The following is a 57671-nucleotide window of genomic DNA, read 5'->3' as shown; positions in this document are numbered from 1 at the left end:
TGTCTTTCATTCGTTCCAAGCTCGTTTTGCTCTTGGCTGAAAGAACAAGCAGCTCAGCAGAACGAGGCATTTGCTGACGATCTCTTTGTGGTGCTTCTTCTAAGATGACATGTGCATTCGTTCCACCCATTCCAAATGAGCTCACCCCCGCCCGCCGCAAATGGGAAGCTGGCTGCTTCCAGTCGGTCAGCTCAGTGTTTACAAAGAAAGGACTGTGCTCAAATGCAATGTTTTCATTGGCTTTTTTGAAGTGAAGACTAGGTACAAATGTGTGATGCTGAAGCGAAAGCACAGCTTTGATCAAGCCAGCTGCTCCTGCCGCTGCATCTAAATGTCCAATATTTGTTTTCACAGACCCAATGCGGCAAAATTGTTTTTTCTCTGTGTCGAAAGCCTTTGTGAGCGCCTCTATTTCAATCGGATCACCAAGTGATGTGCCAGTTCCATGTGTTTCCACATATTCAATCGTATCTGGTGAAACATCTGCTTGATGCAGGGCATCCTGAATGACACGTGTCTGTCCTTCGACGCTCGGAGCATTGAAACCAACCTTTTGATCACCATCATTGTTGATGGCAGAGCCCTTAATAACCGCATAAATATGGTCACCATCTTCTATGGCTTCACTAAGTGCTTTTAAAGCAACAAGACCAACACCATCTCCGCCAACAGTTCCATCTGCTTGATCATCAAAGGCGCGGCAGTGGCCATCGCTTGATTTCACCATATTCTGCTGATAAACGTAGCCTGATTTCACTGGGTGCAGGATCGACACACCTCCCGCAAGAGCTACATCTGAATCACCATTTGCAATGGATTGACAGGCCAAATGCAAGGCGACCAAGGAAGTTGAACAAGCGGTTTGCAGCGTAAGCGCCGGTCCTTTCAAATTCAATTTATGGGCAATTCTTGTACTTACGGTATACGTATCATTGAGTGAACCCACTTCAAACAGCTCTGACATGCTGCTATCAAGGGAAGCGGCAAAACGCTGAATCCATTGGAAGTTCGAAGTGGACCCAGTAAACAACCCGACCTTCCCCGTATAATCTTCTTGTACATACCCCGCATCTTCCAGCGCCTTATAGGCGTATTCATGCAGGAGACGTATTTGAGGATCCATCATTTCTGCCTGACCTGGCGAATAGCCGAAGAAGGATGCATCAAATAAATCAGGTCCATCAATGACACCCTTTGCCCTCACATAATCGGATCGCTCGAAGGTTTGGCGGTCAATACCAGCTTCAAGCAGTTCTTCATCGGAAAAGAAGGAAATTGATTCTTCTCCATTCTTCAAATTTCGCCAAAATGCCTCAACATTTTTCGCACCTGGGAATTTACCAGCCATTCCAATAATGGCAATCGGCTCATTGGCTTTTCTTATCTTTTGTTTTACAGGCTGCGTGTCTGCCGCTGTCTGCTCTGAATCGCCGCTTAAATATGCGGCAAGCTCTCTAATCGTTGGGCGGCGGAACATTTCGACCATTGGAATGCTTTGATTCAATTGCTTAGCGAGCTGTTGATTGACGTGGATCAAATTGAGTGAATGCCCGCCAATGTCAAAGAATTTGTCATGAACACTTACCTCATCTAAGCCGAGGACCTTTTTCCAAATGTCTTGAATGACTTTCTCCGTATCAGAAAGATAGTCAGAGCCCGCCTGTTTTTTCGTTTGCTGCGCCTGTTTTAAAGCAGGTAAAGCTCGTTTATCTAGTTTGCCATTGGCAGTCAGCGGCATATCGTCTAATTGAACAAAGTGAGTTGGGATCATATAATCCGGCAGTTGATCAGCCAACGCTTGTTTTATTGCCGCTTGATCAAGTATGGCTGTCGTGACAACATATGCGGCCAAACATGGTGTACCAGAAACATCTGGCTTTACAACAACAGCTGCTGCTTTTATTCCTGGCTGTTCATTCAACCAAAATTCAATCTCACCAGTTTCAATCCGGTAGCCTCTCAGCTTCACTTGATCATCATTTCGACCTAAAAATTGAATGAGCCCATTAGGGAGAATGCGCGCTGCATCACCTGTTTTATAAATTTTTTCTCCTGGCTGGAAAGGGTGATCGACAAATCTTTCTTCGGTTAGTTCTGGGCGATTCAAATAGCCTTTTGCGACACCTTTTCCGCCAATATATAATTCACCGACGGCTCCTTCCGGCATGAGATTCATATGTCTGTCAAACAGAAGAATATCTGTATGCTGTGCTGGCTTTCCAATCGGTACATACACGTCTTGATCAATGTCCTGGTCATATCGATGAATCATGCAGCCAACGACCGTTTCAGTTGGTCCATATTCATTCACAATTTCAACTGGCTGCGGAAAGGACTGCTGAATGGATTTCGCTAAAGATGTTTCCAGCTGCTCTCCGCCTAAAATGAAACATTTCATTTGGCTGTCTGGGAAAGACAAATGCTTAATAAACTGTAAATGAGATGGTGTCAGTTTCATCACATGTACACGGTTGTCGTTTATGATGTCTTCGACAAGTAGCTGCCGGTTTTCATGGTGATAAATCATGATGGTATTTCCTGAAATGAGCGGCGTGAAAATAGAAGTAACCGTCAAGTCAAAGGACAGTGAAGTATACAAAGCAAAATGCCTTGTTTCTCCTCGAACATATACTTGCTTCGCCCAATCAATATAGTTGGCTAAGCCAAGATGATGAATGAGTACTCCTTTTGGTCTTCCGGTCGTTCCTGATGTATAAATGCAGTAGGCTGTTTGGTCTGAGGTGATGGCTTCTGCCAAGTTGTCTGATGGTCCGGTGTATAGATCCGGCTGCGTGATATCAATTTTTTCTCCATGATAGGCATAGGTGAGCCCTTTCATTGGATGAGTTAAGAGCCATTCTACTCCGCTGTCTTCTAATAGATATTCTATTCGTTCCTGCGGATATTCAGGATCAATCGGCACGTAAGCACCGCCAGCTTTTAAGATCGATAAGCATGCTATCACCATTTCAATGGAATGCTCTGCTAAAATGCCGACACGCTGCTCCTGTTTGACTCCTTTGTTTTGTAAATAATGTGCGAGCTGGTTCACTCTCTTATTGAGTTGTTCATATGTAACCGTCGTATCGCCAAACTCAACTGCGACTGCCGCTGGCGTTCGCTCCACTTGTGCTTCAAATAGGTCGATCACCGTTGGCTCATGGCTAGGTGTTGCTCCGCCGTATTGCTGAAAGACCGCTAACTGCTTTTCTTTCTCTTCTTCTGATAGCAGCTGTAGTTGAGCAGCAGATTTGTGCGGATGTGCACAGGCATCAGACAGGAGATGAAGAAAATGCTGACACCACTTTTCGATTTGCTCAGCTGAAAAGCTGACAGGGTTATATACCAATGAAAAGTGCAGCTGATCATCAAACGCCTGAACACTAAGCGTGAGATCGAATTCTGTCTGCTCAGTCATCTCAAATCCACGAATACGAATTGGCTGATCGTTTTTCGTGAGCATTTGATCTAGTGGATAGTTTTCAATGACGACGATTGAATCGAATAATGATTGCTCTGCAGTCATTCCTGCATATTTTTTTAAGTCAGATAGTGGGGTATGTTCATATTCATTTCTTACAGCGATCTCACGGCTCACCTCCTGCATCTGTTCAAGAATTGGCCGCTCCTGTTCGAATGAGACTCGCAGCGGTAAAGTGTTAATGAACAGCCCAGTCATCTTTTCAATATGAGGGACATCCGCATTTCTCCCTGATACTGTTGTCCCAAAGACAATATCATCTTGGTTCGCATACTTAGATAGTAAAACTCCCCACAGCGTATACATCACAGATGCCAGCGTCACGTCATATTGATTTGTGAATTTGCTCAAGCTCTCCGCAATGGAAGTATCCACTTGATGTTCATATTGATGAAACACTTCTGAAGGTTCATATGCGCCGCTTGACTTCGGAAGCAGTTCTGCATAACTCCATCCGTTGAAAACATTTTTCCAATAGGCGGCTTGTGCTTCTGTCTGTTGAAGGTTTTTCTGCTGCCATTTGACAAAGGATTGGTAGGACGGTCTTTGTTCCAGAAGAGGTTTGTCCCCATTCGATAAGCGCTCATATGCACTCATCCAATCGCTTAATACAATCCCAAGGCTCCATCCGTCCAATAAAATGTGATGGAAGCTAATGAGAACCCAGCTGACTTCATCATTCACTTCACATAACGTCAGGCGGAATGGGACTTCCTGCAGATCAAAGCGTTCTTCTCGGTTCTGTGCCGTCACCTCTTCTTTCAGCACATGAAGAGGCTCCTTCGCTTGCGTGAAATCACGATATCGAATGTCTGGCTGATGCTCCTTCAGCACAATTTGCACTGGTTTTGCTAGTTCCTGCCATCTGAACAATGTTCTAAGCATTTCATGCTGTTTGGTGACATTCGTCCATGATTGTTCAAAAATGTCTCGATCTATTGGTCCGTCTATTTCGATCAGCAGTTGTTCAAAATAAGCTGTTCCGTTCGGTTCCATTAAATGATGAAACAGCAGTCCTTCTTGGATCGTAGTGACACCTAACATATTTTCAATGTTCTGTTTATCCAGCTTCTGCGGCTGTAAAGCCATGGGATCATCTCCTTTCTCTCTAAGAATGTTTCACAAAATAATGGCGTAAACCATAGTTAGCAATAACCTGCTGCTGAATTTGCGAAGTTCCTTCAATAATTTCAAGCACCTTTGCTTCACGATATAGTCTTGAAGCTGAGTTTTCCCGGCTAAATCCACTTCCGCCATGAATTTGGACATTTGTATTTGTAATGTCAACGGCAATTTTAGAGGTGAAATATTTTGCGATGGATGTTTCAGTGATCGCATCAGGATGATTCGCTTCTCTCATTTCCCCAGCCTTTAGGCATAAGGCTCTCGCTGCATGGAGCTGGGTCACCGCATCTCCGATCATGCCTTTGATCATTTGATGCTTGTACAATTTTTCATTAAACTGTGTTCTTTTACGCGAATACGTGACAAGAGAATCAACGGCTTCTTGTGCGATGGCAAGCCCTGCCCAAGCGACACTGTATCTTCCATGGTCTAATGCGAGTGACACCACATGGTTAAATCCGCCTCCAACTGGTCCTAAGACACAGTCTTCATGAACCTGAACATGATCGAGGGTGATTTCCGCTAAATATGACGCTCGGTTGGCCATCATTCCTGTAATCCTCTCAATCTCTACACCCGGCTGATTTCGATCGACAAGGAATGCCGTGACTTGTTCACCGTCTCTTGCAATCACAATAAAGAAATCGGCAATCGCTCCAAAGGAAATCCACTTTTTCTTCCCATTTAATACATAGGATTGCCCTTCCTTTTGATAGCTTGTTTCAACATGATTGGCATCTGAACCAATATTCGGCTCTGACAAAGCAAAGGCTCCGATTTTTTCTCCCTTGGCTAATTCAACGAGCCAGCCTTGTTTTTGGTCTTCTGTTCCATAACGAAGAATGGCTTCTCCTACAAGTGAATTCACTGTCAATAATGTGCGTACATTACAGCAAGCTTTTCCCACTTGTTCCGTGAACTGTCCATATGCGATTGGATCAAGCCCTAGCCCTTGATAGGAAGATGGGATACCTGCTGCCAAGTAGCCTCTTTTTGCCATATCTCGAATCAGTGACTCTGGCAAATGTTCCGTCTCATCGAATTCATTGGCAAACGGACGGATATGTTCATCGCAATACTGGCGAATTTCTTCAACGGCATTGATCGTTTGTTCAGCTGTTTTCATGAAGAGCCGCCCCCTGTTGTTTTCTCTCAATTAAGGCGACAATGCGATTGACCGTACTAAAATGAGCAATGTCGAGGTCTTCGTTATCTAATTGGAATTGAAAGTCTTGCTCGATATAGTTCACTAGTTTCATCGCAAATAGAGAATTCACAAAGCCTTGTTCAAAAATATGATCATCATTTCCAAGTTCAATTTCCTCATCAAATACCACTAGGTTTTGCTCGATATAGGCTCTTACTTGTTCGTGTAGGTTCATGATTTAATCTCCTCGCTTTTCGCTTTTTTATTGTTTGGCTGGGTCTTTCTGATTTAATTCAATATTGACATCTACGTATTCTGGGAAAGGCTGAATCATGCTTAAATCATTTTCAAACAAGATATAGCCGTCCTCCCCTTTCTCAATCTCTTTGAAATTCGCAAACTTATATGTGATGTACATCATGCGGTTTCGGTCGGTTTGTTTAAAGTCAGCGACAAGCCGCTTTCCTCGCTTTTTCGCTTCTTGCAAAATCGTTGTGAGTAAGATGGTCCCAACACCACGAGACATGACGCGGCAAGACATAAGCAGCAGTTTGACATGCCATGTGTCACCTGTTTCTTCTATTAATGAGAGTCCAATTTTTCCATAGGAACCGAATTTATCTTCAAGTTCACAGACAAGCAGGAAGTGAGAATCTGATTGACGGAAGAAATCAAGCTCTTCATAATCGTAGGTTTTCCCGCTCGCATTTAATTGATTGGTACGGACAGTCAATTCTTCAGCGCGCTGGAGGTCTTGTTCTCCTGCTTCTGATATCACGAATTTCATATGTAAAGACGCCAAGAATTTCTCAGGCGGCCCTTCATATTTCTCTTCTTCCTGCTGCCTTTTGTCCGCTTCTAAGTACATTCTTCTGCGTCGTCTAGCATCTTCTGTGATAAAGACTGGACGCAGCCGATCATCAGTGAGTAATGACAGATAATCCACTGCATCCCAGCACGTAATCTCTGGATGAACAGCCTTCACTTCTTCTCGTTCAAATGGCTGATCATCAATAAAGAGAATGGTATCTTTATGAATATTTAGGCGCTCGCTGATTCTCTCTAATGAACTAGATTTGGCATTCCAATGAATCTCTGGATAGAGAAAGAAATGTTCGATTCCGAAGGCAGAAAGCTTTTCCTTCACGGCTGCTTCATCGTTCCGGCTTGCTATAGAAAGAAGGATGCCGCGCTCATCTAACTCTGTTAGTACTTCCTTCATCGATGGTTTTAACTTCACTTCATCTGACTCAAGTAAAATTCCATCCCATAATGTATGATCTAAATCCCAGACAACACACTTAATTTGCTTAGCCATTGGTTATTCTCCTCTCACATGTCATATTGGAAAAAGCCCTTGCCTGATTTTTTGCCGTACTCGCCTGCATCAACCATTTTGACAAGCAGAGGACATGGACGGAACTTCGGATCTTTGTAGCTCTCGTATAAAACAAGCAATGAATTCAAAATCGTATCAAGCCCAATTAAGTCTCCTGTCGCAAGTGGTCCCATTTTATGACCGAAACCTCCGCGGAAAATTTTATCGACATCCGCTGGCGTAGCGACTTGATCTTGCACCGCCCAAATCGCTTCGTTGATTGTCAGCATCAGCACACGATTGGAAACAAATCCCGGAAAATCATGCACCACAACTGGTGTTTTATCAAACGATTTCAAGAAATCTTTTGCCGTTTCCACTGTGTCATCAGAAGTTGCTTTACCTCTAATGACTTCAACTAACGCTTTAAGAGGAACAGGGTTCATAAAGTGCGCCCCAATGACATTCTCAGGGTGATGCATAAGGGAACCTACCTTTGTGATGGAGATACAGCTTGTGTTTACAAAATAGATGGTTTCTTTCGCACAAATATCTCGTAGCTCTTCATAAATAGGTTTTTTAATCTCCCAATCTTCCGTCACATTTTCAATGACGATATGCGCGTCATGTAGTCCTTCAAGTGAAGTTGACAGCTGGATTTGAGACAATACATCTTCTAAAGACAATGAGATTTTCTTCTTTCTCACAAATTGAACCAATTGATAGGTCTTCTTAATTTTTTCCAGCGCTTCGTTTAACTTTTCTTCTGTGACATCAACTAATGTGACTTGATAGCCATTTGCTGAAAGGTCTAATGCCATATCAGCCCCCATGACACCTGCTCCAATCACGCCTACGTGCTTCGTGTTCATTTCTCCAACACTCCAATTCGCTTTAAAATGACATTGATTTTTTCAACGACTTCATTTGTGAATGAATGAATAAAAAAGTGATCTCCATCGAATTCGAAAAACGCACAATCTTCACTTGTATATTGATCCCAATCGTCTAAATCAAACAGCACAGAAGGCAAATCACGTGTACCATAAAAAATAGAAATTGGACAAGCAGCTGGAACGACTTCATCACATAAATAGGTCTCCAAAAGCTGAAAGTCTGCTCTTAAAATCGGCAGAAAGAAATCAAGCACTGCATGGTTATCAGCAAGTTCCTCAGGAACGCCTCCCATCGCAATGATCGCTTCTTTTAATTTGGAATCTGACAGCTGATGATAGACTTTCTTTTCTGGAATATGTGGCGGGAAGCGCCCAGAATAAAAGACATGAACAGGCTCTCTGTTTAACCTTGTTTTCATTCTTTTTTGTAATTCATATGCAAGGACGGCTCCCATACTATGACCGAAAATGGCATAGGGCTCTCCTTCTTTTAAGGAGGAGGACGCCTGTACATAAAGATCATCTGCGACCTGCTGTAAATCGGTTAGTACAGGCTCTGTCATTCTTGTCCCGTGCCCAGGGAGTTCAAGGGCATGAATTTCTATCGACCGGTCTATATAAGATTTCCACGTACTGAATACGGTACTGGCTCCACCTGCATACGGTAAGCAAAATAACTTCACGACACGCCACACTCCCTTTTGCATTTGATTGCCAACGCTTCCAGCCAGTGTTTTTCATCCTGGATGATCTGTTCTAAAGAAGCTTTGATATTGGCTTGGTACCTACTAGACATCTCACCTGAAAAAAGGAGTTTTGCTGCCTGATGCCTTGCTTTCTCCCATTCTGCTAAAATACGTTCCATCCATCCCACCAGCTCAGGTAGATCGCCTTTGATGAGATTCAGCCGATACAGCTCTACTTTCTTCGTATTGATGATCTGATTGAACGACGCCACGAGCTTCTCGATATCATCCCATTGCGGAAGCTGCTCATAAAATGTTTCAAGAGCTGCGATTCCTTTTTCTATTACGTCTATCTGACCATGCATATTTCTCAGGAAATAAGTCGTTTTTTGATCAAATAACTCAGTCGAGAGCTTGTCCGGATCAAAGTAGAAGGCCGCATAGGAATGAAATTGATCATTCGGCTGAAAATGATCATGAAAGGTGTCATACCCTTTCTGTACATCTTTAAATGACAGCACTTGATGCTCATAAGACAAATTATCTAAATGCCGATTCTCTAATACGTGAAAGATTTGCTGATTTTCATCGAATCCCGTAATTAAAATGGAATGACGGCTATGGGTTGTCAAATACTCTTTTCTACCTCGCTGAACGTAAGGGTCTACCCATACAATTACCGGGCGGTCACACGTCACATCTTGCTTGACCTTTTCAATGAGGTTGGGACAATACGTCATTTTTTCTACTTGAATGCCTTGTAAATTCATAATCTTTTCTGGATCGTGTGCCGACATCCAGTCAATCTGCAACAAGCCGTGCTCTGTAAGCCCGTAGGCAAATTGATCATTTAATAAGTATGGAGAAACTTCTTGATCATGCAGCTTCACAATTGGAAAAAAGCAATTGAAAAAACAGCTGCGATAAAACAAATCATTATAAGGATGAATGCCCGAAATCTGTTTGACGGTCATCTTTTTTTCCTCTCTTTCCAGCAGGAGATGTCACCATAAATCCTTTGATGAAACCAATCGTACAAAACCAAATGAAAAACAAATAATAAGAAATCGCTAATTCAATGAGAGAGGAAGGTCCCCATACAAAAGTCATTTTCCAAGGCAGCCCATTAAAGGCTAGCTGCGCAACAATGATTGGCAGGATCAATATCCCAATTAGCAGTAGCACCCAGCCGCTACTTTTCAGCCAGACGCGAAGTGACATGTCCCTGCGAACGAAAGCGCCGTTTCTTACACGCTTTTTCCACTTGATAAAACGAACGATAGACACTATTTGCAGCAAAATAAAAAGACATGTGGCACCAAGACTCAACTGATCAATGAGCTGAAAAGGGTCCATTGATGACTCTACTTCCTCATTTGTACCCGTGATCGTTTTGGCAATAAGACGTGCTGTTTGCTCTGTGTAGCTGCTATTCATATTTGCTAACACTCCGATCGCAACCTCTTCTTTTGGCTGGATCAGAAAAAATGATGAATAGTTAGGGTTAGAGCCCGCATGAAAAAGCGAGTCTACCTGCTCATGTGCCTTTTCTATATACCAGCCGGCATTGTAATAGACATGCTTCCCTTCTTCTGGGACATTCACAGTTAAGTGATCAGGATTTTTTACAAAGCGAGACCAAGTTGAATCGGTCAATTGATATTGCAGCCAAGTCCCCACATCCTGACTATTCATCACAATATAGCCTGCCGGAGTGTTGCCTCGATATTCTGGTGCTTTATAAGCATGCGGAGCAAGGAATTGCAATTTAAACCCTTCTGAGACAGCGCCGGATTTCATCCGTTTTAGCCCAGCCTCCGTTTGGTCAAGATGATGCCTTTTAAACAGTCCTTTCATATAAGCCTCATACGATGTTCCTGTTACATTTTCAATGATGAGACCAAGAACATCATAGTTGATGGTCGCATATTCAAAGGAACTGCCTGGCTTACGATTAAGCTCGATTGATTTCAGCTGATCTACTGTTTTTTTCAACGCATCCTTTGTAGTATCTGGCTGGATAAGCGCAATGGATTGAAAGGGAATGCCGCTTGTGTGATGCATTAATTGCTCCACCGTTAAACGCTGAGGCTTTCCATTGTATGTTGGAAAAAAACCTGGAATATAGCTGCTCACCGGATCTTTTAAATGAAGTTTCCCTTGCTTCTCTAACTCCACAATCGCAAGAGCGGTAAACGCCTTTGATGTAGATCCAATTTCAAAGAAAGTGCTGGCTGTCACTTGCTTCTTTTTCTTTCGATCCGCATAACCAAAGCCTTTTTGGTACACCACTTCGTCCTTTTTCACAACCACAACGGACATGCCTGGAATGCGTCCAAGCTCCATCTGTTCCTCTATCACTTGATCAACGGCTTTAGATGAAATCACTGCTTTTGCATGTGTCCCCCCGGCAAAGCTGCTTATCCATAAGACCGCTAATAAAAATGAAATGTAGATAACATGCTGATTTTTCCTCATGTAAATAATGAATCCATTTCTTCAAGAGACATATCCACTGTTTCAAAATCAGACGGTGTAAATTCGATTCCTTCTTTCTCTAAGCAATGCTGTACAAGATGCTCAATTTGCTGCTCTACCGCTTGCAATAGCTGCATCATGTCTGTTTCACACAGCTGTTTATCGCTGAAAGAAAGATGAAAAATCAGCTGACCGCCCTTGATGGTAGCGACCATATCGATGACGGTTGTTAATGGATTATCCAATGACGAATCCATCCCCGATGTAAAGTAAGACATCTTATAATCAGATGATTGTTTCAGCACTTGATCAATTTCACCTAGATAGTTAAAGCGTAATTGCGGCGCTGAATGAGGAGGAAGCTGCTTATTGATGAGTGACAACAGCCCATAGTCTGCACCTTTATTTGGCACTTCACGTATCGTTTCTTTGACAGTTCGTATGTGATCCGAGAGAGATTCAGACACCTGAACATTCACAGGATACATGGTGGTGAACCAGCCAAACGTTCTAGATACATCAATCTCATCCTCTACTGCATCCCTGCCATGACCTTCTAATTCCAAAGAAATCCGCTCTTGATTCGTTTGCTGATAACAGGCTTGCGTCAAGGCTGAAATTAACAGTTCATGCGGCTGCGTTTGATACGCTTGATTCGCTTGATTGAGCAATTGATTCGTGAGTTCCACTGATAATGCGGTGGTTAATTTGATTTCGTCTTTGACATATCCTTCATTTGAGGAAACTGGATACAGAGGCTGTATATTTTGCACCGCTTTTTGCCAATAGCTGACCGACTCTTTTACACCCTCTGATACTGCATACTGATTCACCCGCTCGGCAAATGTTTGATAGGAATGGGTTTTAGACGGAAGTACTTCTGCTGTAACCTTCTCTGCATGCAATAATTGAATCAAGTCTTCCACAAGAATTTGCCAAGACATACCATCAGCTAATAGATGATGGGCGGCAAAGATGAGATGTGATTGAGAATCAGTTTGACAAAGCGCAGCCTGAATCAATGGTCCTTGATAAAGATGAGTCCTTTGCTTGATCTGATATCCTACTTCTTGTAACGCTTCTTCCACATTCTCTTCTGACAATGCCGTGAAATCGTGTATCATCAGCGGAAAATCTTGAATGTCTTCATCATAATAGAGTGTGTTTGTTGCCTCATGTACTTTTAACCTTAGTCCATCGTGGTGAATGACGAGCTCTTTGAGAACATCCTGCACGATGGCTTCATCCATCTTTTTCTTTGAATGAACAATGATGGATTGATGCCAGAAATGTTCATCTTTTAACCGCTGGGACCAGAACCATTCGATAATTGGAATCGATTTCACATCACCCACAGCTTGCTCTTGTGAGATATGTATGACAGGTTCCTGCTGAACGACTTGTGCCATTTCTCTAAAAATGGGATAAGTAAAAAGATCCTTGGTTTTTAAATAGAGTCCTTTGTCTTTTAACTTCGCAATAAATTGAATCGCCTTAATGGAATCTCCGCCAAGCTGATAAAAATGATCAGCCGGTTCGATTGTTTCATGCCCTAAGATGCCTTTTGCTGTATCTACGATGATCTCTTCAATGTCCGCTGTTTCCTTGGACCACTCAACAGCTGTTTCTTGAGACAGCAATGGATCAGGCAGTGCCGTCCGATTGATTTTTCCGTTTTGAGTGAGCGGGAGCTCGTCTAGTACAACAAAATAGGCAGGTACCATGTAAGCTGGAAGCTGATCTGATAATTTCTTTCTAAGTAAAAAGGACGTCATCTGTTTTTCTTTCAATTCAATATAGGCAGCCAGCTGTTTTTCTCCAGATTCATCGGTTAGATCAATAACCGCTGCTTTATCAACTTCTTCAAGTGCCATCAGTGCAAGTTCAATTTCACCGAGCTCAATCCGGTAGCCTCGCAGCTTGATTTGATGATCAATTCTGCCAATGTAATCAATCTTTCCATCATTTGCTCGTTTGGCAATATCACCTGTTCGATACATGCGGCGACCATTTACAAATGGATTGGGCAGAAAGCGTGATTCCTGCAAATCAGGTCTTTGCCAATACCCTCTGCCAACACCTGCACCTGAAATATAGATTTCTCCTACTGTCCCAGACAGCACGGCTTGCTGATGCTCATCTAAAAGGTAAATCTCTGTATTTGGCATTGGCACACCAATTGACACAGATGCCCCTTCATCATCTTGATGGAATTGATGAATCATACAGCCAACGGTTGCTTCAGTTGGTCCATATTCATTAAAGATAGATATCCTTCCATCACTTGCCTCTGTGATTCTTTTGGCCAAAGCGGTCGATAATTGTTCTCCGCCCACAATCATCCGTTTCACAACTGATTGAGAAAGTGCAGCATCTGTTAGCAGTGCCATATGAGCTGGTGTCAGCTTGATGACTTTCGCTTTTTGATCAAACAAAATATGTTCTAATAAAAAGCCTGGCTGATCCTCTTGACGATAGATCATCACGGTACTGCCAATGACCAATGGCGTATAAATGGATGTCACGGTTAAATCAAACGCAATGGATGAATACAAGGCAAAATGATCATCTGATGAATCAGTATAGTGTGTTTTGGCAGACATGATATAGTTCACTAAGCTTCGGTGCTCAATCATGACTCCCTTTGGCTGTCCTGTAGAGCCAGACGTATAAATCATATATGCGACATCTTCAGCATCTCCAATGAATGGATGTACCGCATTATACTGAGCGAACTGATCCCACACGTTGTAGATATTGTACGTATCGCCATTAAAATGGTATGCAGATGCGTCATCTGTGAAAAACAGCTTTGCCTGGCTGTCATCCAAAATAAACTGAATACGTTCCTCTGGATACTCAGGATCAATCGGCACATATGCGCCTCCAGCCTTTAAAATCCCCAGCAGCAGCACAATAAGTTCTGGTGAATGATTCATACATACGGCAACAAAGTCATGTCTTTGTAAGCCATGTGTTTGTAGAAAATGCGCCATTTGATTGGTTTTTCTCTCAAGTTCACCGTATGTCATGCTATGAGATCCGTCCTGAAGTGCAATTCGATCAGGAGAAGACGTTGACATGTCTGTGATCAATTCATGGATTTTTTGTTTCTGTGGAAACAGCATGCCTGTGTCGTTCCAGTGATATAGCTGTCGATGTGTCTCGACTTCTGTCATGAGAAGTACGTCTTTTAACAGCTGCTTTGGCTGAGCGAGTATCGTTTCGACAAAGAGAAGCATTCTTTCGTGTAGAAAGTCGATATCTTCATTGCTGTAATCTGAGATCTTGTAATCATATTGAAGCTCGATTTGCCCTTTTTCATCCCATTCTTTCACAGCAACTTGTAAGCCATATGGCTGGAAGCCATTGTAAAGCTCTATGTATTCAACCTTGTATCCTTCCATCTCCTGCACCATATTTGTGCTGTAGGAGTTGATATAGATTTGAAAAAGCTGATCATACCCTGCTTTTGCAAGCTCTAAATCTTTGACAAGTGCATCATAGGGATAACGCTGATGCAGGAAGTAAGCCTTATAGCTTTTTTGAACGTCTGTTAAGCTTTCTAACAAAGAGAGATGAGGATCGATCTTCATTCGATATGGCATTGTACTTACGGTCATACCGGACGTGGCTTTTTCCTTTTGTCCGGAACGATTGAGAACTGGCGTCCCAATAATAAAATCTTTTTGATGGTATCTTTTATGCAAGTAGACGAAGAGTCCTAAAGTAAATAAAGAGTTGATTGAACAATGATGGACATCTATAAATTCATAGATTCGTTCTGAGAGTTGTCGATCAAGATAATGGCTTTGCCGATGGCCTTTGATTTGGTCAGTTCCCTGTACCAAATAACTATCAGACACATCAGATAATGCTTCTTTCCAAAATTGCTGATCTTTTTTAAATCTTGGGGAGTTCATATATTTTGATTCTTTATCAATAAATACAGAGTGATTGTCTGCTTCTTGTTCGATAGAGGAGCTGTGGGTAAGAGCAGTGTAAAGCTGGCTAATTTTATCGATGATTACTTTCATCGACCATCCATCTGCTACTGTATGATGGCATTTGATGAAATAACCGGATTGTTGTTCACTGATTTTTAGTACCGCAAATTCGGCGAGAGAGGTTTCTGTTAATTGAAATGGTGTTTTGAAGGCTTTTTCGGCCCATTCTAGCATGTCTTCATGTGTGGAAAACTCATAGGTAGGAATAGGGCTATCGGCGTTTGGATCAACGTATTGAAGCGTTTCACCATCTTTCTCTACTAGCTTGAGACGAAGAGATTCTGTCATCATGATACAAGATGCAATGGCCTGCTTCAGTTTATCGAGCTGCAATGGCCCATTGACGAAAATGATACCGCCAATATGATTGATCGGTGTTCCTGGATAAAATGTTTCCATGTTCATCACGCGCCGCTGCGGATGTGTTAATGGCCAATATACTAAACTATTAGTCAATTACGCCACCTCTACTTTTCATATAGTTAACATTTCTACCAACATATTAAATCACATAATGGTATTTTTGTAAATAATTGAGATAAAATGTCTAAATTTGTTCATTTTTTAATCTAGACGCTAGGAAAGCCGACACAGTAAACAGGGCAACGTTTATAAAAAAGACGACTCTTGCCCCAAAGAGATCGGTCATGGTGCTCATAACGAGGATGGACATTCCGTATATAAAAGTTGATAGTGTATGTTGAGCTGATAGTATTTTGGGCAATTCAATTTCACTCAGTGTATCTTGTACATAGGTTCGAATGGAAATACTGCGAAGCTGAAAGGCTGGTCCTAATAAAAAGACAAACAACAAACTCATCCATGCAGAATGATTCAATCCTAAGCAAAGGGTTAGCACAGCTACGATCACCGAACTGTAAAAAATGTGATCAAACAAACGCTGTTCCACATGCTTTGCGAACCGCAACACAAGCAGGCCGCCTAGAATGGTTCCGCCAAAATAGCTTGCGTTAATAAAGCCCCACCATGTTTCAGGCTGATGTAAAACTTCTGTGACATACACAAGGATAATGGCACCAGTCCAAATACTTCTACCGCTCATGGATAGCATTTCTAAAATCGTTAATGTTCGAATAGTTGGTTTTTCATACATGAGCTTCCACCCTGAAAAGACCCTTGTAGCAAATGATTCAGACTGTTGCTCTTGTTTAGCTGCAGCCCCAGTATCAATGATAAAGAGCATAGATATGAGTGACAAACTGTATAAAACAAGTGTCGTCAATAGGAGAAACTGTGGTCCAAGAATGCCAATAAACAGCCCTCCTAAAAGCCAGCCTAGTAAAAGGACCATTTGATCAGAAGTTAAGATATAGCTATTTGCTTTTAGTAAAAAGTTCTTTTCTACTAGACGTGGGATCATCGAATTTCGAACTGGAATGGTTCCTCCATCTATCAAAGAAAGGAAAAATACAATGATAAAAAAGAGAGGAATAGTAAAAGTTGATAGTTGTAGAATATAAATGAAAATTAAGCAACCGAAGAAAGCAATTTGACACATTTGTAAATAGATAATGAGTCTTTTTAGCTTAAATTGATACATAAAGAAAGGAATGAGTACCGCTCCAAGTGCTTGTCCAACAAACTGTGAGACAGCCACCATTGAAGCAATCAGTGTAGAATTTGTTAATTGATATGTCAGGATGGTCAATACGAGGACATATAGCGAATCCCCAAAATTAGCTAGGGATTGTCCCCCTAATAAAAAGTAAAATGATTTATTTTTCATAGTGATCTCCATTTTCTCTTCATTATCACCCATAATAATACATTATTTTCTACACTTCTACTTTTTATAACAATATTTTCATAATTTGATACATTATGACTAATTTAAAAAACCGCCAAAAGGCGGTTTTTATTTAGTCATATATATGGACGGTTGGTTCTTTGTCTTCAGCATTTTTCGTGATCAAGGCTTCTTGTTGATCTGAAGATGTGATGTTAATTTCGATATTCGTACTCTTATAGTAATCCATGACTTCACCTGTTAAATATTGCGTGAAGGCTACGACTTCCGTTTTTCCGTAGAACTGCATTGGAATTTCGACTTTCATTTTTTGCAGGTTGCCGTCTTTGTAAAACCCTTTTCCTACGACACCAGTATAATTCGGGAAGTAGTCTTCGACTTTTGTTTTGAAGCGGTCAAATCGCTCGGAATCATCTTTGTAGTTGCCTTTCGCATTATCTGAAGGGAAGAAGACATTCTCCTCTTTGATCGTATCCCAATTGCCGATATCAGCTGAGCCCGCTTTCACATCCGTTTTGGCGATAAAGTTTCCTGGAACGATAGATGATTTTGGTGCTTGCTTATAAAGGGCAATCATGACAGGCACTTTTTGCAGCCCATCCATTTGACGAATTCGTTTGATCACTTGTTCAGCAATTTTTTCGCCTTCTGCCAAAAGTTTCTTTGAATTTTTCGAAGAATCGATCGTCACTTCTTGCTGCGGGTCACCGATATTTTCACGGTAATAATAAACAGAGTTCAGCGCAAGTCCAATGACAACTCCGCCAAGCTGTAAGCTGTTTTTATCTTTTCGAATTAAGTAATTATGCTCTAGCATCGAAGCTAAGTAAATTGGACTACTTTCATTTTTAGACTTTGTTGAACCTGAGTTCGGAAGAGCAGGGTTTAAGCCTAGATTCTTAAAGTCTTTATCTTCTTTTTCTGCCTTTTTCAGATCACTGCCTGTTTTTTTGCGCGCCAGCCAGCCAAGAACGGTGTCCTCATCAAAATGCTGTCCTTCTTGGAAAAGGTAGTCGTTTGTATTAAATGACTCTGTTGCAAGGCGCATGAGTCCTGTTTCAAATTCATCGATATCCAAGCGTGTGTTGAGACGCTCTGCTGTTAATCCTCTCGCAGCCCCTTGTTTAAACGGCAGCACCATTTTGTAATAGGAGTCAGAGATATTGTACATCGGGATGATGGCTGTTTCCTTCGTTTCATCCGTTTTTTGTGTGACCTCTTCCTCTTCCTTTCCCCCAAAAGGTGCACACGCTGACAATATCAGTGTGAGCATTGTCAGCAGCAATAACAACTTTTTCAATAGAAAACACTCCTCTTATTTCTTTAGCTCCTCGAGCATTTTAGCTTCGTCCCAAATTTCTATATTGAGTTCTTCTGCCTTTGTCAGCTTACTTCCCGCTGCTTCTCCGGCTATGACTAAATCTGTTTTCTTACTCACACTACCTGCCAGTTTACCGCCTAGTGCTTCGATCGCTGCTTTTGCATCGTTTCGAGCCATTTCTTCTAATTTCCCTGTCAGCACAATGGTTTTGCCTGCAAAATAGGAATCACTTTCTTCAACCTTCACCGGTTTTGGTCCTGTGTAGGTCATATTAACCCCAAGCTCTTTTAGTTCATTTAGCAGATTGAGTATTTCTTCTTTCTCAAAGTATGTGACGACAGCATCAGCCATTTTTTCACCGATTTCATCGACTTCGAGTAATTGTTCTTTCGTCGCTTGCTTTAATTGATCGATATCACCGAAATGCATCGCCAAGGTCTTCGCCGCTTTAGAGCCAATAAATCGTATACCGAGTCCAAATAGTAAACGCTCTAGAGAGTTTTCTTTCGATTGCTCAATCGAACGCAGTAAATTGTCGACAGATTTTTCGCCCATTCGCTCAAGCTGAATGAGCTCTTCTTTCGTTAATCGGTAAAGATCAGACACACGAGAGACAAGCTGTTCTTGGAAAAGCTGTGTAATGACCCGCTCGCCAAGCCCATCAATGTTCATTGCATTGCGGGAAACAAAGTGAATGAGTCCCTCACGTATTTGGGCAGGGCATTCTGGATTGATGCAACGCAAAGCCACTTCGCCTTCAATTCTCACCAGCTCACTATGACACTCTGGGCATTCAGTCGGCATGTGAAACGGCTTTTCTTCTCCTGTACGCTGATCGATCAGTACACCTGCGACTTCCGGAATAATATCGCCCGCTTTTTTCACAATCACTTGATCAAAAAGGCGAATATCCTTTTCTTTGATCAAATCTTCATTATGAAGGGAAGCTCGCTGCACTGTCGTTCCTGCTACTTTGACAGGCTCAAGGATCGCCGTTGGTGTGATGACACCTGTACGCCCGACACTTAGTTCAATATCAAGCAGCTTTGTCACCACCTCTTCAGCTGGAAACTTGTACGCAACAGCCCAGCGGGGACTTTTTGCTGTAAAGCCGAGCTCTTCTTGCTGAGCTAACGAATCGACTTTGATCACAATTCCATCGATTTCATATGAAAAGTCGGCACGCTTCGTTTTTAGTGTTTCAATGAGCTCGATCACTTCCTCAATCGTTTGGCACATCCGTCTTTCTTTGTTCGTTTTAAAGCCAAGTTCGTCGAGAAGATCAAGTCCCGCGCTTTGCGATTCAACACCAATTTCATCAAGCTCCGCTATACTGTAGACGAAGATATCAAGGTTTCGTTTCGCCGCAATTTTCGTATCAAGCTGACGAAGCGAGCCTGCCGCCGCATTACGCGGGTTCGCAAACGGCTCTTCTTCGTTTTGTAATCTTTTTTCGTTTAATGCTTCAAAAGAAGGTTTTGGCATAAATGCCTCGCCTCTCACTTCAATTGACAAAGGACGTTTGATTTTGAGCGGGATGGATCGAATGGTTTTGAGGTTTTCTGTAATATCCTCACCCGTTGTCCCATCTCCACGTGTGGCACCTCGGACAAACAGGCCATTTTCATAACGGAGAGAAACAGCGAGTCCGTCAATTTTCAGCTCGACATTGTATGCAATATCGTCACCGACTGCTTGACGAACCCTGCGGTCAAAATCAAGAAGGTCCTGTTCATTAAACGCATTCCCGAGGCTGAGCATCGGGGTGCCGTGGCGCACTTTTTGGAAGGCGTCTAACACAGCGCCTCCGACTCTTTGTGAGGGAGAATCCGCTGCTTTTAAATCAGGGTGCTCTTCCTCTAAAGAGATCAGCTCACGCATCCGCGCATCATATTCAGCGTCAGGAACACTTGGACGATCCAGTGTATGATATTCGTAGTTGTATTGGTTCAAAATCTGGTGCAGTTCCTCGATCCGGCGTTTCGCTGCTTCTTTATCCATCTGCTTCTTCCTTTCAATTCATCCGTTTTATATGTCCTATCGGTTTATTGCTTCTCAATTGGCGCAAATGCTGCGAGAAGACGCTTAATGCCTGTAGGGCTTGGGAAAGCAATATCAAGCTCCGTGCTGTCTCCACTGCCTTTTACGCTCACAACTGTTCCAACGCCCCATTTTTTATGAGCCGCTTTATCGCCCACAGCCCAGCCAATACTTCCGCCGCCTGTGTTTTGAATGGTTTGAGTTTGCGGACGTGAGACAGGTCCCCGTCTTTGTGGTCTTTCTCTAGTTTGGCCAAATGGTGTTTTCGTTTCTTTTTTCTCATTTAGGTTGTCCAATAAATCGGCTGGTATTTCTCGAATGAATCTTGATTCAAGGTTCATGTTTGTCCGGCCGAAGAGTGTTCTCATCTTGGCACTTGATAAATAAAGCTCTTCTTCCGCCCGTGTGATGCCTACATAAGCAAGGCGGCGCTCTTCTTCCATCTCTGCATCTTCCATTAATGAGCGGCTGTGCGGGAAGACACCTTCCTCCATGCCCATTAAGAAGACAACCGGGAATTCTAGACCTTTTGCGGCGTGAAGCGTCATTAAAATGACCGCATCTTGATCTTCTTCCTCATTCTCATCCAGCTTATCAATGTCTGCGACAAGAGCGAGATCTGTCAGGAAGGTCACAAGGGACTTGTCTTCATTTTGTTCTTCAAAGTTCTTAGTCACAGAGAGAAACTCATCAATATTTTCTAGACGGCTTTGTGCTTCAATCGTTTTTTCAACCTTTAGTGCTTCACGATAGCCTGTTTTCTCTAAAATTTCTTCTGTTAGTTCTGTGACAGATAAATAATCCTGCATATTTGTCATTTGATCAATGAGCTGTTTGAATTCATCAAGTGCATTGGCTGCCCTTGCACTGAGTCCAATGAAATCTACCTGACCAAGCGCTTCAAACATAGACAGGTCATTCATCTCCGCGTATGCTGCGATTTTATCAACAGATGTCGCACCGATTCCGCGCTTTGGTACGTTCACAATTCGTGCAAAGCTAATGTCGTCATCTGGGTTAGCTACTAGGCGTAAGTACGCCAAAATGTCCTTGATCTCTTTTCTGTCATAGAACTTTGTGCCGCCGACAATGTTGTATTGAATGTTTGACTTCAATAATGTTTCCTCTATGACACGAGACTGGGCATTGGTTCGATAAAGAATCGCAAAATCGGATAATTTACGCTTACCGCTCTGATGAAGCTGATGAATCTTTCCAGCAACAAATTGACCCTCGCCGAACTCATTATCTGCACGGTAATAGGCAATCTTCGCCCCTTCATCATTTTCTGTCCAAAGGTTTTTCGGCTTACGGTTTGAATTGTTTTGAATCACCGTGTTTGCGGCATTCAGTATACGTTTCGTCGATCTGTAATTTTGCTCAAGCAGAATCACTTCACTGGATGGATAGTCTTTTTCAAAGGAGAGAATGTTTGTAATATCCGCTCCGCGCCAGCGGTAGATGGACTGATCCGAGTCACCGACCACACATATATTTTGAAAACGTTGAGCAAGCAGTTTCACAAGCATGTACTGCGCTCTGTTCGTATCCTGATACTCATCGACATGAATGTATTGAAATTTTCGCTGATAGTGTTCTAATACTTCAGGGATGCGCTCAAACAGACGAATCGTCATCATAATAAGATCATCAAAATCGAGTGATTGGTTCTTAAGTAATCGCTTTTGGTAATCTGTGTAGACGTCGCTAACCACTTGATCATAGAAATCACTGGCTGTTTTGGCGTATTCCTCTGCGTCAATGAGTTCATTTTTTGCACTACTGATTGATCCTAAAATGCTGCGAGGATCGAACTTTTTAGGATCGATATTTCGTTCTTTTAAAATGTTTTTAATGACTGAAAGCTGATCAGATGTGTCTAATATAGAGAAGTTGCGATTTACACCAATACGGTCAATATCGCGTCGTAAAATACGCACACACATGCTGTGGAACGTAGAGATCCAAATGTCATCCGCACCAGGTCCTAAAATGGCTTGGACACGCTCACGCATTTCACGTGCTGCTTTATTTGTAAACGTAATCGCTAAAATGTTCCACGGAGCCACATGCTTTTCTGCCATTAAGTAGGCAATTCGGTGTGTGAGCACCCGCGTTTTCCCGCTTCCTGCTCCTGCCATCAAGAGTAGCGGACCGTCTGTTGCTTTGACCGCTTCTTTTTGCGCGTCATTTAGCCCTTCTAATAGATGATTCGATATTTCATTCATTTCATTCACCGCCAATTCGAACTTATGTTCTATTTTAACCCTTTTCGTCTTGTTTGACTATGATGACTTTTTGACTGCGCTCACTGTCTTTAATGCTTCTTTGAAATTGTCATAAATGACGTTTCCTACAACAACCACGTCCGCATGCTGCGCAAAATCTTCCGCCTGCTTTGCGTTTTCAATGCCCCCGCCATAAAAAAGAACCGTATCAGAAAGCACTGCTTTCGTTTCTTTCACAAGTTCTATATCTCCAAGCGTTCCGCTGTATTCTAGATAAAAAATGGGCAGCTTCATTAAATGCTCTGCCACTCTTGCATATGCTCTTACGTCATCGATGTCCAGTGCTGTATTTGCCTCTGTGAGCTTGGCCGCTTTACACTCTTCATTTAAAATAACATAGCCTTCAGGCACGATCTCTTCCATCGACATCAAATCACCGAATTCCTTCATCGCATCCTTGTGAAGCCCAACAATCCAATCAGGATGAGAACTGTTTAAGACAGTCGGGATGAAATACAGATCGAAGCCCGGCACAATCATTTCATGTGTTGAGATTTCGAGTACACATGGCACAAGAAACCGGCGGACCTTTGACATCAATTGAAGCACGTTGTCCTCTGTCACATTATCACTGCCGCCAATCAATATAGCATCCGTACCAGATTCGCAAATTGCCTCTAGCTGTTCATCGGATATTTCTTTATTTGGATCGAGTTTAAAGACATGCTTCCACTCGGTAACATCATACATGAAAAACGTTCCTCCATTCGTTTCATTCCATTTAAATATTATAACAAAATCAGTGACCGCAAAAAATGGGTAACCTCCTTCAGCTAAAAGTTTCATTCTTTTGAAAATGGGGTTCGTGACTTTAGGTTAGAATGCTGAAACCATCTAGGAGCTAAGAGGGATGATCTTTGACCGTTCACTGATAGAAGAGCTTTGTATCACCACATGTTATTATACAATAAAGGGACATTTTACTATTGATCAAAAAACCATACATAAAGCAGGTGACCCACATGAAAAGAACCATCACATATGATCAAACGATCGACATCGGATACATCTATCTCCTGCCTGTGGGAATCGGGACAATCAAAGAAACCATTGAATTAAATGTGAATGAATGTATGAACGCAGATATCGACAAAGAGGGACGAGTAGCTGGTCTGGAGTTATTTGCAGAAGAAGCCGAAGTTTTGAAGCATGCACCCGTGTATGAGGACGAGCTTTCTTTACGTTTTACAGATCAGGACGTTCTCTCAACCTATCATTTATCAGGCATTGAATTTCATTTCTCGACGCCTGATCACAAAGGGCTAATCGGTTTTACGATTGTCGATCCTCATCGATATAACGTCAAAAGAAAGACAAGAAAAAACCGTTTTGAATGGTCAAAACGGTTTTTCCAAGCTATTGTCTCACTTCATTGAAATAATGGACGGATGTCATGGCCCCTTCATCGACCATCTTGTTGTCTTGAATATCTAATGGATCAGGATGTCCAGCTTTTTCAGGAATCTTTTCATCTGAGCGGAACATGCTTGCCCATTTTTTGAGATGCTGTTTATTTTTCACTGCTAATAACACAGCACCACCAACCCCTAATCCTGCAAGTACATACGCATTCGGACGCTTATTCATGTAAGTTCCCTCCCCTTATGATCTTATTTGTAAGTTACCCCGGCTTTTCATTTCTAAACGTCACAATATGTTGAAGTGGTTTCTCTTTCAATGAAAAGTGGAATAACAACAACAATGATAGAGAAAAGAGGGGATCTTCGTGACAACAACTTTCATTGTCATTGTTGGCGCACTATTAGTGATTTGTTTCATCATACCAATCATTTTATTCATCTGGATTTGGATGAGAGATGAAAAACAGGAAGAGCATTCTGTCCTGCGAAATTATCCGGTCATTGGAAAGCTGCGGTTTATTTTCGAAAAAATAGGACCTGAGCTTCGCCAATATCTGTTTCTGAATGATCGCGAGGAGCTTCCTTTCTCAAGAAGAGAATACGAGCAAGCTGTCATGTCTGGGAAGTACAAAAGCCGGACGATGGGCTTTGGATCAAAACGTGATTTTGACAAGCCTGGTTACTACATTCGCAATGTTCTATTTCCAAAGCAGCGAGATGAGTTACGCATCGATCAATCTGAAAAAATCCAAACAAAAGTGTATCAGATTGATCAAGACAATTTACTACGAAGAAGTGAACATACCAAAGAGGTCGAAGCAAAACCTTACTATCTCCATCAAGACGATGTACAAGTGATTGGCGAGCACACATGTCAAAAGCCATTCCGTGTAAAAGGCCTGATTGGACAGTCTGCCATGAGCTACGGATCTTTAGGCGACAGGGCCATTACAGCACTATCCTCGGGATTAAAAATGGCTGGCGGTACGTGGATGAACACAGGTGAAGGCGGGCTTTCTCCCTATCACCTCAAAGGCGGAGCCGATATCATATGCCAGATTGGGCCCGGTCTATTTGGCGTGAGAACAGAAGATGGCGCTTTTTCCTTTGAAGAATTTAAGAAAAAAAGCGAGCATGAGGAAGTCAAAGCCTTTGAGCTGAAGCTGGCTCAAGGAGCAAAAACACGCGGAGGTCATATTGACGGCGAAAAGGTCACCGAAGAAATTGCGAACATCCGTAAATTGCCGCCCCATCAATCCATTGACAGCCCAAACCGATTTGAGATGTTCCACTCCATTCCGGATATGTTTGATTTCATTGAACAGCTGCGAAGTATAGGCGGAAAACCTGTCGGCATCAAGCTTGTGGTCGGACATAAAGAAAACATTGAAGAGCTTGCAACGTACATGAAAAAAAGCGGAAAGCACCCTGATTTCATTACAGTGGATGGCGGAGAAGGCGGCACTGGCGCATCTTTTCATGAATTGGCAGATTCCGCAGGGCTGCCGATTTTCACGGCACTCCCAATGGTTCATCAAATATTGAAGGAATACGGTGTCAGAGATCAGGTCAAACTCTTTGCTTCTGGCAAACTTCTCTCACCAGATAAAATTGCAATTGCCCTTTCCATGGGTGCTGACTTTGTCAATATCGCACGGGGACTCATGTTTTCAGTCGGATGCATTCGCGCCCAAGTGTGCCACACGAATAAATGCCCAGTCGGGGTCGCCACAACTGATCCAAAACTGCAAAAGGGTTTATCAATTGAAGAAAAGAAATACCGAGTCTGCAATTATATCCTTTCTCTAAGAGAAGGCTTGTTTAACTTATCCGCAGCCGCTGGTATTGAATCTCCCATTCATTTTAATGAGAAACATATTGTCTATAGACAAGAAAATGGTCAGACAAGTGAAGTGCCTATTTTTACAGGGACACAGCCATCCGTCTAGTTTGAGAAAGGTGCGTTTTTGCACCTTTTTTTCAATTGACATTTTGGCTCAATCGCGTATAAAGAACTTAGGGCAAATGACCAGGAAGTGGAGAGATGGAGGATGCGTGAGAAAAAGGTTCGCGGGATGAAACGGAAGACGAATGAGATGGTTACAAGAATTGAGGAAAGTACACGAGAGTTCCCGGCAGATATTGAACAAGGGTATTGGCATCTTCCTCTACCAGTTGCTTATGATTTTATTTGTACAAACAAAACACCTCAAAAAATCAAGCGATTGTCCATCCAGACACTGATAAATAGAGCTGAACATCTCATTGATTTGAAGCCAATTGATGGAGAAGTATATCGTGTCGTGGTTGCAGTAGATGCCACTGAATGATGGGGTTCACAAATCATTGTGTTTAAAGGAGATTCCTATTTTAAAGACTTTTTCAATAGACATGATGATGATCAGAGTTGGCTGCCTCTTTCCGAAGCGAGAAACATTCAAAGGGAATGGCAGTAACACAAATTTAAAAATAACCGTTGTCCTTTTCGGCAATAGTCAATTTTTTGTATCTGTACTCATGTATCTCAAAATAAAAAAGAGTAGCCGCAGCCACTCTTAATTTTACTTATTCAACAATCGCGGCCTATTCTGGGAGAGACTTTCATGTTAACCTGCCATTTCTTGCGAGAACCTAAGTAAATATCCATCAGGATCTTGAACAAGAAATTCCTTTTGTATAAACGTAGTATCATTACTTTTATATTTGCTAACAGTTGGCTCTCTGAATAGTGGAATGTTTTGCTTTCTTAAACGGTCAATGACAGGCTGTACGTCTTTAATGTCTATTTGAAAATTGATTCCCCGTCCAAATGGGTGTTTTAACTCCCCAGTGTCCCAATGGCCATTGATTTCTTCTAACATCATTTATGTTTCCTCTTCCAACGAAACAAATATAAATTTATCGTCTTCACGCTCATATTCCAATTTAAAACCAAGCAATTCTATATAGAACCATTTAGACTTTTCGATATCTGTTACAGATAACTCTGGAATCAAAGCATTGAATCTCATTTTTTCTTCTCCACAACCTTCTGATAAAGTTATTCGGTTAAATGACACGTTTGTTGCTTCTTTCAAGCCAGTCCTTGCTTGTCTTTTCAGCGCTCTTCATAAAAAAACTGTAAACAACACCATTCTTGTTGAAAAGGATTGTTTACAGTGAAAGCTGCTTTATTTTGTTTCGTCATTTGCCTGCTGTTCTGCTACGCGGTCAAGTGCCATTGTATAGGCATCATTTCCGTAGTTCAAGCAGCGTTTGACACGTGAGATGGTTGCAGTGCTCGCACCTGTTTCCGTCTCAATTTTATGATACGTGTTCCCCTCGCGAAGCATACGTGCTACTTCAAGACGCTGTGATAAAGATTGGATTTCATTGATGGTACACAAATCATCAAAGAATCGATAGCATTCTTCCAGGTCTTTAAGGGATAAGATGGAGTTGAATAACTGATCTAAGCTTTTGCCCCTTAATTTATCAATTTGCATCTTTATACATCTTCTCCTTTACTATTGGCACCGCTTCGCACGACATTCTGCGGAGAAAGCGGTATCTTTCCTGACTATTTTTTTTCAACCTCAGCAATGAGCTTTGAACGAATCATGACAGGTTTGGTTATACGCTGGAAATGCCGTCAGTTCTTTCGTAAGCCGAAGCTTCTTTATCGTATACAAAATCGACAAGTTCTGTCATTTTCCTTGTTCGACAATCTGACAAACTTGTTTGCTTCCGATATCAAGAACACTTCTGCTTGATTAGGTCTGCCCTAAAAATACAGGTTGTGCGGAAAGCTCGGCGAGACCACAAACATGCGCCCCGCCTCGCTCAATTATTCAAAATATGTTGGTCGGTCAGCGTAACCGACAGATTCATTTTTCAATCAGGCCATTTCACTCGTCATGTCAAAGCCCTCTGCTTCAACAACTCCACATAAGTATTTTCACTTACATGGCAGTGAAGAGATCCATTGCTCACGTCTGCCCTATAACAGTTGTCAGAAATGTGGCAAAGATGATACAGCTCCACTCTGTTATATTTTAACGCATTATAGACGGAAAGAGTACAGTTTTTTTCATGACATCAAATATTCCTCTTGGTGTCACTCGAATATACGGCAAATGGGTACTTTGGAAAAAGACAAGTGTATCAATTGGGCAATCAAATGGATAGCCTCGCTCAATGAGCAACTCACGCAAGGTTTGTATTTGCTGAAGAACTGTCTCAAACGGTTCAGCAGAGGCACAGCCTGATAATTGCAGCGGGATTTCGTGTAAAATTTTCCCGTTCTCTGTGAGGACGATTCCCCCGCCGATTTCTTTCATTCGCTTATGTGCCAGCATCATATCTTCTTTATTTTTCCCGATCACTAAAATGTCACCCGTGAGCGAAAATGAGCTGACAAAACCTTGCACTTTGTTTGCAAAGCCTTTAAGCATCGTATTCACACGCCACTCGCCTTTTCGGTCAATCAGGCTAAAGAAACTTTGATCATGATCACATGACAGCTGGTTCACAGAGTTATCAATCTCCACTGTATAAGGCTCCATGATGACAGCATTTCTCATTTTGACACCTAGCGGCATGGAAAATTGCAAATCACTCGTCGTCAGATCATAGCCTAAATCTAATGGAACAAGCCCTCCATTTTCCCATTTAGTTTCTTGAAATTGATGCTGGTTCTCTCCATCTAATTTGAGGATAACCCCTTTAGATATCACCGTTTCCGGATTTGGATTCATTGGATCATCTAACACATTCAATGAAGCCAGACGTCCTGGACCGACAACACCTAATAGGTCATCAATTTGATAGTATTTCGCAATGTTAAAGGTCGCCATATTGTATGCATCGATGATAGGCACGCCTTCTTCAAGGGCAATTGAAATCAAACGATTAATCATACCCTCCTCATAAAAATGAGGCGCTGCTCCATCTGTTGTATAGAAGAAGTGATCATAGTGTCTAAAATCACGCTCGTGCAGCTCTCTTAAAATGTTCACTAAATCTGGGCGGATGGAAGAATGACGAAGTGAGACATGGTAGCCAAGGGACAAGCGTTTGAGCACATCGTCTGCATTCATCGCTTCATGATCGCTGTCCGCGCCAAACAGCTTCATTTTTGTTAGCGTTTTCTCAGAAGCTCCGGGGAAATGCCCTTCAATTCGTTTCCGCTGCTTCTTCGTTTCTTGCATGCAATATAAAATGAGATCATCACCGTCCATCAATCTTGGCCAGCTTGTTAATTCGCCGCCTTGAAGGACATCAGGATGATCAATCCATTCCTTCCGGTAGTTGATAGGAAGCATCTCATCTTCATATCTGACTTCAGTTTGAAGATCATATCTAGACCACCAGAAATACTGAAATGGCTGCTGTTTTAATTCACACAGAGTGGAAAGCGCTTTCTTTTCATTGCTCTGCAAAAGAAGAAATAAGTTATCACTGACCATCGTTGTTGTGCCAAATTGAGACACATATTCTGCAAGTGATTGGGGATTATAAATATGGAACGGGTGCGCGTGAGGCTCTATATACCCAGGCACAATGTATTTCCCTTCACAATCAATCACACGTTTAGCTGATTTATTTTGAGGAAGCTCTGCTCCGACATAAACAATTCGATCATCATGTATCCAAATATTTGCCTTCACCCATTGTTTTAAAAACGGGTTTAGCACGAGTCCATTCGTTAAAAGGAGTGTTGGAACTATTTTTGAGTCGACTACATCGATTTGTGTGCGGATGTCATTGTTTCTCCAATTAAAAGTACGTTCGGACATTCACATACTCTCCTTCATTTGTATTAGCCCTATCGTAACATAACGAACCACGTTACGCATTAATGAAACGTTACAATTTCTTGAAATCACACTTAAAATATTTAAAAAAGGAGATTTACCTTCAATGAAACCTAATCTCGGCTTAATGGAAGCGCTCATTCGAATTGCCTGTGGAATGACAATATGTACTGTAGCTGGTTCTTTATATGCTAGAAAACCATGGAGTAAAATGCTTCTTTTCAGCATCATGTTCGGCGGAATGAAACTGGCATCTGGCATTCTTCGTTTTTGTCCAGTGACGTATATGTGTGAGCAGCAAGACACACATAAAGAGAAGGCTGAGTGAGACAGCCTTCTTTTTTTGTGATCGTTTTCATATCACTCCGCTGCTTCACACCATTCCACCATCGTACCTGCGATAATTTCCGCTGCTTCAATCACATGCTCAATGTCGATGGATTCATTCGGGAAATGGGCAAGCTCCGTTGTTCCAGGTCCGAAGACGATGATCGGGATACCTGCCGCCTGTGACAGTAATCCGCCGTCTGTTCCCCAAGGAGCGGCTTCGATCTTTGGCGGCTCCTTCTTGACCGCTTCATATTGTTCCTTCAATAGACCTAAAAGTAGATGATCCGTATCAATTGAGCCTGGAAGCCATCTTGCCCCAAACCATTCGACCTCAACAGGATGCTCTTTGAACCATTCATCCTTTTCCCCAAGTCCCATCATCCAATTTTCTAGTTCCTTCTCTGCCTGCTCAACCGTCTCACCTGGCATCACACCAAGTCTTCCCTCCATTGTGACCAGATCAGCTACAGAGGACGGCCAATCACCGCCTTGAATTTTCCCTATGTTGATGGGGATTGGAATCGGGATATGCTGAAATAACGGCTCGGTGATGCGCTGATTTCGTTCTTCTTCAAGTGCTGCTATATGTGAAAGAACGATCATACTTTTTTCAATAGCGGAAACGCCGTGATATCTTGTTCCGCCATGAGCTGCCCTTCCTTTAATATGCAGTCTGAACCACTTAGATCCCTGCTGAATCGGAAAGATTTTCATATGACTTGGTTCTGGAATGATGGCCGCATCTGCTGTATACCCTCTCAGTATGGCTGCAAGGGTGCCTGCACCGCCGCTCTCTTCTTCGACGACACTATGAAACACGACATCTCCTTTCAGCGGAATCTGTAGTGCATGCAGTGCCTCTAGTGCAAAGAGTAAAGAAACGTTTCCGCCTTTCATATCTGTTGCCCCGCGTCCATAAAGTCTCCCGTTTATGATATGCCCGCTGTAGGGCGGATATGTCCATTGTTTCGTATCTCCTGCTGGCACAACATCGACGTGCCCATTTAATAAAATGGATTTGCCGCCCCCTTTTCCCTTCAATCGTCCGGCGACATTGGGACTTCCTTTAAAGGAACGTCTCGGGGAATAGAAATACGGGTGTTCTAGCAAGTCTTCTCCGCCAATGTCCCATACATCTACATCAAAACCAATGGCAGACAGCTTATTTGCTACGATTTGCTGCACACCTTGTTCATTCCCTTGGGTGCTCTCACATTGCACCATTTGCTGAAGAAGCGCAATCGCTTCATCTTGGTGCTCTCTCATCCAGCTTCTGATACGTGTGATTGGCTGCAAGTCATTCATCCTTTCTACACAACAGATTTGACATCAGGCGCTAAAATTAAAGGTGCCTCTGTCGCCCTTATGACATCTTCCGGCTGATACGGCGGCATGACTTCACGTAAAATGAGCAGCTGCGATTTGACCTCAATGACTGCCATATCCGTTATAATCAGATCCACACAAGACTTAGCAGTTAAGGGCAGTGTGCAGGCAGATTTCACCTTTGATTCACCGTGTTTATCGAGGTGACTCATCACCACCACAACCTTTTTCGCCTTTTGCGCAAGCTCAATCGCTCCGCCCATCCCGGGTACTCGTTTGCCTGGCACAATCCAATTCGCAAGATCACCCTGACTGCTTACTTCAAGTGCACCTAAAATGGTCATATCCAGCATGCCTTTTCGAATGATGCCAAAAGCAGTCGTGCTGTCCATGTATGAGCCGCCTTTTGTTAACGTAATAGGAAAACCACCGGCATTGCACAAGTTCGAATCTTCTTCTCCTTGTGCTGGTGAGGCGCCTGCCCCCATAATGCCGTTTTCTGCATGAAGCCATACGTTGTAATGCGCTGGAATGTAATCAGCCGCAAGGGTTGGGATGCCGATCCCAAGATTGACGATCATGCCATCTTCAATTTCCTGCGCCGCCCGTTTGGCTATGCGGTGTCTTATATCGTTGTCTCCCATGCCCATGTCCAGTTCACTCCTTTTGATTGCACGATCTGGTTCACAAATACGCCTGGTGTCACGATTTCCTCTGGATGAAGACTACCTACAGGCACAATCTCTTCCACTTCCGCAATGGTCCAGTCTCCTGCCATCGCCACAATCGGGTTTGTATTCCGTGCACTTTTATCAAATATCAGATTTCCTGCTTCATCTGCTTTGAAGGCATTCACAATGGCAATATCCGCTGTCAGCGCAGGCTCAAGGATATATGTCTTTCCGTTTAGTGGCACGAGCTGCTTCTCATCAAGATTGAGGCTATCCATGCCGACATCTGTTACAATGCCTGCCAAACCCATCCCGCCTGCTCGTATTTTTTCTGCTAGAATGCCCTGCGGGTAAAAATGAACATCTAGTGTACCTGATTGCATTTTCTGTCCGGCTATTGGATTTGAGCCAATATGAGAAGCAATGATCTTCTTGACTCTTCCTTCTGTGATCAGCCGGCCAACACCTATTTGCGGGAAGCCTGCATCGTTTCCGATCAATGTCAGATCTTTGATATTCGCTTCTAGGATGGCGTCGATCAATGATGGCGGCGACCCTACGCCGCCAAACCCGCCAAACATGATGGTCATGCCGTTCCTAAAATGCGTGATCACTTCATCTACATTCACTGTTTTGTTCATCATCTTTCCTCCCTACATCGCAGATGGGAAAAACCCTCGGTTGATGACTTCTTGTTCGACCTGCGTGATTGTCTGCTCAAATAATTGAATGAGTTCATCCATCTCCTGCTGCGTGATAGAAAGCGGCGGAGCGATCATGACCGCTGCACCTCCCACTCCATCCTCTCCAGCGCTTGCTGGGTAAACGAGCAAGCCATTTTGCTTCGCTGTCTCAACGACTAAATGCGTCATTTGAGCATGGGCAGGAAATGGTGTTTTCGATAAACGGTCTGCGACAAACTCAATGCCGATGAGCAGTCCCTTTCCTCTCACATCTCCTATGATGAAATGGTTTGTTTGCACATCCTTTAAAGCATTCATTAAATAGCGGCCAGACAGATCCGCTCGGTCAGGAAGCTGATGTTTTTTCATATATCGAATGACAGCCAGTGAGACGGCTGCTGAAAGCGGGTTGCCGCTATAGGTGTGACCTGCCATCACAGAGCCGGAACCGCTCAGAATTGGTGCGATGACATGATCCGCTGAGACGGCTGCCGCAATCGGTGAATAGCCAGCACTCATCCCTTTGCCGAGAACCATAATATCTGGTACGACGCCCCAATGCTCCATCGCAAACATTTTCCCAGTTCGTCCAAAGCCTGTCATGACTTCGTCTGCAATCATTAAAATATCGTTTTCCTCACAGACACGCTTCATTGCTTCAAAATATCCGTCTGGCGGTACAAGCGCCGCTCCCGATGCTCCGACAATCGGCTCTGCAATAAAAGCGGCAATCCTCTCTTTTCCTATACGCTGAATGACGGTTTTAAATTCCTGAACATACCATTCAACCTGCTTGCCCTCTTCCTTCGGCAGCCATGAACGATAGCTATATGGCGGAGACAGCACTGGGTTCTTTTCGAGCAATGGTTCAAAGCGCTCTCTCCTTGCAATATGTCCGGACATCGACAGTGCACCGAGGGTGATGCCGTGATAACTCATCCATCGTGAGATAATGTGATTCTTCTCAGCCTTTCCTTGCTCCTGCCAATGCTGAATTGCAATTTTCATAGCCGTTTCCGTTGCCTCTGATCCGCTTCCGACAAAAAAAGACCAGTTCAGGTTACCTGGACAAAGCGTACTCAATTCATAGGCAAGTTCTTCTGCTGGTTCATTTGTGAATTGTGATCTGTACGTAAAGCTCACTTTTTCCGCTTGCTCGGTCATGGCATCAACGATTTCACGTATGCCATGTCCAATACTTGCCGTGACAGCCCCCGATGAGCCGTCTATATATTTTTTTCCGTCCCGATCATATAAATAAATTCCCTCTCCTTTCACAGCCACAGGATAATGCTGATTCAACATCGGTTTGATTAAGTAATCCCGGGTCTCCACTTTGCCATTCCTCCCTCTCTCGTCAGCAGCTGCCTCTTTCTTTTTCATGAATCGCAAGAAAATTTTGTATACTTGTTATAAGATTAGCTTAATCAAGAGGGCAGTCATCCTCCATTCGCCACATGCCCGAATTTCAGACGCATTTTTTATACATCGTGTATAAGAGTGTTCAAAAGGAGGTCATGAGTCTATGGCGATTCTCGTCAAAGATGCACTTTCGCTCGATATCATGAAGGGAACAAAGCTGCTCGCTGGAGAAAATGGACTGGACCGACTCATTCAATGGGTGACCATCGTGGAAATCATCGAAGACACGTCGAGGCTTTCCGAAGGAGAATTGCTCGTCACAACCGGATTTGGACTCGCAGACAATCAAGAAAGACGCAACCGGCTTGAAGAATTGATTCAATCTAAAAGGCTATCAGCCATCGCTATTTATAAAGGTGTATACTTAAGCGACATTCCAGCATCACTCATTCAAGCGGCGAAAAATAGCGGCATTCCGCTCATCGAGATTCCCCCGCACATCAATTTCTCGGACATTACAAAAGCCGTGTTAGAACAAATCGTGAGCAGTCAGCTTCATCAGCTTAAATATTCATCCGCGATTCATCAAAGACTGACCCAATTAAATGTAAGGAATAAAAATGTGACGCAAATTACAGAGGAACTGGCACATCTCACTGCAGCGAACATTGTCGTTCTTGATGTCTTTTTACATCAAACAGCGGCTCATCTCATAAAAGATGAAGTGACGTACTCTCCTGCTTTTGGCTTTCTGACAGATCATGAACCAATTGAAACCATGCCCCTTCTCAAGCAGGCAGAGGAGAAAGGGCGGCTCGTCTATGACACGTGCGGAGCGTTCGTCCTCGCCGCATGTCCAGTGATTGCGATGGGTGATATTTTTGGGTTTATTGTGTCTTTAAAGAAAAAGGATACGTGGCATCATCTCGACGCGATTGCCATCGAGCATGCTGGGGCAGTGTATGCGATTGAATGGTTGAAGCAAAAAGCCATTCAAGATACAGAAAACCAAATGCAAGGACATTTGTTAGATGATATTTTGCAGCAGCAATATACAGAAGAAAGCTACGTGGTCGAACAAGCAACAAAGCTGCAATATGACATGAGTGATGAGCAGGTGGTGATCTATTTTCAATTCCAGCATCAGCACACACAGCTCGATCACCAAATGATGCAGCGTCTATCACAATTACTCACGTCGATCTTTGAACGCAGACATATTCCTTTTTTACTAAAGACAAGGCTCGATTCCATTTTTGTCCTAACACCAGCAGGAAAAAAAGCGTTTCAAGAAGCGGAGTGGTATCGCGCAGCAGAGGAGTGCCGGAGCACTTGGTCGTATTTTTTCCCCGTCCATCCGATTGTCATTGGCATTGGGAGAGCCTATGACCAGATCAGTCTCTTTGCAAAAAGCGCAAAGGAAGCGCAGTATGCAGCAAGGCTTCTTCCGCTTTTAAAAACAGACGAAAGCATCATTCATTATCAAAAGCTCGGCTTATATGGGATGCTTCTTGAAATGAATGAAGCCGGTATGAATTTGCATGATTTTTACGTGGAGCTGTTAAGTCCTTTGCTTTATACGAAAAAACAAGGGGCTGACCTGATCCATACACTCGAAGTGTATTTGGCGCACAATGAAAATATTCAAAAATCTGCGGGAGAATTATTTATTCACAGACATACGTTAAGCTACCGGCTGAAACAAATTGAAACGAGAACAGGCTGCAGCCTCAAATCCACTGATGATCGGATGAAGCTGCAGCTCAGTATCATGGCATACCGCCTATCTGGTCTGCTTGATCAGATGAGAACCATTTCATGATTCATTTGGTGTTTTGACCCATAGATTCATATCTTCAATTTTGTCAAAAATATAGCAGTTGTTTTGAAAGCGCCCGGTATATGTATAACCAAGCTGATAAAACACTTGATTCATTCCATAGGACAGTGCACGGGCAAGAGAATAAAAGACATAGATATGCATCGACTGGAGTTCCTTTTCAAGGGCTAGAATTAAATGATGCATGAATCCTAGTTTTCTATAGGAAGGAAGGGTCGCACAATCTGTTAATTCTGCATGACCATACGGCGCATTGATTTCAGCGGATGCTGCACTCACAATGTGTCCGTCATGTTCAACAACATAAAAAATGGTCCCTTCCTCCATTACCTTTTGAATATAATCTGACTCGTTCATTGGCGTAGGGTACGTTTCAAAGACGGTATCATAGAGCTTTGCCAGCTTGTGAATATCCTTTGGATCGGCTTTTCTCATCACATACTCATCCTGCCATGTGCCTTGGTCTTTTTTGATTACTTTTGCTTGAATGGATGCGACGATCTCATCCTCCTCCAGCCAATACGAACTGTTCATTCGATCCTCAGTGAGAAAAAGCGACATACCGTAAGCGTCACTTCCAAGGAAATAATGAGAAAACACCCCTTCAAGCCGAAAGCCTTTTTCTAAAAAAAGCGGCACATGCTCACGTCTTACTTTCACAATGACCTTAGAAGCCTTACAGTCCGCCGCTTCCTTTAGAACCGACTGAATCACATCCCGCACCCTGCCGCTATAATCATCTAAACGGATTCGCTCATTAAATGAATCAATACAGATCGAGGCAGAAAAACGCTCATTCGCAAGTTCCTTCAATTGCACCATACACTCATTCCTCTCTAATGAATTATTTAATAAAGAATGTCCAAATTAGAAATGACGAAATAGCGATGCCAGAAAAAATTGAAAGTATCATATAACTAATGGCTGAAGCCTTTTTCATTTTATTGTGCTTAATGGCAATCAACATGATGTTATTTATAGTTATGAGAAATAAAATAAGTATGACGATTGCAAAGATAATAAATGCTTTGATTTCCATGTTTCCTCCCGATATCTATTCGTGATCCCATACTACTTCTTCATTTTCAATCGGCATCCCTTCTCATGAACAAAAAACACCTTTCCATCTCATCAGATAGAAAGGTGTTTTGATTAAACGGATTTCCCCGCAGCCTTCAGCGCACGGGCGCCAATGTCACGGCGATAAAATAGACCTGGCTGAATAATTTCTTCAACCGCTTCATACACTCTTGATCTTGCCGCTTCAAATGTCTCGTCAAATGCGGTCACATTTGCTACACGGCCGCCATTTGTGACGAATTGATCGTTTTCTTTTTTTGTTCCTGCGTGGAAGGTCACGACATCAGAGACCGTTGTTTGCAAAGTACCGATCGGTGTGCCTTTTGCATAGTCTTCTGGGTACCCTTCTGATGCAAGGACCACACTGACAGCCGCAGTATCTTTCCACTGCAAGTCTACATCTTTTCCATCAAGAATATCGAGGAAGACTTGAACTAGATCTGATTCAAGACGAGGAAGAACCACCTGCGTTTCAGGATCGCCAAAGCGTGCATTGAACTCAATGACCTTTGAGCCTTCTGGTGTCAGCATTAAGCCAGCATATAAAATGCCTGTAAACGGACGCTCCTCCTGCACCATTGCGCGAGCCGCTGGTTTGACGACATCTTCCACCGCTTTTTGGACGACTTCATCTGAAATTTGTGGAACTGGTGAATAAGCGCCCATCCCGCCGGTATTCGGTCCTTTGTCATCTTCAAATGCCCGTTTGTGATCTTGCGCGATCACCATTGGGTACACCTTTTCTCCATTGACAAAGGCCATCAATGAAAATTCCTCACCTGTTAAAAATTCCTCGATGACGACCGATGCACTTGCATCGCCAAACTTTTCATCCTCTAAAAAATCGTGCAGACAGTTGATCGCCTCTTCAAGTGTCATCGCAACTGTCACGCCTTTTCCTGCTGCGAGACCATCTGCTTTAATGACAATCGGCGCACCCTTTTCTTCCACATATGCCTTCGCTTCTTCAAACGATGTAAAAGTGGCATAAGCGGCGGTCGGGATCTCATAATTTTTCATTAAGTCTTTTGCAAATTCCTTTGAGCCTTCAATGACTGCGGCTTTTGCATTTGGTCCAAATACCTTTAGACCTGCCTCTTCAAATGCATCGACGACACCTGCAATTAAAGGAACCTCTGGACCGACAATCGTTAAGCCGATTTCATTGTCTTTTGCAAAACGAATTAATGCCTCATGATCACCTTCGTCGATCGGTACAAGCTTCGCAGCGTCTGCCATTCCATCATTGCCAGGTGCGACAAATACTTGGCTGACAAGTTCACTTTGGTTCACTTTCCATGCGATGGTATGCTCTCTTCCGCCTCTGCCGATAATTAATACGTTCACACTGTCATCCCCTTAATGTTTGAAATGTCTAACGCCAGTGAAGACCATGGCGATGCCGTATTCATCTGCTTTTTGGATTGATTCTTCATCACGAATGGAACCACCTGGCTGGATGATTGCTGTGACGCCTGCCTTTGCAGCAGCTTCCACTGTATCGCCCATCGGGAAGAATGCATCAGAGCCTAGTGCGCTTCCTTTCGCTTTTTCGCCTGCTTGCTCAATCGCAATGTTTGCTGAGCCCACGCGGTTCATCTGACCAGCGCCGATGCCTGCTGTCATTTGATCTTTTGCAAGGACAATCGCATTTGATTTCACATGCTTGACGACTTTCCAAGCAAGCTTTAAGTCTTTCCATTCGTCTTCTGTTGGTTCTCTTTTCGTTGGAATAGAAATCGTTGCTTCATCTAAGCCATACGTATCAATATCCTGCACAAGCAGTCCGCCATGGACACTTGTCAGCTGCTTTTCTTTTTTCTCAAGATCTGCTTCTACATCTAATGTTAATAGACGAAGGTTCTTTTTCGCTGTTAACACGTCAAGTGCTTCTTGGCTAAACGATGGAGCGATGACGATTTCTAAGAAAATCGTATGCAGTACCTCAGCCGTTTGCTTGTCTACTTCACGGTTCAGCGCCACAATGCCGCCAAAAATAGAGGTTTCATCTGCTTTGAAGGCACGATCAAACGCTTCTGCAATCGTTTCTCCTGTACCAACGCCGCATGGGTTCATATGTTTTACAGCCACAGCCGCTGGCTCCGTAAATTCACGTACGATTTGAAGAGCTGCATCTGCATCTTTAATATTGTTGTAGGAAAGCTCTTTTCCATGTAACTGTGTAGCTGTTGCCAAAGAGCCTTTGCTTGGAAGAGCATTTTCATAGAAAGTCGCCGCTTGGTGCGGGTTTTCTCCATAGCGAAGGGATTGTTTTTTCTCAAACGTGACGGTGAACTGCTCTGGCTCTGTTTCGCCAACAAAGTTCGTTAAATAATCTGCAATGAGGGCATCGTAAGCAGCTGTATGACGGAATACCTTCGCCGCAAGCTCACGTTTTTTCTCAAGTGACACGCCGCCTTCTTTGATTTGCTGAACGACTGTATCATAGTCACGAGGATCGACAATCACTGTGACGTCTTGGTGGTTTTTCGATGCCGCACGAAGCATTCCCGGTCCGCCAATATCAATGTTTTCAATTGCTTCTTCATACGTTACATCGTCTTTTGAGATCGTCTCTTTGAAAGGATAGAGATTCACGACAACAAGATCAATCGGCTGAATGCCATGCTTTTCAATCTGTGCCATATGCTCATCATTTTCTCTCACTGCCAATAATCCACCATGAATGTTCGGGTGAAGCGTTTTGAGTCGTCCGTCCATGATTTCAGGGAATCCAGTGACTTCAGAAATCCCAATGACATCAATGCCATTCTCTTGAAGAAGCTTATGAGTACCTCCAGTTGAAATGACTTCAACACCAAGTTCTGTTAATTCTTTCACAAAAGGTACAAGATTCGTTTTATCAGAAACACTGATTAATGCGCGTTTGATCGTCATGCCTTCGTCACCTCATTAAGATAATTCTAAAAGTGATTTGATCACTTTTGGATATAGTGTGTGTTCTAGTTCATGCATTCTTTTTTCAATTGATTCAAGCTCTTCGCCTTGTTCAATATAGATCGCGGCTTGGTCAATAATCGGACCTGTATCCATCCCTTCATCAACAAAATGGACGGTGATGCCTGCCACTTTGACGCCTGCTTGATACGCCTGTCCGATGGCATCAAGACCAGGGAAAGCTGGCAGCAAGGATGGGTGGATATTCACGATTTTCCCTTTGTATGCTTCAAGTAATGTCGGACCGATCAGTCTCATGTACCCAGCAAGGAAAACCCATTCTACTTCATGAAGCCTCAGTTGTTCAATGATTGTTTGTTCAAAAGCGGCTTTATTCGGAAAAGCCTTCGGGGTAAAAGCAAAGGAGGGAATGCCCTCTTTCTCAGCACGCTCCAGTACCTTTGCACCCGGTTTATCACAAATCACAATGGCGGCCTCTGCCTGCCACTTTTCTTCTTTTAACGTATCTATAATGGCTTGAAAGTTCGTCCCGCTTCCAGAGGCGAAGATCGCAAACTTCTTCATGAGAGGCTTCCACCGCCGAATGTGACACCTTCTCCTTTTTGAACACGTCCGATGAGAAATGCTTTCTCTCCATCCTGTTCAAGTCCGCTAATCACATCCACAAGATCGTCCTCTTTGACAGCTAGGACAAAGCCAATGCCCATATTAAACACGTTGAACATCTCTTCTGCCTTCAACTGACCCTTTTCTTGAATAAAGGAGAAAATAGGGGGAACTGGCCATGAGCCGTTATCTACCTCAACACCAAGACCTTCAGGCAGCATACGTGGTAAATTCTCAATAAAACCGCCGCCTGTCACATGTGCCATGCCGTCAACCTTGCCGGCTTTCACTTGTTTGAGTACGGGCTTCACATAAATTTTTGTCGGTTCAAGAAGCTCTTCTCCGAGCGGTCTTGTAAAAGGTTCATACGTTTGATGCAGGTCAAGACCAGCGTCTTCCAGCAAGACTTTACGAACGAGAGAGTATCCATTGCTATGAATTCCGCTTGAGCTGAGTCCAATAAGCAAATGCCCTTCCTTGATGCCCTCTCCCGTCACGATTTCATCCTTTTCAACGACACCTACTGAAAAACCAGCAATATCATATTCCTCTTCTGTGTAAAGACCTGGCATTTCAGCTGTCTCACCGCCGACAAGCGCTGAACCAGACTGCTCACATCCGTCAGCCACACCTTTGACAATGGATTCAATTTTTACCGGATCTGCTTTTCCAACGGCTAAGTAATCTAAGAAAAAGAGCGGTTCTGCCCCTTGTGCAAGCACATCGTTGACACACATGGCCACGGCATCGACGCCGATCGTATCGTGTTTATCCATTAAAAAGGCAAGCTTTAATTTCGTTCCGACACCATCTGTTCCTGAAACAAGAACGGGCTTTTTGTATGGCAGCTCAGATAGATCAAACATACCGCCAAATCCACCTAGAGCGCCCATGACACCTGCTCGTTTTGTACGTTCTACGTGTGTTTTCATTCGTTTGACGGCTTCGTACCCTGCTTCGATGTCGACACCGGCGTTTTTATATGCTTCTGACATCCCATTCACTCCTTTTAGCTGCTGCTTTCCATGTATTTTCGGCAGAATGAAAGAGCAGCATATCAACTCATCTTGACTGCTGCTCCTTTATTCGATTATTTCGTCAAGACCGTTTCCTTCACATGCGGAAGAACCGTATCTTCATATATTTCAGTCGGGTATTTCCCAGTAAAGCATGCTAAACACTGACCGCGCTGCGGATCATCATACTTCCTGCCAATCCCGTCCATTAAACCGTCTACAGATAAAAATGCAATGGTGTCCGCACCGATTTCCTGTCTAATTTCTTCCACTGAATGAGATGAAGCAATCAGCTCTTCGTGTGTGGATGTATCAATTCCATAAAAACAAGGGTGTGCGATTGGCGGTGAACTAATGCGTACATGGACTTCCGTCGCACCCGCTTCTCTTAGCATCGTGACAATTCTGCGGCTCGTTGTCCCGCGTACGATGGAATCATCCACCATCACAACACGCTTTCCTTCGACTACCCCGCGCACAGCAGACAGCTTCATCCGTACGCCCTGCTCACGCAATGCTTGAGACGGCTGGATAAACGTCCGGCCAACATAACGGTTTTTAATCAAACCGAGCTCATACGGAATACCTGTTGCTTCGGCATATCCAATCGCTGCAGAAATACTGGAATCTGGTACACCTGTCACAACATCTGCTTCGACATGCGCTTCCTCAGCAAGCTTTTTGCCAAGACTCTTTCTCGCACTATGCACATTGATGCCGTTGATATTGCTGTCAGGTCTTGAGAAATAAATGTATTCCATGCTGCACATGCTGCGGTTAATATTCATCGAGAAGCGCTCAGATTTTAAGCCTTCATCATTAATGATCAGCATTTCGCCAGGCTCCACATCACGTAAATACGTGGCACCGACGACATCAAATGCACATGTTTCAGAAGCGACAACATAAGCATCCCCAAGCATACCAAGTGAAAGCGGGCGTAAGCCGTTTGGATCAAGCGCCACGATCATTTCTGTTTCCGTCATGATTAAGAAAGCATAGGCTCCCTTAAGCATGGACAGCGCATTTTTGATCTGTTCCTTCAATTCCATATGTCCGCTGCGCTTAATTAAATGTGCCAGCACTTCGGTATCAGAAGAGGTCTGGAAAATGCTCCCTTGGTTCTCTAGCTGCTGCTTTAACTGCGTTGCATTCACTAAGTTTCCATTATGAGCAAGGGCAAGACTGCCATTGTTTTGCGAACGGAAGAAGAGGGGCTGCACATTTTCAAAGCCGCCTCCGCCTGCTGTCGCATATCGAACGTGTCCGATCGCACCTTTTCCTTTCAAATCCTTTAGCTCACCGTTTTGAAAGACTTCCGTAATCAGTCCAAGGCCTTTGTGTGATGTGAGGTTCTCACCATCTGTTGCAATGATTCCCGCACCTTCTTGTCCTCGGTGCTGAAGGCTATGCAATCCGTAATATGTGATTTGCGGGGCTTCTTCGTGTCCCCAAACCCCAAAGACACCACACTCTTCATTTAAGCCTCTGATTTCAGCAAGCATGGGATCGCTCCTTTCCATGCACGTTCAAGCTCGTTGACCGCTGCATAAATCCATTGTTGTCCTTCTTGATTTTTGACAGTAAACACACCATCATTTGTAACCGTTCCGACTTCTTTCGCATCTTTGACAGCCGCAGCAAACGCTTCGCGGTGCTCCAGTTTAACTGTGACGACAAAACGTGACTGTGTTTCACTGAATAATGAAGCTTCGCTGTTTAAATCGATTTGGATATCTGCACCAAGCCCGTCAGTTCCAAATGTACTTTCAGCAAGTGCTACACCAAGTCCGCCTTCAGACACATCGTGTGCTGATTGAACGAGACCGTTTTGAATCGCGGCTAGCAGGGCTTCTTGACGCGAAAGCTCTACGTTCAAATCAATTTCCGGTGCTTTTCCGTAAATACGACCTTCTGTCATCTTTTGAAGCTCACTGCCTGCAAATTCTTCCTTCGTCTCACCAATGACGAAAATGACATCGCCAGCCTGCTGGAACGATTGAGTCGTAATATGAGCAGTATCTTCGACCAAACCAACCATCCCAATGACTGGTGTTGGGTAAATCGCTGTTCCATTTGATTCGTTATATAAAGAGACGTTCCCACCGATAACTGGTGTGCTTAGCGTGCGGCATGCTTCGCTAATCCCGTCAGCAGACTTTTCAATTTGCCAGAAAATTTCTGGTTTCTCCGGGTTACCGAAGTTCAGGTTATCTGTCACTGCAAGTGGACGAGCGCCTGAGCAGACAATGTTACGTGCTGCTTCTGCGACGGCGATTTTCCCGCCGACCTCTGGATCAAGGTAGAGATAACGTGCGTTACAATCTGTTGTCATCGCTAGAGCTTTTTTCGTTCCACGGATTCTTAAAACGCCTGCATCAGAGCCAGGTGCAACGACGGTATTTGTCCGAACCATGTAGTCATACTGATCATAGACCCATTCTTTACTTGCAATCGTTGGCTGCTGAAGGAGCTGCTTTAATGTCTCTGCTGCATCTGTGATCGCTGGAGCTTCCACTTTCGTTTCTAAAAACTCACGATAGTATGCAGGCTCACTTGACGGCTTGTGATAAACCGGTGCTTCTTCTGCAAGAGCGTCAACAGGAAGCTCACATACCACTTCACCTTGATGGAGTAAACGAAGCATTTTATCGTCTGTCACATGACCGACTGATACTGCTTCAAGATCGTATTTTTCGAAAATATCAATGATTTCTTGCTCACGGCCTTTTTCAATGACCAGAAGCATTCTCTCTTGTGATTCAGACAGCATCATTTCGTATGCGGACATGCCTGTTTCACGCTGCGGAATGAGGTCTAGATTCATCTCAATACCAGAACCTGCTTTACTTGCCATTTCCGCACTTGAGCTTGTTAAGCCAGCCGCTCCCATATCTTGAATCCCAACGAGCGCATCGTTTTTGATGACTTCAAGGCACGCTTCAAGCAGCAGTTTTTCCATGAATGGATCACCGACTTGAACCGCTGAACGTTTTTCTTCTGATTCATCAGAAAATTCTTCAGACGCAAATGTTGCACCGTGAATACCGTCACGTCCGGTTTTAGCACCAACATACATTACCGTGTTGCCGACTCCTTTTGCCTGCCCTTTTTTGATGTCCTCATGGTTGATTAATCCGACACACATCGCATTCACGAGCGGATTGCCTTCATAGCTTTGATCAAAATGAACTTCTCCGCCGACTGTAGGAATTCCGATACAGTTTCCATAGCCTGCGATCCCTGCCACTACTTCTTCAAACAAGTACTTCACGCGCGGTGAAGTCAGTTCACCAAAACGAAGAGAGTTTAGTACAGCAATTGGACGCGCACCCATGGAGAATACATCACGGATAATTCCGCCGACACCAGTAGCTGCTCCTTGATACGGTTCAATCGCAGATGGATGGTTATGTGATTCGATTTTAAATACAACCGCTTGGTTGTCTCCAATATCAACGATTCCAGCGCCTTCCCCAGGACCTTGAAGAACATGCTCTCCTTTTGTCGGGAATTTGCTTAAAACAGGCTTTGAGTTTTTATAACTGCAATGCTCTGACCACATGACAGAAAAAATGCCTATTTCTGTGTAGTTTGGCAGCCTGCCAATAATGGATTCGATTAAAGCGAATTCTTCATCACTCAATCCCATTTGCTGATACAATTTCTCTTCTTTAATTTGCTTGTGACTTGGTTCAAGCAGTAGTGACATGAGTGTCCCTCCAATTTTTCACGATAGATTGAAACAATTTAAGTCCGTCTGCGCTGCCTAGTAATGTATCCACCGCGCGCTCAGGGTGCGGCATCATGCCGAGTACATTGCCCTCTTCATTCGTTATACCTGCAATTCGATTGACACTGCCGTTAATATCGTCTCCGTAAGTGAAAGCGATTTGGTTATTTTCAATCAGCTTCGCTAAAGTGTCTTCATCACAGTAGAAGTTGCCTTCACCGTGCGCTACAGGAACCGAAATGGATTCGCCTTTTTGATAGCCGCTTGTAAATTGCGTTTCGTTGTTCTCTACAATGAGTTCAACTGGACGACAGATAAATTTTAAGTCTTTATTTCGTCTCATCGCACCTGGAAGAATGCCAAGCTCCTGAAGGATTTGGAACCCATTACAAACACCAAGAACAGGTTTTCCTTCCGCAGCTGCTTTTTTCACCGCCGGCATGATGTTTGAAAAGCGAGCAATCGCACCGCATCTTAAGTAATCCCCATAAGAGAAACCGCCTGGTACGAGTACACCGTCAAATCGGTCTAGACTCGTTTCGTCGTGCCATACATATTCAACTTGTTCACCTAACTCATCTTGAATCGCATGGTACATATCGATATCACAGTTAGAGCCAGGCAAGACGATCACTGCAAACTTCACTGTGCGACAACCTCCTCCACCTCATAGCGGTAATCTTCAATCACCGTGTTGGCCAGTAATTTTTCACACATTTCTTTGACGACTGTGTCTAAATCACGATCTGATTTTTCAATGACTAGCTCCATGTATTTCCCGATACGGACATCCTTTACTTCCTGATAAGACATGCTGTGCAAGGCGTGCTGCACGGCACTTCCTTGTGGATCAAGAACGCTCTCTTTTAAGCTGACAAAAATTTTCACTTTATACATGTTTATGGCCTCCAAGTCTTTTGAAAATTTCTTCGTATGCATTTGTTAAGCCGCCCAGGTTTCGTCTGAACACGTCTTTATCAAGCTTTTCGTTTGTATCTTTGTCCCAAAGCCTGCACGTATCAGGTGAAATCTCATCAGCTAGCAAAATACGATTCTCGTGATCTATTCCGAATTCAAGCTTGAAATCAATTAAATTCACATGGCAGTCTGAGAAGATTTGCTTTAACTCTTCATTTACTTGTCTTGTGATCTGCTTCATTTCCTCGACCTGCTCTGGTGTCGCTGCATCTAAAATGCGAATATGATCTTCTGTAATGAGCGGATCGCCGAGTGCATCATCTTTGTAGTAAAACTCGATCAATGGTGTATCCAGTTTTGTTCCCTCTGGAATGCCAAGGCGCTTTGACATACTGCCTGCCACCACATTTCGTACAACGACTTCAAGCGGCACAATCTGCACCTTTTGAATGAGCTGCTTTGTTTCAGAAAGTCGTTTCACAAAGTGATTGTTGATCCCTTTCTCATGTAGCATTTGAAAGATTAAGCTTGAAATTTCGTTGTTCAGTCTGCCCTTGCCTTCGATTTCAGCTTTCTTTTCGCCGTTAAATGCTGTTGCTGAGTCTTTATATTCGACATATAAAATTTGCTCGTCATCGGTCTGATAGATTTTTTTCGCTTTGCCTTCGTAGAGAAGTTCTTGTTTCACAGTCATTCAGGTTGGCCTCCTAATTTGAATGTTGGCAATTTTCAGGATTGGGCACCTGACAAGCAGGTGGCCCTTTTCTTACGCAAGACCTAGACGTTCGAAAATCATATCGACATTTTTCAAGTGATAGTTGTAATCGAAGCAGTCAGCGATTTGTTCAGGTGTTAAGCGTGATGTGATTTTTTCTTCCGCTTCTACTAATGAACGGAAATGCACTTGCTTTTCCCACGCTTCCATTGCCTTCGGCTGAACCGTATCATATGCCTCTTCACGTGCCATGCCTGTATCGATTAATGCAAGAAGAACGCGCTGTGAGTAAATCAAGCCAAGTGTGCGGTCCATGTTGCGTTTCATGTTCTCAGGGAAGACCGTCAAGTTTTTCACAATGTTTGAGAAGCGGTTTAGCATATAGTTCAGTGCAATCGTTGCGTCTGGTAAAATGATGCGCTCAGCAGACGAATGAGAAATATCACGCTCATGCCAAAGTGGTACATTCTCATAAGCTGTCAGCATATATCCACGGATGACGCGGGCAATTCCCGTCATATTTTCAGAGCCGATTGGGTTGCGTTTATGCGGCATTGCTGATGATCCTTTTTGTCCTTTTGCAAAGAACTCTTCTACTTCACGTGTTTCACTCTTTTGAAGTCCACGAATTTCAACAGCAAATTTCTCAATGCTTGTTGCGACGAGTGCAAGAGTTGCCATGTAATCTGCATGACGATCACGCTGCAAGGTTTGGGTTGAGATTGGTGCAGCTTTGATGCCAAGCTTCTCACATACATATTGCTCAACAAACGGGTCGATGTTCGCATATGTGCCAACAGCCCCAGAAATTTTACCAAATTCGATACCGGCTTTTGCTTGTTTAAAACGTTCTAGGTTACGCTTCATTTCTTCGTACCAAAGACCAAGCTTCAGGCCAAATGTTGTCGGTTCAGCGTGTACACCGTGTGTACGGCCCATCATGACGGTATATTTGTGCTCTTTTGCTTTTTCTTTTAGGATGTCAACAAATCTCTCAATGTCCTTGAGCAAGATATCGTTCGCCTGCTTTAATAGATATGAAAGTGCCGTATCCACTACGTCTGTAGAGGTTAACCCGTAATGAACCCACTTTCTTTCTTCTCCTAGAGATTCAGATACAGCACGCGTAAAGGCAACCACGTCATGGCGCGTGTCTTGTTCAATCTCTAGAATACGATCAATATCAAAGCTTGCATTCTTGCGCATAGTCACAACGTCTTCTTTTGGAATAACGCCGAGCTCTGCCCAAGCTTCACAAGCGAGAATTTCTACTTCAAGCCATGCATTAAATTTGTTTTCCTCTGTCCAGATTGCTGACATTTCTGGTCGTGCGTAACGTTCGATCATTTCCCGTTTCCTCCATCTCTTTCAGTCCATATCTTTGTGATGTTTGTCATCCATTCATCATCAAGCTGTTTCATAAAAGTCATATGACCCATTTTGCGGCCGGTTTTTACTTCATGCTTTCCATATAGATAAAGCTTCGCTTCTTTGAGAAGCTCAGGATGCTCTTTTGGGATGTCTACTTCATCGCCTAATAAGTTCACCATCATGCCCTCTGATAAAAGGGCTGTACCGCCAAGCGGCAAACCGCATATCGCGCGAATATGCTGTTCAAACTGACTCGTCTCACATAAATCGAGCGTATAATGACCAGAATTATGCGGGCGAGGCGCCAGTTCATTGACGAGTAGCTCTCCTTCGTTTGTCAGGAACAGTTCTACAGCAAGTGTACCAACTAGCGCTAGCTTTTCAGCCAGTGTCGCTGCCAGCACTTTTGCCTTCTCCTGAATGCTTTCACCTACTCTTGCAGGCACAATACTCTGGAACAAAATGTTGTGCTTATGAATGTTCTCAGCGACTGGAAATACCGCAATCTCCCCGTGAATAGAACGAGTGACGATCACCGAGAGCTCCATTTGAAATGGGACCCAGCTTTCTAAAATACATGCTCCATGTGTGAGCAATTCAGCTGCTTCGTGAAGCTGTCCCTTTTCCTTGATCACATACTGCCCTTTTCCGTCGTAGCCGCCTCTGCATGTTTTCAGCACGGCTGGCAAACCAAGTACGGTTACTGCGTCTTCCAGCTCTTTTTCATCATGAATGATGCGGTAAGGTGCGACTTCACAGCCTGCATCTACAATCCCTTTTTTCTCCGTTTCACGATTTTGAGTTAAAAGAAGAAGTTCACTTCCTTGCGGTAAATTGGCTTCTTCCTTCAATTGATTAAGTGCATCATAATCAATATTTTCAAATTCATATGTCACGACATCGCTGATTTCTGCCAGCTGTCGAATCCCATCGAGGTCACTATAAGCAGCTGTGATTTCTGTATCAGCAACCTGTCCACAAGGAGATTGTGCGACTGGGTCTAAGACAGCTGCCCGGTATCCCATTTGCTTTGCGCTGACGGCCATATATCTGCCAAGCTGTCCTCCACCGATAATACCGATGGTTGCGTTTGGAAAAATGGTCTGCTTAGCCAAGCTGATCACTGCTTTCTAGTACAGTCTGTTTTGTTTGCTCTCTTCTTTCCTCAAGGCGAGCAGCGATTGTTTCATCAAATGCTGAAATCATTTGTGCAGCTAGAAGCCCTGCATTTGTTGCACCGGCTTTGCCAATCGCCACTGTCGCAACTGGTACACCGCCTGGCATTTGAACGATGGATAATAAGGAATCCAGTCCATTTAGTGCTTTTGATTGTACGGGCACACCAATGACCGGCAGTGTCGTTTTCGCTGCGACCATCCCCGGTAAATGTGCTGCGCCTCCAGCACCGGCAATGATGACTTTTAGTCCTTTACCTCTTGCTTCTGTCGCATATTCAAACATCAAGTCAGGTGTCCGGTGTGCGGATACGACCTGTTTTTCATACGGAATGTCTAATTCTTCTAAGATATCGCACGCATTCTTCATTGTTTCCCAATCAGATGTACTTCCCATGATGACACCTACAAGCGGCTTCATTTTGTCCCCACCTTTAAGCTGATATTCGATTTTGTATCGTTTGACACGCTTCCCAAACCTAAGCAGCTTGTCAAACGCCGAACAAAAAGGCCCGATTTGCATTGCATTGTTAGGAAGCAACACAAACCGGGCCATGGTAAGCGCTGTTCGCTTTTGAAACGCCATGTCAGTTTTGTTCACTATCCTGCATAGTCCAGTCATTTACGGTAACTGGGTAGAAACTTATGGGCCATATTCCCAAGATTATATGAGGTTCGTGTTTTGAATTCATGTTTATCTTAACAACGGATGTTCATGATGTCAACGGATTTATCGAACAATCTATGAAGTCGTCGTTTTAATGTTCGGATTTAGACTGTTTTTCCTTCAAATACGATTTTTTTCCCAATCGGAATGATCTGAATCGACCCATTTTCCTTCTTTTCCTGAAAAATGGGCTCCTCCATTCGTCGGACAGGCGCGTAGCCTTCCGCTGCCATCTGGGACAACACTTGATCGATCGTCATGTCGTCTTCCACATAGAATTTCTTCTTCTTTGGTTTTGCGGTCATTCTTTAATTCTCCTTTTCTTCACAGCCTTCACCCAGAAGCCGCCGTGAATCGATTTGGGCTCATATGAAATGATAAATGCCTTTGAATCCAGCGTTTTAATCGTTTCATATAATTGCAGTTCATATTTTCTCGGTGTTAAAATTTGCAATGCTGTCCGGTCTCCTTCAAGACCGCCTGCTACCCAGCTGGTGACACCATATCCTTTTTCTCTCAATTGCCTTGGGAGATCGACATCTAATTCTTTTGTGATCACGTTAACAGTTGTGTAGCCAAGTGCCAGCTTCTCTTCAATTTTCATCCCGACAATGATCCCCATCCCATAACCTAACGCATACGCAATGACATTTTGGATTTGATCTAAGTTATCAAGTACGATACTTAATCCAATCACATAAATCAGCATTTCAATCGTACCAGCAAAAGCTGCTGCGTACCGTCTGCCTTTCATTGTTAAAATCAAACGCATGGTGGAAAATGAAACATAGACAATATTAATCACTAAAATGATCAAAACCATGGTGAACGCATTGGATAAAAGTTGTTGAAGCACGATTCGAACCCCCTGCACTAAAAAATCAAATAAAGCACCCCATATTCTACTAGAGAACATACCTTGATACAATCAAATTTGCGCGAGAAAAACACATATATCTTTCGACAAGAAAGGTGGTCTTTGTTACCAAGAGTTTACCCGTTTTTTCCTCGTCTCAACATGAAAACCTCCTTTTTCATAAAAGGAGGTTTTCAGTGTGTGTATTATCCAAATCGAACAGGCACAAGTGAAGGAATCAAATACTCTCCGACAATGCCCCAGAGCAGTGCAATGATGACAAGCTCCACCAATAAAAAGATCCAGCTGGCATACATCAAATCACCGCGCATCGCTTCATGCTCCGATTGAACCGAGCGAAACAGTACGACCGCAATCAACTGGAGACCAAAAAACATCATCACAGATAAAATGACCGTCACATATGGAATATTCAGCATGGCAAATACAAGCCAAAGGATGGATAAAACCAAAACCGGTACAAGTGCGGCACCAAACTTCATGATCACTTCTTTCAGTGATATGTTTCCTTTTAGCATGTACTTACCGAGTAACCAGACGGTCAGCATCATCAATGTGAGCAGAATGAGTGTAAAGACCGCTACCCTCAAAAAGGCGTCACCAAAAGAGTAATGAATGCCAAAGCCTAATAAACGAGTCTTTGACGCCTTTAATTGAACATAGTTGCCTAAAGCAAAAAACACGCTGAATAACACAATCGAGATCCAGGCATACTTCATCCGTAATGTTTCCGCTTGATTGATGGCCCGGCTCGGTGATTTTAACATCGCAAGTCCATATGAGCCATAGCGCTTAAACGCGCCTCCTACACCTTGCAGCATACGCTGAATGGCAGAACGCTCATCATCCGCTGCTGCTTTTACTTTCGACGTTCTTCCACGTTTTGCAGCGCTTCTGCTAAGGCGGGATTGCCTCGTTTCTTGATCTATTGATGGCTCTTCATTTTTTAAGTCTGATTTACTTTGCTCTTCATCTTTTTCTAACATCTCATATCAACTCCTATCCAGCACAATCCTTACAGGCTCATACGAATGACCTGTAAGGATGACTCCTCTTAAAGTAGCGGAGTCTCTCTGTTCAGTCAAGATTCCTTGACGTTCATACGAATAGACGGCTAAAGGGCATCAGAGGTTTTAAAATGGCAAGAAAATTAGGGCAAAACAAAAAAACAGCAGCTTCCATGAGCTGCTGTTTCAGGCGAACCATTAATGATTTAAGAAAGCAAAGTAGAGAATAAAGATCACAAACAAACCGTACATAATCGGATGTACTTCTTTGGCTTTCCCTTTAAAGATCATCGTAATCGGGTAGAAAATAAAGCCAACCGCAATCCCTGTTGCAATACTGTATGTGAGTGGCATCATAATCATCGTTAAGAATGCTGGTACGGCAATTTCAAAACGATCCCATGCAATCTTCGCAAGTGGAGCGACCATCAGTGCACCAACAATAATTAAAGCAGGTGCTGTCACATTCGGTGTAACGATGGATAAAAGCGGCGAGAAGAACATCGCAAGCAAGAAGAAAATACCTGTCACGACAGCTGCAAAGCCTGAACGCGCACCAGCAGCAACACCTGAGCTAGATTCAACATAAGATGTTGTCGTCGATGTTCCAAGGACAGAACCTACAACGATTGAAGATGAATCCGCTAGAAGTGCTCTTCCTGCACGCGGCAGCTCATTATTTTTCATTAAACCAGCTTGGGTTGCAACAGCCACAAGCGTTCCTGCTGTATCAAAGAACCCAACGAATAAGAACGTTAAAATCACGGCAAGCATTTGAATCGAGAAAATGTCTGGCAAGTGAATCAAGGCTTGTCCAAAGGTTGGAGATAAGCTTGGAATACTTCCCACAATTTGCGTCGGAACTGGTATAAGACCAACAATCATTCCTGCAATAGCTGTCACAAGCATCCCAATGAAGACACCTGCATTCACTCGAAGAACCATTAAAATGACAGTCACCACGATACCAAACACCGTTAATAAGACAGGACCACTATGAATGTTCCCAATGGAAACGAGCGTATTATCATTATTAGCGATAATGCCAGATCCTTGCAGACCGACAAATGTAATGAATAGACCAATACCTGCACCAACCGCAAGCTTTAGCTCAGCCGGAATGGCATTGATGATTTTTTCACGGAAACCTGTTAAAGAAAGGGCAACGAAAATCAATCCTGAAACAAATACACCAGAAAGTGCTGCTTCCCATGTGATGCCCATGCCAAGAACAACCGAGAAGGCGAAAAAGGCATTCAAGCCCATACCTGGAGCAATCGCAATCGGATACCTGGCAATCAGCCCCATCAGAATACACCCTGCGGCAGAGGCTAACGCCGTCGCAGTAAAGACAGCGCCCTGATCAATTCGTAATTTATCTGGAAAATCCGGTACCGACACTAAAGCAAGTGTGATCGGATTGACAAACAAAATGTAAGCCATCGACAAAAATGTGGTTAAACCACCGATGATTTCTCTGCGGTAATTCGTTCCTAACTCATCAAATTGAAAAAACTGTTTCAAGCCAACTGACTCCCTTCATGTCCTTTTGCTTTAGTCTGCCCCATTCACAAGTCAAATAAAAAACGCCCCAACAGTTTTGGGACGCTTGACTACATATGTGAATTCAGACGGTGACATAAAACAAGAACAATGCATGATTTATATCAAACGAGTGTGAATTGACGTAGTCAAGCTATTTACGGTAGCTTGGTAGAAACTTGCGGGCCATATCCCCGCTATTATACGACTTCTATCTATTTGATTTCTGTGTCTATTGTACCAACTTCATTTTTAAAACACAATACGAAAAGCGAACATTTTTCAAAGAAATGTCCGCTTCATTCGTATTATTACACGAATTTGGAAAATCACATCTAGTTCTTGTTACTTCTTATCTAAATATTCGAAATTGCTAAGAAACATAGAAAGCATGAAAATATAAACTTTCTAACAGGAAAAAAATCAAGCTATACTATTTCAAAATTTAGCGCATCACTTTTTAATTAATTCAATACGGTACAATTTATCTTCATTAAAGAAAAATTCTAGGAGAAGCTGTTCATCTTTATCTTGATACTGAATACCTGTTTCATACCCTTCTACAAACCAAAGATTTTTGTATTCTTTCCCATACGCCTTTACTACATCTTGAAACGTATCGTTAACCTTAATACCTTTTGATGTCTTAATATTTCCATTTTGTGATTCATTAATAATAGAGATAATTTGTTGCTTATTATTAGATGTTACTAAAAAATCTTCATTTCCTTTTTTGGAATATACCACTTCATTTTCAAACGAAAACTGATCATTTTTTTCGAGTTCATTGTTATCTATCTCTTCACCAATTTTAAAACTGCCTAAAGATTCATTTTCAAGTGAAACTGAATGGAAATTCACAAAAATTAATATAGAAAAAACAATTATTATTATTAAAAAAGGAATACCTATTATAATGATTAATTTCAAATCTATAATCTTCTTTAAAAGCAAAAAAATTAAAAAAAACATTGATAATATTAATAATACACCCATAATTAGCGTAACTCCCAAAATTCTAATACCCCCCCTTCTTTACTTACTAGGTGAGAACCATCCTGTATGTTTATGATAGAGCCTTGAATGCTTAGCAATGTTAGGAGAACATTTGCCGGCTGTACTTTTATTTTTAGTTGAGCAGTAACGGTTATTGGTATAATCTTTTAAACATTTAAAACTTCTAGCTAATGCTACATCACAATCACTTTGAAAAAAATTAATACCTGGTTGTACAAGGAATTCGTTAATTACGACTTTCAATGATTCTAAAATACTAACCTCTGATATTCACATCAACCATTTTGAAAAATTAGCTAATATTAGGAATTTCATCGTATTACCACATTAGTTGAATTCGGGCCGTTATTTATTTTCTCAAAGTTTATTGGGATGTTACGACTTGAATTCTTTCAATCATTAGGCTGCTGGAAACAGTTCGTTGAACAATATTTCCTTCATCTTTTTGATTCCTTTGTCTATTGTACCAAATACCAACTTCATTTTTAAAACACAATACGAAAAGCGAACATTTTTCAAAGAAATGTCCGCTTCATTCGTCTTATACACGAATTTGGAAAATCACATCTAGTTCTTTATACACCCTTCTCCAAATCCTTCTCTTTTGCAAAAACTGCCTCGGCTACATGAAAAAACTCTTTCACTGCCGGAGAAGCTTGGGAGAGAGACGGACAGGCGAGCGCAACCTCACGATGATGAGAGACATTCAACTGTCGAATGTGCACAAGCTGCTGCGTTTTTAAAAACAGCTCAGGTCCTATCGTGACACCAAGCCCTTCCCCAACCATACGAGCAATGGTCGTACAATCGTGTACTTCAAATAAAGTAGCTGGCTTCAATTGAGCGTCAGAAAAAATATCCTCTACATGTGATTGATACATGCCAGTCGGCATAATAAATGGTTCATCCGCCAAATCTGTGATGTCTACAATGGACTGCTGGTGAAATCGATGATTCGGATGATAGGCGACCACCATCTCATCTTTGATCAGCGGAAGCAAGTCAAAGGCTTCATCTGCATGACCTTTCACAACAAATCCAACATCAATGATGCCAGAATCTAGCCACTCCAATATTTCTTCATACGTTCCCTCATAAAATTTAAATTCGATTTTCGGATGCTTTTTCTGATAGCTCACAAGCAGTTTAGGCAATAAACAAGCAGATGCACTGGCAAATGTGCCGATACGAATCAAGCCCGTTTCGATATTTTTCGTTAACGCAATTTCCTGCTGGATCTTCTCCACTCTATTTAACACTTCTCTAATATGCGGGAGAAGCGTTTGACCGATATCTGTCAGCATGATGCCCTTTTTTCGATCACGAATGAATAAAGACACACCCCACTCCGTTTCTAAACTCGCCACCGCATGACTCACTGCGGACTGCGTCATATTTAACGCTTCAGCTGCTGCGGTAAAACTGCCAAGCTCGACCACTTTTGCGATGATATCAAAGCGAACAAAGCTCATGAGTATTCACTCATCTCCTTCATGAAAAACATCAATTTTACTTATGTTAGCACGGAATTTAAACTAAAAACAACGTATCAAATTGAAGGAAGGGTTCAAAAATGAAAAACACATCACATCAGCTATTGATTATTCTTTTAGCTGTCGGTTCATTCGTCACAGGCACGTCAGAATTCGTCGTGTCAGGCATTCTAGATATGATTTCTGTTGATTTAAATATCTCTATTCCTGCTGCCGGGCAGCTTATCACCATTTACTCTCTCTTTTATGCAGTAGGTGCTCTCTTTTTAGTGATGGCAACATCGAAATTGAACCGAAAAAAGGTTCTGTTATCGGCTATTTTTGTGTTTATTTTAGGCAATGTGGTCGCCTTTTTTAGCCATCACTTTGTGCTGCTCCTGCTATCCCGAGTCATCATGGCGATGAGTGGCGGCTTATATATTGTCGTCGCCACAAATTATGCAGCGCAGATCGCCCCTCCAGAAAAAAAGGGGAGCGCGATGGCAACGGTCATTACTGGTTTTACCGTTTCACTCGTACTTGGTGTCCCTATTGGCACATTTTTATCAGGGCATGTGGATTGGCACTATATTTTTCTCATCATTGCGCTAGGTACTGCTTGTCTTTTATTACTGCTTTATCAATTACTGCCACGCATGGAGGGACATTCACATCTGCCATTGAAGCAGCAATTACATCTCCTTCAAGATAGCAGAGTGATCAGCGGCTTAGCCACAACCGTCTTTTGGATTTTAGGCTACACAATGGTATTCGCTTATATCTCACCTTTATTACGACAGACCGCTGGCTTCTCTCTTGAAATGACAAGTATCGCCTTACTCATTTTAGGAATCGCTGCTTTTATAGGCTCACGATTTGGCGGCTTTGCCGTTGATCAATGGGGACCAAACCGAACCATCTCGATCAGCATCATGATCCAGATGCTCGCTCTCTTTGCTTTATTCTTTACGCAATTCTCTACAATAAGTATCTTGATTACGCTTGCCATATGGGGCATCGCTACATGGACGACAACTCCAGCGAAGCAGTTTTACCTCATCTCTCTAAAACCCCAAGCATCAGAAACCGTGCTGAGTTTTAATACAGCGATTATGAATATCGGCATGATGCTCGGATCGTCAATGGGCGGTGTGATTATACAATATACAAATGTCACGAACTTAAGCTGGATTGGCGGTTTAGCCAGTTTTGTGGCATTCCTGTTGATTCGGTACTCGTTCCATCGTAATCGGCTGGTCCAAAAGCAGGCAAAAAGCGAACATGTATAACCATGTTCGCTCTTTTATTTATTGACTAGCTTTTGATGTTTCTTTTTTGACTGGAATGGTTACAGGTATATCTCTCTGTGGTGCCAATCGGTTCAGATCTGACATATTAAGATCAAGTCCATAATCTTTAAATGCTAATGTGTCTAACTTCTTATCAAATTCAAAAGTGGATTGCAAAGAGGCTGTCTTTACATTGGTCACCTTTGCATCGTTCCTCTCTAAGTAATATCCGTTTTCATCATTTGCTTCAGAATCTGACCATGATTTTAGCTTTTTAACGTCACCTAACCCTATCCATTCACCTACATTCTCCATAATATCTTCATCTAATTCTTTCTGGTCTA

The 57671-nt window shown here is 42.9% G+C and carries 48 protein-coding genes, 3 pseudogenes and 2 riboswitches (2 of these 53 cut by a window edge); of the genes and pseudogenes, 6 read left to right on the top strand and 45 right to left on the bottom strand.

Going from position 1 to position 57671, the window contains the following annotated elements; genetic code table 11:
* The 16 genes and pseudogenes from MHH41_RS03385 to MHH41_RS03320 form a co-directional block, all read right to left on the bottom strand.
* A protein-coding gene (locus MHH41_RS03385; RefSeq protein WP_340865685.1) for a non-ribosomal peptide synthetase/type I polyketide synthase crosses the window boundary here: on the bottom strand, positions 1–4570 show its 5' portion. Its footprint begins 4520 nt before the window's first position; only the first 4570 of its 9090 coding nucleotides appear in the window; its start codon is at positions 4568–4570; its stop codon lies beyond the left edge, outside the window.
* A gap of 19 nt (positions 4571–4589) precedes the next feature.
* A complete protein-coding gene (locus tag MHH41_RS03380; protein ID WP_212046320.1) occupies positions 4590–5732 on the bottom strand; it encodes an acyl-CoA dehydrogenase family protein in 1143 nt (380 codons plus the stop codon).
* On the bottom strand, positions 5719–5988 hold the full coding sequence (locus MHH41_RS03375) for an acyl carrier protein (protein WP_050945733.1): 270 nt from the start codon (positions 5986–5988) through the stop codon (positions 5719–5721). Before MHH41_RS03375 ends, MHH41_RS03380 begins: the two co-directional genes overlap by 14 nt.
* A gap of 27 nt (positions 5989–6015) precedes the next feature.
* Complete coding sequence (locus tag MHH41_RS03370) at positions 6016–7071, bottom strand: HAD-IIIC family phosphatase (RefSeq protein ID WP_340865684.1); 1056 nt, start codon at positions 7069–7071, stop codon at positions 6016–6018.
* 14 nt (positions 7072–7085) lie between these two features.
* Positions 7086–7943 carry a 3-hydroxyacyl-CoA dehydrogenase family protein gene (locus MHH41_RS03365; RefSeq protein ID WP_003214220.1) on the bottom strand — a complete coding sequence of 286 codons (858 nt, stop codon included), beginning with the start codon at positions 7941–7943 and terminating at the stop codon, positions 7086–7088.
* The gene (locus tag MHH41_RS03360; RefSeq protein WP_050945731.1) at positions 7940–8650 is read right to left on the bottom strand and encodes a thioesterase II family protein; all 711 of its coding nucleotides are present in this window, start codon (positions 8648–8650) and stop codon (positions 7940–7942) included. Before MHH41_RS03360 ends, MHH41_RS03365 begins: the two co-directional genes overlap by 4 nt.
* Positions 8647–9627, bottom strand: a complete 981-nt coding sequence (locus tag MHH41_RS03355; RefSeq protein ID WP_050945730.1) for a C39 family peptidase — start codon at positions 9625–9627, stop codon at positions 8647–8649. The genes MHH41_RS03360 and MHH41_RS03355 overlap by 4 nt, the downstream gene beginning before the upstream one ends.
* Positions 9590–11131, bottom strand: a complete 1542-nt coding sequence (locus tag MHH41_RS03350) for a serine hydrolase domain-containing protein (protein ID WP_340865683.1) — start codon at positions 11129–11131, stop codon at positions 9590–9592. The genes MHH41_RS03355 and MHH41_RS03350 overlap by 38 nt, the downstream gene beginning before the upstream one ends.
* Positions 11128–13020, bottom strand: coding sequence for a condensation domain-containing protein (locus tag MHH41_RS18785; RefSeq protein WP_445661617.1), 1893 nt, complete (start codon positions 13018–13020; stop codon positions 11128–11130). Before MHH41_RS18785 ends, MHH41_RS03350 begins: the two co-directional genes overlap by 4 nt.
* A gap of 12 nt (positions 13021–13032) precedes the next feature.
* A pseudogene (locus tag MHH41_RS18780) lies at positions 13033–14163 on the bottom strand (amino acid adenylation domain-containing protein); the annotation flags it as partial.
* A 138-nt stretch (positions 14164–14301) separates the two neighbouring features.
* Positions 14302–15594 (bottom strand): annotated as a pseudogene (locus tag MHH41_RS18775) (condensation domain-containing protein); the annotation flags it as partial.
* A gap of 91 nt (positions 15595–15685) precedes the next feature.
* A complete protein-coding gene (locus MHH41_RS03340) occupies positions 15686–16885 on the bottom strand; it encodes an MFS transporter (protein WP_034620241.1) in 1200 nt (399 codons plus the stop codon).
* A gap of 133 nt (positions 16886–17018) precedes the next feature.
* Positions 17019–18206 carry a CamS family sex pheromone protein gene (locus tag MHH41_RS03335; RefSeq protein ID WP_003214281.1) on the bottom strand — a complete coding sequence of 396 codons (1188 nt, stop codon included), beginning with the start codon at positions 18204–18206 and terminating at the stop codon, positions 17019–17021.
* Between the two features lie 15 nt (positions 18207–18221).
* Positions 18222–20228 (bottom strand): NAD-dependent DNA ligase LigA, encoded by a 2007-nt coding sequence (gene ligA, locus MHH41_RS03330; RefSeq protein WP_253622885.1) that lies wholly within the window; start codon positions 20226–20228, stop codon positions 18222–18224.
* A 44-nt stretch (positions 20229–20272) separates the two neighbouring features.
* Positions 20273–22495, bottom strand: a complete 2223-nt coding sequence (gene pcrA / locus MHH41_RS03325) for a DNA helicase PcrA (RefSeq protein WP_050945726.1) — start codon at positions 22493–22495, stop codon at positions 20273–20275.
* Between the two features lie 57 nt (positions 22496–22552).
* Positions 22553–23245, bottom strand: a complete 693-nt coding sequence (locus MHH41_RS03320; protein ID WP_041816135.1) for a heptaprenylglyceryl phosphate synthase — start codon at positions 23243–23245, stop codon at positions 22553–22555.
* Positions 23246–23517: 272 nt separating this feature from the next.
* Here MHH41_RS03320 and MHH41_RS03315 point away from each other — a divergent pair, with 272 nt between their 5' ends.
* Positions 23518–23931 carry a DUF2283 domain-containing protein gene (locus MHH41_RS03315; RefSeq protein WP_335365519.1) on the top strand — a complete coding sequence of 138 codons (414 nt, stop codon included), beginning with the start codon at positions 23518–23520 and terminating at the stop codon, positions 23929–23931.
* Here the strand turns inward: MHH41_RS03315 and MHH41_RS03310 are convergent.
* Positions 23912–24142, bottom strand: a complete 231-nt coding sequence (locus MHH41_RS03310; RefSeq protein WP_003214314.1) for a hypothetical protein — start codon at positions 24140–24142, stop codon at positions 23912–23914. The two genes, MHH41_RS03315 and MHH41_RS03310, sit on opposite strands and share 20 nt — an antisense overlap.
* A gap of 139 nt (positions 24143–24281) precedes the next feature.
* Here MHH41_RS03310 and MHH41_RS03305 point away from each other — a divergent pair, with 139 nt between their 5' ends.
* On the top strand, positions 24282–25865 hold the full coding sequence (locus MHH41_RS03305; RefSeq protein WP_050945723.1) for an FMN-binding glutamate synthase family protein: 1584 nt from the start codon (positions 24282–24284) through the stop codon (positions 25863–25865).
* Positions 25866–25967: 102 nt separating this feature from the next.
* Positions 25968–26372 (top strand): annotated as a pseudogene (locus MHH41_RS03300) (DUF3916 domain-containing protein).
* A gap of 150 nt (positions 26373–26522) precedes the next feature.
* Here MHH41_RS03300 and MHH41_RS18770 read toward each other — a convergent pair.
* The 4 genes from MHH41_RS18770 to MHH41_RS03285 form a co-directional block, all read right to left on the bottom strand.
* On the bottom strand, positions 26523–26780 hold the full coding sequence (locus MHH41_RS18770; protein WP_445661604.1) for a hypothetical protein: 258 nt from the start codon (positions 26778–26780) through the stop codon (positions 26523–26525).
* On the bottom strand, positions 26781–26993 hold the full coding sequence (locus MHH41_RS18765; RefSeq protein ID WP_445661603.1) for a hypothetical protein: 213 nt from the start codon (positions 26991–26993) through the stop codon (positions 26781–26783).
* Positions 26994–27086: 93 nt separating this feature from the next.
* Positions 27087–27401, bottom strand: a complete 315-nt coding sequence (locus MHH41_RS03290) for a YerC/YecD family TrpR-related protein (RefSeq protein WP_003214053.1) — start codon at positions 27399–27401, stop codon at positions 27087–27089.
* A gap of 549 nt (positions 27402–27950) precedes the next feature.
* Positions 27951–29693, bottom strand: coding sequence for an adenine deaminase C-terminal domain-containing protein (locus MHH41_RS03285; protein WP_003214450.1), 1743 nt, complete (start codon positions 29691–29693; stop codon positions 27951–27953).
* A 124-nt stretch (positions 29694–29817) separates the two neighbouring features.
* Between MHH41_RS03285 and MHH41_RS03280 the strand changes: the two genes are divergently transcribed.
* Positions 29818–30039 carry a YgaP family membrane protein gene (locus MHH41_RS03280; RefSeq protein ID WP_034320223.1) on the top strand — a complete coding sequence of 74 codons (222 nt, stop codon included), beginning with the start codon at positions 29818–29820 and terminating at the stop codon, positions 30037–30039.
* A gap of 32 nt (positions 30040–30071) precedes the next feature.
* Here MHH41_RS03280 and MHH41_RS03275 read toward each other — a convergent pair whose 3' ends face one another.
* From MHH41_RS03275 to MHH41_RS03260, 4 genes are read right to left on the bottom strand one after another with little or no spacing between them, the layout of a single operon-like run.
* Positions 30072–31337 carry a peptidase gene (locus tag MHH41_RS03275; protein WP_113386802.1) on the bottom strand — a complete coding sequence of 422 codons (1266 nt, stop codon included), beginning with the start codon at positions 31335–31337 and terminating at the stop codon, positions 30072–30074.
* Positions 31338–31351: 14 nt separating this feature from the next.
* On the bottom strand, positions 31352–32017 hold the full coding sequence (locus MHH41_RS03270) for a 3-oxoacid CoA-transferase subunit B (RefSeq protein WP_050945720.1): 666 nt from the start codon (positions 32015–32017) through the stop codon (positions 31352–31354).
* Positions 31993–32679, bottom strand: coding sequence for a CoA transferase subunit A (locus MHH41_RS03265; RefSeq protein WP_282060752.1), 687 nt, complete (start codon positions 32677–32679; stop codon positions 31993–31995). Before MHH41_RS03265 ends, MHH41_RS03270 begins: the two co-directional genes overlap by 25 nt.
* 12 nt (positions 32680–32691) lie before the next feature.
* Positions 32692–34056: an aspartate aminotransferase family protein gene (locus MHH41_RS03260; protein ID WP_310427722.1), complete on the bottom strand. Its 1365-nt coding sequence runs from the start codon at positions 34054–34056 to the stop codon at positions 32692–32694.
* Positions 34057–34246: 190 nt separating this feature from the next.
* Between MHH41_RS03260 and MHH41_RS03255 the strand changes: the two genes are divergently transcribed.
* Positions 34247–35905, top strand: coding sequence for a PucR family transcriptional regulator (locus tag MHH41_RS03255; protein ID WP_137055442.1), 1659 nt, complete (start codon positions 34247–34249; stop codon positions 35903–35905).
* Here MHH41_RS03255 and ablB read toward each other — a convergent pair.
* The 19 genes from ablB to MHH41_RS03160 form a co-directional block, all read right to left on the bottom strand.
* Positions 35900–36745 (bottom strand): putative beta-lysine N-acetyltransferase, encoded by an 846-nt coding sequence (gene ablB / locus MHH41_RS03250; RefSeq protein ID WP_050945716.1) that lies wholly within the window; start codon positions 36743–36745, stop codon positions 35900–35902. The two genes, MHH41_RS03255 and ablB, sit on opposite strands and share 6 nt — an antisense overlap.
* 330 nt (positions 36746–37075) lie before the next feature.
* A complete protein-coding gene (gene purD, locus MHH41_RS03245) occupies positions 37076–38350 on the bottom strand; it encodes a phosphoribosylamine--glycine ligase (protein ID WP_340865677.1) in 1275 nt (424 codons plus the stop codon).
* A 12-nt stretch (positions 38351–38362) separates the two neighbouring features.
* Positions 38363–39901, bottom strand: a complete 1539-nt coding sequence (purH, locus tag MHH41_RS03240) for a bifunctional phosphoribosylaminoimidazolecarboxamide formyltransferase/IMP cyclohydrolase (RefSeq protein ID WP_137055446.1) — start codon at positions 39899–39901, stop codon at positions 38363–38365.
* Between the two features lie 15 nt (positions 39902–39916).
* Positions 39917–40486: a phosphoribosylglycinamide formyltransferase gene (gene purN / locus MHH41_RS03235; protein ID WP_044141522.1), complete on the bottom strand. Its 570-nt coding sequence runs from the start codon at positions 40484–40486 to the stop codon at positions 39917–39919.
* Positions 40483–41523: a phosphoribosylformylglycinamidine cyclo-ligase gene (gene purM, locus MHH41_RS03230; RefSeq protein ID WP_034620207.1), complete on the bottom strand. Its 1041-nt coding sequence runs from the start codon at positions 41521–41523 to the stop codon at positions 40483–40485. The genes purN and purM overlap by 4 nt, the downstream gene beginning before the upstream one ends.
* Before the next feature lie 95 nt (positions 41524–41618).
* A complete protein-coding gene (gene purF / locus MHH41_RS03225) occupies positions 41619–43049 on the bottom strand; it encodes an amidophosphoribosyltransferase (RefSeq protein WP_003213939.1) in 1431 nt (476 codons plus the stop codon).
* Positions 43025–45256 carry a phosphoribosylformylglycinamidine synthase subunit PurL gene (purL, locus tag MHH41_RS03220; RefSeq protein WP_340865676.1) on the bottom strand — a complete coding sequence of 744 codons (2232 nt, stop codon included), beginning with the start codon at positions 45254–45256 and terminating at the stop codon, positions 43025–43027. Before purL ends, purF begins: the two co-directional genes overlap by 25 nt.
* Positions 45240–45923 carry a phosphoribosylformylglycinamidine synthase subunit PurQ gene (gene purQ / locus MHH41_RS03215; protein ID WP_044141518.1) on the bottom strand — a complete coding sequence of 228 codons (684 nt, stop codon included), beginning with the start codon at positions 45921–45923 and terminating at the stop codon, positions 45240–45242. The genes purL and purQ overlap by 17 nt, the downstream gene beginning before the upstream one ends.
* Complete coding sequence (gene purS, locus MHH41_RS03210) at positions 45920–46174, bottom strand: phosphoribosylformylglycinamidine synthase subunit PurS (RefSeq protein ID WP_003214349.1); 255 nt, start codon at positions 46172–46174, stop codon at positions 45920–45922. Before purS ends, purQ begins: the two co-directional genes overlap by 4 nt.
* Positions 46167–46889 (bottom strand): phosphoribosylaminoimidazolesuccinocarboxamide synthase, encoded by a 723-nt coding sequence (purC, locus tag MHH41_RS03205; protein WP_113386794.1) that lies wholly within the window; start codon positions 46887–46889, stop codon positions 46167–46169. Before purC ends, purS begins: the two co-directional genes overlap by 8 nt.
* Before the next feature lie 72 nt (positions 46890–46961).
* Entirely contained in the window at positions 46962–48257 is a 1296-nt protein-coding gene (purB, locus tag MHH41_RS03200) for an adenylosuccinate lyase (RefSeq protein ID WP_044141516.1), read from the bottom strand.
* Entirely contained in the window at positions 48254–49396 is a 1143-nt protein-coding gene (gene purK, locus MHH41_RS03195; protein WP_340865672.1) for a 5-(carboxyamino)imidazole ribonucleotide synthase, read from the bottom strand. Before purK ends, purB begins: the two co-directional genes overlap by 4 nt.
* On the bottom strand, positions 49389–49877 hold the full coding sequence (gene purE, locus MHH41_RS03190; protein ID WP_050945777.1) for a 5-(carboxyamino)imidazole ribonucleotide mutase: 489 nt from the start codon (positions 49875–49877) through the stop codon (positions 49389–49391). Before purE ends, purK begins: the two co-directional genes overlap by 8 nt.
* 169 nt (positions 49878–50046) lie before the next feature.
* Positions 50047–50148: riboswitch (purine riboswitch) on the bottom strand.
* Between the two features lie 79 nt (positions 50149–50227).
* Complete coding sequence (locus MHH41_RS03185; RefSeq protein ID WP_050945708.1) at positions 50228–50428, bottom strand: NETI motif-containing protein; 201 nt, start codon at positions 50426–50428, stop codon at positions 50228–50230.
* Positions 50425–50979, bottom strand: coding sequence for a DUF2179 domain-containing protein (locus tag MHH41_RS03180; RefSeq protein WP_024424505.1), 555 nt, complete (start codon positions 50977–50979; stop codon positions 50425–50427). The genes MHH41_RS03185 and MHH41_RS03180 overlap by 4 nt, the downstream gene beginning before the upstream one ends.
* A gap of 206 nt (positions 50980–51185) precedes the next feature.
* The gene (locus MHH41_RS03175; RefSeq protein WP_340865670.1) at positions 51186–51986 is read right to left on the bottom strand and encodes a hypothetical protein; all 801 of its coding nucleotides are present in this window, start codon (positions 51984–51986) and stop codon (positions 51186–51188) included.
* A 219-nt stretch (positions 51987–52205) separates the two neighbouring features.
* Positions 52206–53531 (bottom strand): NCS2 family permease, encoded by a 1326-nt coding sequence (locus MHH41_RS03170; protein WP_340865668.1) that lies wholly within the window; start codon positions 53529–53531, stop codon positions 52206–52208.
* 144 nt (positions 53532–53675) lie between these two features.
* A riboswitch (purine riboswitch) is annotated at positions 53676–53777 on the bottom strand.
* Positions 53778–54002: 225 nt separating this feature from the next.
* Positions 54003–54545 carry a hypothetical protein gene (locus tag MHH41_RS03165; protein ID WP_111912132.1) on the bottom strand — a complete coding sequence of 181 codons (543 nt, stop codon included), beginning with the start codon at positions 54543–54545 and terminating at the stop codon, positions 54003–54005.
* Positions 54546–55141: 596 nt separating this feature from the next.
* The gene (locus MHH41_RS03160; RefSeq protein WP_226804736.1) at positions 55142–56038 is read right to left on the bottom strand and encodes a LysR family transcriptional regulator; all 897 of its coding nucleotides are present in this window, start codon (positions 56036–56038) and stop codon (positions 55142–55144) included.
* 101 nt (positions 56039–56139) lie between these two features.
* Between MHH41_RS03160 and MHH41_RS03155 the strand changes: the two genes are divergently transcribed.
* Complete coding sequence (locus MHH41_RS03155) at positions 56140–57327, top strand: MFS transporter (protein WP_212046339.1); 1188 nt, start codon at positions 56140–56142, stop codon at positions 57325–57327.
* 18 nt (positions 57328–57345) lie between these two features.
* On the opposite strand, the gene MHH41_RS03150 is transcribed toward MHH41_RS03155, so the two are convergent.
* Positions 57346–57671: the 3' end of a DUF4179 domain-containing protein gene (locus MHH41_RS03150; protein WP_340865666.1), read on the bottom strand. Its footprint extends 1102 nt past the window's final position; only the last 326 of its 1428 coding nucleotides appear in the window; the start codon falls outside the window, past its right edge; it ends in the stop codon at positions 57346–57348.

Origin of the sequence: Bacillus sp. FSL K6-1145, from assembly GCF_038003425.1 — a bacterium.
Classification (GTDB): Bacteria; Bacillota; Bacilli; order Bacillales; family Bacillaceae; genus Bacillus; species Bacillus pumilus.
Note: the sequence above shows the minus strand (reverse complement) of the source record. Positions and strands in the feature narration are given on the sequence as shown.

Coding starts and splice junctions, on each gene's coding strand:
- MHH41_RS03380 (WP_212046320.1), bottom strand. CDS start 5,732: ATGAAAACAGCTGAACAAACGATCAATGCCGTTGAAGAAATTCGCCAG.
- MHH41_RS03375 (WP_050945733.1), bottom strand. CDS start 5,988: ATGAACCTACACGAACAAGTAAGAGCCTATATCGAGCAAAACCTAGTG.
- MHH41_RS03370 (WP_340865684.1), bottom strand. CDS start 7,071: ATGGCTAAGCAAATTAAGTGTGTTGTCTGGGATTTAGATCATACATTA.
- MHH41_RS03365 (WP_003214220.1), bottom strand. CDS start 7,943: ATGAACACGAAGCACGTAGGCGTGATTGGAGCAGGTGTCATGGGGGCT.
- MHH41_RS03355 (WP_050945730.1), bottom strand. CDS start 9,627: ATGACCGTCAAACAGATTTCGGGCATTCATCCTTATAATGATTTGTTT.
- MHH41_RS03350 (WP_340865683.1), bottom strand. CDS start 11,131: ATGAGGAAAAATCAGCATGTTATCTACATTTCATTTTTATTAGCGGTC.
- MHH41_RS03340 (WP_034620241.1), bottom strand. CDS start 16,885: ATGAAAAATAAATCATTTTACTTTTTATTAGGGGGACAATCCCTAGCT.
- ligA (WP_253622885.1), bottom strand. CDS start 20,228: ATGGATAAAGAAGCAGCGAAACGCCGGATCGAGGAACTGCACCAGATT.
- pcrA (WP_050945726.1), bottom strand. CDS start 22,495: ATGAATGAAATATCGAATCATCTATTAGAAGGGCTAAATGACGCGCAA.
- MHH41_RS03320 (WP_041816135.1), bottom strand. CDS start 23,245: ATGTATGATGTTACCGAGTGGAAGCATGTCTTTAAACTCGATCCAAAT.
- MHH41_RS03315 (WP_335365519.1), top strand. CDS start 23,518: ATGAAAAGAACCATCACATATGATCAAACGATCGACATCGGATACATC.
- MHH41_RS03310 (WP_003214314.1), bottom strand. CDS start 24,142: ATGAATAAGCGTCCGAATGCGTATGTACTTGCAGGATTAGGGGTTGGT.
- MHH41_RS18770 (WP_445661604.1), bottom strand. CDS start 26,780: ATGATGTTAGAAGAAATCAATGGCCATTGGGACACTGGGGAGTTAAAA.
- MHH41_RS03290 (WP_003214053.1), bottom strand. CDS start 27,401: ATGCAAATTGATAAATTAAGGGGCAAAAGCTTAGATCAGTTATTCAAC.
- MHH41_RS03285 (WP_003214450.1), bottom strand. CDS start 29,693: ATGTCCGAACGTACTTTTAATTGGAGAAACAATGACATCCGCACACAA.
- MHH41_RS03280 (WP_034320223.1), top strand. CDS start 29,818: ATGAAACCTAATCTCGGCTTAATGGAAGCGCTCATTCGAATTGCCTGT.
- MHH41_RS03270 (WP_050945720.1), bottom strand. CDS start 32,017: ATGGGCATGGGAGACAACGATATAAGACACCGCATAGCCAAACGGGCG.
- MHH41_RS03265 (WP_282060752.1), bottom strand. CDS start 32,679: ATGAACAAAACAGTGAATGTAGATGAAGTGATCACGCATTTTAGGAAC.
- MHH41_RS03255 (WP_137055442.1), top strand. CDS start 34,247: ATGGCGATTCTCGTCAAAGATGCACTTTCGCTCGATATCATGAAGGGA.
- ablB (WP_050945716.1), bottom strand. CDS start 36,745: ATGGTGCAATTGAAGGAACTTGCGAATGAGCGTTTTTCTGCCTCGATC.
- purH (WP_137055446.1), bottom strand. CDS start 39,901: ATGACGATCAAACGCGCATTAATCAGTGTTTCTGATAAAACGAATCTT.
- purN (WP_044141522.1), bottom strand. CDS start 40,486: ATGAAGAAGTTTGCGATCTTCGCCTCTGGAAGCGGGACGAACTTTCAA.
- purM (WP_034620207.1), bottom strand. CDS start 41,523: ATGTCAGAAGCATATAAAAACGCCGGTGTCGACATCGAAGCAGGGTAC.
- purF (WP_003213939.1), bottom strand. CDS start 43,049: ATGCTTGCTGAAATCAGAGGCTTAAATGAAGAGTGTGGTGTCTTTGGG.
- purL (WP_340865676.1), bottom strand. CDS start 45,256: ATGTCACTACTGCTTGAACCAAGTCACAAGCAAATTAAAGAAGAGAAA.
- purS (WP_003214349.1), bottom strand. CDS start 46,174: ATGTATAAAGTGAAAATTTTTGTCAGCTTAAAAGAGAGCGTTCTTGAT.
- purC (WP_113386794.1), bottom strand. CDS start 46,889: ATGACTGTGAAACAAGAACTTCTCTACGAAGGCAAAGCGAAAAAAATC.
- purB (WP_044141516.1), bottom strand. CDS start 48,257: ATGATCGAACGTTACGCACGACCAGAAATGTCAGCAATCTGGACAGAG.
- purE (WP_050945777.1), bottom strand. CDS start 49,877: ATGAAGCCGCTTGTAGGTGTCATCATGGGAAGTACATCTGATTGGGAA.
- MHH41_RS03185 (WP_050945708.1), bottom strand. CDS start 50,428: ATGACCGCAAAACCAAAGAAGAAGAAATTCTATGTGGAAGACGACATG.
- MHH41_RS03175 (WP_340865670.1), bottom strand. CDS start 51,986: ATGTTAGAAAAAGATGAAGAGCAAAGTAAATCAGACTTAAAAAATGAA.
- MHH41_RS03165 (WP_111912132.1), bottom strand. CDS start 54,545: ATGGGTGTATTATTAATATTATCAATGTTTTTTTTAATTTTTTTGCTT.
- MHH41_RS03160 (WP_226804736.1), bottom strand. CDS start 56,038: ATGAGCTTTGTTCGCTTTGATATCATCGCAAAAGTGGTCGAGCTTGGC.
- MHH41_RS03155 (WP_212046339.1), top strand. CDS start 56,140: ATGAAAAACACATCACATCAGCTATTGATTATTCTTTTAGCTGTCGGT.